This is a genomic window from Pseudomonas sp. Leaf127 (genome assembly GCF_001423155.1).
GTDB lineage: Bacteria > Pseudomonadota > Gammaproteobacteria > Pseudomonadales > Pseudomonadaceae > Aquipseudomonas > Aquipseudomonas ovata.
Genome location: NZ_LMOA01000023.1, coordinates 1 through 57,039 on the forward strand (window position 1 = coordinate 1; position 57,039 = coordinate 57,039).

Here is a 57,039-nt window from a genome sequence, read left to right on the forward strand (position 1 = left end):
ATTCAAGGAGTTTTCAGTTTCTTCCGCGGCGGGAATGGTGCGCATTATAGAGCGCTGAGACAGGGCGTCAACACTTAATTTCAATAATGTGAAATTAACGGTTAATCGCGTCCTGAAAGCGCTTCCCTCTATATAGAAGACGATGGACCGCCCTATAGACACCTCTATAGAACCTGCCCTTCACGCAACAAGGCGATCGCCTCATCGCTCAGGCCCAATACATCGCGCAACACCGCCTGGGTATGTTCGCCCAATAAAGGCGGCGCCCGACGATACTCGACCGGTGTCTGCGACAAGCGTATAGGGCTGGCCACCAACGGTACGGTCCCGCCCAATGCATGAGGCAGTTCGATCGCCAGCCCTCGCGCCACCACCTGAGGATCGGCAAACACCTGGGCCAGGTCGTTGATCGGCCCACAGGGCACGCCGGCCGCCTCCAGCTCGGCCACCCACTGCACCGTGGTCTTGAACACCGTGACCTGGCGAATCAACGGAATCAGTTCGGCGCGATGAGCCACGCGCAATGTGTTGCTCTTGAAACGCGGATCGTCAGCCCACTCGGGCCGACCCGCCACTTCGGCGAATTTCCTGAACTGACTGTCGTTGCCCACCGTCAGGATGAAGTCGCCATCGGCGGTCGGGAAGTCCTGATAAGGCACGATGTTCGGATGCGCATTGCCCAGCCGACGAGGCGCCACCCCGGTGCTCAGGTAGTTCATCGCCTGATTGGCCAGGCACGCCACCTGCACGTCCAGCAAGGCCATATCGATGTGCTGCCCCTCACCGCTCTGATCGCGATGCGCCAGGGCCGCCAGAATGGCCGTGCTCGAATAGAGCCCGGTCAGGATATCCGTCAACGCCACGCCCACCTTGACCGGCCCCGCCCCCTCTTCTGCCTCGGCGCGCCCGGTCAGGCTCATCAGCCCGCCCAGGCCTTGAATCATGAAGTCGTAGCCGGCACGCCTGGCATAAGGCCCGCTTTGTCCGAACCCGGTGATAGAGCAATAGATCAGTCGAGGATTGATCGCCTTGAGCGTCGGATAGTCCAGGCCATAGGCCGCCAGCCCGCCCACCTTGAAATTCTCGATCAACACATCAGAGCGGGCCGCCAGCTCACGCACCAGCGCCTGCCCCTCGGGCCGGGTAAAATCGATGGTCACCGACTGCTTGTTGCGATTGGCCGACAGGTAATAGGCCGCTTCACTGGTGTCGTGCCCGTTTTCATCCCTGAGGAAAGGCGGCCCCCACGCCCGGGTGTCGTCGCCGCTGACCGGGCGCTCGACCTTGATCACATCGGCGCCCAGGTCGGCCAGGATCTGCCCCGCCCAGGGACCGGCCAGTACCCGCGACAGGTCCAGCACTCGAATATGCGACAGCGCACCCATGGCCAGCCCCTTGTGCGTCTATTAATAGAAAGCCTGAATACCGGTCTGCGCACGCCCCAGAATCAGCGCGTGCACGTCATGCGTACCCTCATAGGTGTTGACCACCTCCAGGTTGACCAGATGCCGCGCCACGCCAAACTCATCGCTGATGCCATTGCCGCCCAGCATGTCACGCGCCAGCCGTGCGACCTCCAAGGCCTTGCCGCAGGAGTTACGCTTCATGATCGAGGTGATTTCCACCGCCGCAGTACCTTCATCCTTCATCCGCCCCAGGCGCAGGCAGCCTTGCAGGGCCAGGGTGATTTCGGTCTGCATGTCGGCCAGCTTTTTCTGGATCAACTGGTTGGCCGCCAGCGGACGTCCGAATTGCTTGCGATCCAGTGTGTACTGTCGCGAGGTGTGCCAGCAGAACTCCGCCGCCCCCAGTGCTCCCCAGGCGATGCCATAACGAGCAGAGTTGAGGCAGGTGAACGGCCCCTTGAGCCCGCGCACATCAGGAAAGATGTTCTCTTCAGGCACAAAGACATTGTCCATCACGATCTCGCCGGTGATCGAGGCGCGCAAGCCCACCTTGCCATGAATGGCCGGCGCACTGAGCCCGGCCCAGCCCTTCTCCAGGATAAAGCCACGAATATCACCGGCGTCGTCCTTGGCCCAGACCACGAACACATCGGCGATCGGGCTGTTGGTGATCCACATCTTGGCGCCGCTCAGGCGATAGCCACCCTCGACCTTGCGTGCCCGGGTCACCATCGCACCCGGGTCGGAGCCATGGTCGGGCTCGGTCAGGCCGAAACAGCCGATCCATTCGCCATTGGCGAGCTTCGGCAGGTACTTCTGCTTCTGCGCTTCGGAGCCGAACTCGTTGATCGGCACCATGACCAGCGACGACTGCACGCTCATCATCGAGCGGTAGCCGGAGTCGATACGCTCGACTTCACGGGCAATCAGTCCATAACACACATAATTGAGGCCACTGCCGCCGTAAGCTTCGGGAATGGTGGCGCCCAGCAGGCCGATCTCACCCATCTCACGGAAAATACGCGGGTCGGTCTGCTCATGACGAAAGGCCTCAAGCACGCGTGGCGCCAGCTTGTCCTGGGCAAACTGCTCGGCGCTGTCGCGTACCATGCGCTCTTCTTCGGTCAGTTGCTGATCCAGCAACAGCGGGTCGATCCAGTTAAAGCTTGCCTTGCCACTCATGGTTGATGCCTCGCCCGAAATTCAATGTCGTGGCACAAGCGTAGTCGCGCATCGAGCAGCGGACAAACGACGATTATGCAAGCTGTTGTGCTAATTTCTCACTCCGAGAACCCTTCAGCCTCTTGATTATTGACTGACCAAGTGAGGACTTTGTATATGCGGCGCAAAATTCCCAGTACGGCAGCGCTGGTCAGCTTCGAATCGGCCGCCCGCCATGAAAGCTTCACCAAGGCCGCCCAGGAGCTGTCGCTGACCCAGAGCGCCATATGCCGGCAGATCGGCAGCCTGGAGCAGTTTCTCGGCATCGAGCTGTTCAAGCGCTCCAGGCGCGGGGTCAAGCTCACCGACGCCGGCCTCTCCTACAGTCGCCGGGTCGCGGCGCAACTCGATGCGGTCGAGCGCGACACGCTGTCGGTCATGGGTCAGCAAGGCGCCAGCGTCATCGAACTGGCCGTGGTGCCCACCTTCGGCACGCAATGGCTGCTGCCCAGGCTCAAGGACTTCCAGCGATGCCACCCGGAAGTCACCGTCAACCTGACCAACTGCACGCGTCCCTTCCTGTTTGCCGACACCGACTTCGATGCCGCGATCTATTTTGGCGACGCCGACTGGCCCGGCACGCAGGCCTACCGCCTGATGGGTGAAAACCCCATGCCCGTCTGCAGCCCTGCACTGCTGAACGGCCAGGCCAGCCTGAGCGCCGCGCAGATTGCCGAACGGCCCTTGTTGCAACAGACCACCCGTCCCTATGCCTGGCGACAGTGGTTCAACGATCGTCAGTTGCAGGTGCCGCGGGACATGACGGGGCCGCGCTACGAGCTATTCTCGATGCTGGCCCAGGCCGCCATGCACGAGATGGGCATTGCCCTTATTCCGCCTTTCCTTATTCAGCGCGAACTGCGAGAACAGCGCCTGGTCATCGCCAACCCCCATGAATTGACCAGCATAAAGGCCTATCACCTGATGATTCCGGAGCGTAAAACCCAGACTGTATCGCTGCAGGCCTTTCGCAACTGGCTGATCGACCAGGCAAAGCGTTACAGATTGCCGCAAGAGCAGGACGAAAATCGGTAGTAACACACAATAAAGCACTACAGATATAACAAATTGTCGCTATTTCAAATCTGTCATCAGACCACTCTTCAAACCGGCCACAGGCCTTTATTTACAAGGCTTTCAACCCGTTTTTCCATTGCACTTTGGTCGTGAACGAAAAATTATTGTTTTCCACAATAACTTCATGGAATTTGCTGCAAGCCTTATAAACAAAGGCGCCCAGCAAAGTGTTGCGACAATAGGTCACAGGATGACTTGTAGTTAATTTCCAGTCTCGTTACAGAATGTGTTGAAGGCCCGCTATTCTCAGCGGCACAATGCGCCGCGCCCGGCCTGCCGGGGCCAGAGCTCATTGTTACCCGCCGTCAACGCACCCGCCGCAGTTCGTTGGCCCACTCATGAAGACAAGAAAGATCGCGCAGGAGACTTGCCGTGCATATTGGTGTTCCTCTTGAAACCCATGCGGGCGAAACCCGGGTCGCCGCCACCCCGGAAACCATCAAGAAACTGATTACCCAGGGCCATACGCTGACGGTCCAACAGGGCGCCGGAATGTGTGCCGGTGTCACCGACAGCGCCTATGAAGCCGCCGGTGCCGTGATCGGCGGTGCCAGCGACGTGTTCAGTGCCCAACTGATTCTCAAGGTGACCCCACCCGACGATCAGGAACTGGCGCTGATTCAGCCTGGCACCGTGTTGATCGGCATGCTCAACCCGTTCAGCAACGAGACCATTGCGCGCATGAACGCACGGGGCATCACGGCCTTTGCCCTGGAAGCCGCCCCGCGCACTTCCCGCGCCCAGAGCCTGGATGTGCTGTCGTCGCAGGCCAACATTGCCGGCTACAAGTCGGTGCTGCTGGCCGCGCACCATTACCCGCGCTTCATGCCGATGCTGATGACCGCCGCCGGCACCGTAAAGGCCGCCCGGGTGCTGATCCTTGGTGCCGGCGTGGCCGGCCTGCAGGCGATTGCCACCGCCAAGCGCCTGGGCGCCGTCGTGGAAGCCTCCGACGTGCGGCCGGCGGTGCGCGAGCAGATCGAGTCACTGGGCGCCAAATTCATCGATGTACCCTACGAGACCGATGAAGAACGCGCGTGCGCCGAAGGCGTCGGCGGCTATGCCCGGCCCATGCCGGCCAGCTGGATGCAGCGCCAGGCCGTTGCCGTGCACGAACGCGCCCGGCAATCGGACATCGTCATCACCACCGCACTGATTCCCGGCCGCAAGGCACCGGTGCTGCTGAGTGCCGACACCGTAGCGCAGATGAAACCCGGCTCGGTGGTCATCGACCTGGCCGCCGCCCAGGGCGGCAACTGCCCGCTGACTGTGGCCGACCAGGTCGTGGTCGAGCACGGCGTGACCCTCGTCGGCCACACCAACCTGCCGGCACTGGTGGCCGCCGATGCCTCGGCGCTGTATGCCCGCAACCTGCTGGACTTCATGAAGCTGCTGTTCGACAAGGACGCCCAGCTCTCGATCAACCTCGAAGACGACATCGTCGCCGCGTGCCTGATGTGCCGCGACGGCCAGGTCATCCGCAAAAACGGCTGAGAACAATCACCATGCAAGAGCTGATCTCCCCCGGTATCTACAACCTGATCATTTTCGTCCTGGCCATCTACGTGGGTTACCACGTGGTCTGGAACGTCACCCCGGCCCTGCACACGCCGTTGATGGCGGTCACCAACGCCATCAGCGCCATCGTGATCGTCGGCGCCATGCTCGCCGCCGCCCTGACCGTCACGCCGCTGGGCAAGGTCATGGGCACCCTGGCCGTGGCCCTGGCGGCGGTCAATGTGTTCGGTGGCTTCCTGGTCACCCGACGCATGCTGGAAATGTTCAAGAAGAAAGCCAAGGCCAAGGATGAGGTGCAGAAATGAGCATGAACCTTGTCACCCTGCTGTACCTGGTTTCGGCGGTGTGCTTCATCCAGGCGCTCAAGGGCCTGTCGCACCCGACCACCTCGCGTCGCGGCAACCTGTTCGGCATGCTGGGCATGGGCCTGGCGGTCCTGACCACCATCGGCCTGGTCTACAAGCTGGCCAGCACCGTGGGCACCAGCGCCGGCATCGGCTACATCCTTGTGGGTCTGCTGGTCGGCGGCACCGCCGGCTCGATCATGGCCAAGCGTGTCGAGATGACCAAGATGCCGGAACTGGTGGCCTTCATGCACAGCATGATCGGCCTGGCCGCGGTGTTCATTGCCATCGCCGCGGTGGTCGAGCCCCAGTCACTGGGCATCGTGGCCCAGCTGGGCGACGCCATCCCGGTCGGCAACCGCCTGGAACTGTTCCTGGGCGCAGCCATCGGCGCCGTGACGTTCTCAGGTTCGGTCATCGCCTTTGGCAAGCTCTCGGGCAAGTACAAATTCCGTCTGTTCCAGGGTGCACCGGTGCAGTTCGCCGGGCAGCACAAACTGAACCTGGTCCTGGGCCTGGCCACGCTGTTCTTCGGCCTGACCTACATGTTCAGTGGCAACCTCACGGCGTTTGCGATCATGCTGGTACTGGCCTTTGTGATTGGCGTGCTGCTGATTATCCCCATCGGCGGGGCCGACATGCCGGTGGTGGTGTCGATGCTCAACAGCTACTCGGGCTGGGCCGCAGCCGGCATCGGTTTCTCGCTGAACAACTCGATGCTGATCATCGCCGGCTCGCTGGTCGGCTCCAGCGGCGCCATCCTGTCGTACATCATGTGCAAGGCCATGAACCGCTCGTTCTTCAACGTGATCGGCGGCGGCTTCGGTGCGACGGCCGATGCCGGCGCCAGTGCTGGCAGCCAGGAACAGCGTCCGGTCAAGTCAGGCTCGGCCGATGACGCCACTTTCCTGCTGACCAATGCCGACACGGTCATCATCGTCCCCGGCTACGGCCTGGCCGTGGCCCGCGCCCAGCATGCACTCAAGGAACTGACCGAGAAGCTGGTGCACCATGGCGTCACGGTGAAATACGCCATTCACCCGGTGGCCGGGCGCATGCCGGGGCACATGAACGTGCTGCTGGCTGAGGCCGAAGTGCCTTACGACCAGGTGTTCGAGATGGAGGACATCAACTCCGAATTCGGCCAGGCCGACGTGGTGCTGGTGCTGGGCGCCAACGACGTGGTCAACCCGGCGGCCAAGAACGATCCCAAGTCGCCGATTGCCGGCATGCCGATTCTGGAGGCCTACAAGGCCAAGACCATCATCGTCAACAAGCGCTCGATGGCCAGCGGCTATGCCGGCCTGGACAACGAACTGTTCTATCTGGACAAGACCATGATGGTCTTCGGTGACGCCAAGAAGGTCATCGAAGACATGGTCAAGGCCGTCGAGTCGCACTGACAAAACGGCTCCAGAAAAGCCCCGGCCTGTTCGCAAGCCGGGGCTTTTTTACAACTGGCGTAACGGTGTTTTGCGCTGAAAGCCGCTAATTAGAGGCCTCGCGTACGACCTTGGTCGGGGGACGAAGCTGCCGGCAGCCACTAGACTTGGCGCTCGTTTCCACCCCCGAGACCATGACCATGTACCGTGATCGTATTCGCATGCCCGGCCTGATGAGCAAGGTGATGAGCGCAGCCGACGCCGCCGGCCTGATTGAAGACGGCATGACCGTCGGCATGAGCGGCTTTACCCGCGCCGGTGAAGCCAAGGCGGTGCCGCACGCCCTGGCCGAACGTGCCCGCCAGTCACCCCTGAAAATCAGCCTGATGACCGGCGCCAGCCTGGGCAACGATCTGGACAAGCAACTGACCGAAGCCGGCGTGCTGTCGCGGCGCATGCCGTTCCAGGTCGACAGCACGCTGCGCCGGGCCATCAATGCCGGCGAAGTCATGTTCATCGACCAGCACCTCTCCGATACGGTCGAGCAACTGCGCAACCGGCAGATCAAGGCGGTGGACCTGGCAGTCATCGAATGCGTGGCGATCACCGAGGACGGCCACCTGGTGCTGAGCACCTCGGTCGGCAACTCGGCCAGCTTCGCCATTCTCGCCGAAAAGGTAATTGTCGAGATCAACCTGTCGCAACCCCTGGCGCTCGAAGGCCTGCACGACATCTATATCCCCAGCTACCGGCCGACGCGCCTGCCGATCCCGGTGCTGGAAGCCGATTCACGCATCGGCAGCCCTGCGGTGAAGATCGACCCGGCCAAGATCATCGGCATCGTCATCAGCGACCAGCCCGACTCGCCGTCGACCGTGCTGCCGCCGGATGTCGAGACCCAGGCCATCGCCAATCACCTGGTCGAGTTCTTCAAGAGCGAAGTGCGGGCCCAGCGCCTGACCGAACGCCTGATGCCATTGCAGGCCGGCATTGGCACCATCGCCAATGCGGTGATGCACGGCCTGCTGGACTCGCCCTTCAAACACCTGACCATGTACTCCGAAGTGCTGCAGGACTCGACCTTCGACCTGTTCGACGCCGGCAAGCTCGATTTCGCCTCGGGCAGTTCCATGACCCTGTCGGCGCCCAGGCACGCTCAGGTGTTCGCCGACTTCGAGCGCTACAAGTCACGGCTGGTGCTGCGCCCGCAGGAAATCTCCAACCATCCTGAAGTGATCCGCCGCCTGGGCATCATCGGTATCAACACGGCCCTGGAGTTCGACCTGTACGGCAATGTCAACTCCACCCATGTGTGCGGCACGCGGATGATGAACGGCATCGGCGGCTCGGGCGACTTCTCGCGCAACGCCCACCTGGCGATCTTCGTCACCAAATCCATTGCCAAGGGCGGTGCCATTTCCAGCGTGGTGCCGATGGTCAGCCACGTCGATCACACCGAGCACGACGTTGATATTCTGGTCACCGAGCAGGGCCTGGCCGACCTGCGTGGCCTGGCACCGCGCGAGCGGGCACGGGTGATCATCGACAACTGCGTGCACCCGGACTATCGCCAGGCGCTCGACGACTACTTCAGTGCGGCTTGTGTGCTGGGCGGCCACACCCCTCACCTGCTGCGTGAAGCACTCAATTGGCACATGAATCTGGAAGAAACCGGGCGCATGCTCCCGGCGTGAAATACACAGTTCAACCTGTGCAACACACTTTTCCGGTACAGCGCCCTTACCGAAACAGGGCACTGACAAAAACTGTACTGCTGTACTGGTCAAAAATCGTCTTTTAACAACAGAAATACGACATGACCGATCAATAGCGCACCATTAACGTGCATAGCAGTACAGTTGCCCCATTTTCGAACAAAACAGTGCCCATAAACAGTTAACTGAACTCTCACAATACAGGTGAACTGTGTCTATGGAATGGCCCTGCACGAGAGGAAGATAGGCACCAGTCAAGCCAATCTCTAATCCCGCCATAAGCGGAAGGAAGTCACACCATGGAACGTACAATCAGTTCCGAGCTGTTCAGCGAAAGCACCGTTTCGAACCAGTCTGCCCTGCCTCTGCGCGCCTTCGCGACCCTGATGCTGTGGCAACGTCGCCTGTCGAGCCGCCGTCAACTGGCTCGTCTGGACACTCGCCTGCTGGCTGACGCCGGTATCAGCGAATCCCAGCGCTACGAAGAACTGAGCAAACCGTTCTGGCGTTGATACGGCGCGAACCGGCGCAGGCCTGAAGGCCATCCAGCCAGTTCACCCGAATCCCCCCAAAGCCCGTCGCAGGCAACTGCTGACGGGCTTTGTCGTTTCGGCCCGGTAGGAGCGCGCTTGCCCGCGACCGAGTGCGCAGCGCTCGCAGAAATTGTGTAGACGCTGAAAATTTACGACTGCTAACGCAGCCGGTCGCGGGCAAGCGCGCTCCTACCGCAGCTGTCCGAAAACAAGTACAGTTTACAAGATGCCTAATAAAGACCATAACAGTTAAAGCGACTGGCCAAGCGCTGCGATAGCACGCGGCAATTACCTGCGATAGGCTAGCGGGCACACCTTCACGACCTCTTCATCTATTAGACGGAACACCACCATGTCCTTTCTGCGTATTCTGGGTACCGCTGTGCTGTTGACCGCCGCTGCCGGTGCCCACGCCAGCAGCTTTATCGTGACCACCGACACCGTGGTCGGCGCCGTCGCCGCCTCCACCGACGCCACCTCCGATATCAGTTCGTCGTTTCGTGACGACAAAATCGTGCGTGCTGCCCGCGACGACGCCGCCAGCTTCGTCGGCAGCGCCGGCGAAATCCGTGGCGTGCGCCTTGAAGGCGCCCTGAGCCACATCCGCCAGTTGCAACCGTCCTTGCAAGCCACCGACACCCAACTGGCCCAGGCCATCCTGGCCCTGTAAGTCAGCCACCCCGCCGGCCAGCGGGGTAGCCCTGCCCAAGGCGTTGCGTTAGCCTTGGGCTTCGTTTCTGCAATGCTTTGAATACTCATGCGCTTACCGTATCTGTTGCTTCTGGCTCCGCTGGCCAGCCTGACGTTCACCGGCCAGGCCCAGGCGTTCGACACCAGCACCCAGGGCGTGGTCGTCAGTGGTTATGTCACCAGCCAGGTCACCTCGGCCCCTTTCGATGACAAGCTGATCCTCGCCGCCCGCGACGAAGCGGCCGCCTTTGTCGCCAGCGACGGGCAGTTACGCGGGGTACAGCTCGAAGCGGCCCTGCTGCACCTGCGCCAGCAGCACACAAAACTTCGTGCCAGCGACCTTGAACTGGCGCAGGCAATCCTCGTCCAATAATCACTTTTTCTGTTCGGTACTGGAGACGTTACATGCGCACCCCGTTGATCGCCGCGACCCTGGGCATGCTGCTGATGGCCGACCTGGCCCAGGCACAGACCGTAGTGGCCACCAGCAACATCATCGTTCGCGCTTTTGGCCGCTCCATCGACTTCACCTCCGACACTACCACCTCGATCCGCGACTCCAAGGTCGTGCAACAAGCCCGTGACGACGCCGCCAGTTACGTGGCCAGCGGCGGCGACATTCATGGCGCCCGCCTCGACGCGGCGTTCGACACCCTGCGCAGCCGCGTGCCTGAAGCGCGCACCGCCAGCGATCAGGCCCTGGCCGAAGCCATCCTCGCACTGTGAGGCGCCTTGGCGTCTGGCTGCTGGCCTGGGGGCTGAGCCTGGCGGCGACACCTGTGCTCGCCGACCTGCAGTTGCACCTGCAAAGCGAGTCCCTGAACCCGGCCCAGCGCCAGGCCAGCCAGGCGCTGCTCGATGAAGCCCTGCAGGCCTTGCCGCCGCGCTTTGTCAAAGACCTGGACCGGCGTATCGATGTGAGCTGGTCCAGCGACATGCCGGACAATGCCTACGGCCAGGCCGCAGGTCCTTACCAGCTGTACCTCAATACCCGCCTGCTGACACCGCTGACCGATGGCTCTGCTGCCACTGAACCCACTGGCCGGCCGCATGGCACCGTGCGCCGCGAATTGCTGGCAACGGTGCTGCACGAGCTGACCCACGTCTACGACCGCGCCCGCCTGTGGTCCGGCGCCGACCGCAGGCTGATCCTGCGCTGCGCCCGCCAGCACAGTTCGCTGGGCAAGGTCGGCCTGGCCGACGAATGCCGTGGCCAGACCGAACGGCGCTTCACCTTGAGCGACGACCCGCGCCTGCTTGATCTGGCCGGCTGGCAGCAGTATGTCGGCCGGCGTGGCGCACGCGAGCAGCACAACGGCCAGAGCGTGCGCAGCCCGGATGCCTATGAACTGAGCAGCCCGTTGGAATTTGTCGCGGTAAACATGGAGTACTTTCTGCTCGACCCGACCTACGCCTGTCGTCGTCCGGCCCTGTACCGCTGGTACAAAGAGCAGTTCGGCTGGGCGCCGCCGACGCAACAGGCCTGCCCGTCGTTCTATCCGTACCTGAACGCCGGCAACGATTTTGGCCGCGAGCCGTTGGGCAAGCTTGACCCCGAGCGCGTCTACGCCGTCGATTACCTGCTGGCCGAGGCCAACCAGAACATGATGAGTCGCTGGGGCCACAGCATGCTGCGCCTGGTGATCTGCAAGCCAGGCCGGCCACGGGGCCCGGACTGTCGCCTGGACCTGGACCAGCACCTGGTGCTCTCCTACCGGGCCTTCGTGGGCGACGTGCAGTTATCGAGCTGGGACGGCCTGACCGGCGCCTACCCGTCACGGCTGTTCGTCCTGCCGCTGGCCCAGGTGATCGACGAGTACACCAAGACCGAGCTGCGCAGCCTGGCCTCGGTGCCGTTGAAGCTGTCACGCCCGCAGATCGACACCCTGGTCGAGCACGCCGCTGAAATGCACTGGAGCTATGACGGCGACTACTATTTCATCTCCAACAACTGCGCCGTGGAAACCCTCAAGCTGTTGCGCAGCGGCACTGATGATTCGCAACTCACCGGCCTGGACAGCATCCTGCCCAACGGTTTGCTGGAGGTGCTCAAGGGCCGCGGCCTGGCCGACACCCGCGTACTGGACGACCCCAAGGAAGCGCTGCGCCTGGGTTACCGCTTCGACTCCTACCGCGATCGCTACCAGGCCATGTTCACGGTGCTCAAGAAGAACCTGCCGATCCGGCAAGACTCGGTCGAGGACTGGCTGCAACAACCGGCCATCGAGCGGCGCCAGTGGTTCGCCCGCGCCGACCTGCGCACCAGCGCCGCCATCCTGCTGCTGGAGCAGGCCAGCCTGCGCCGCCAGTTGCTGCTGGCCCAGGACGAGGTCAAGCAGCGCTACCTCACGGCCCGTGAGCAACAGGACGGGCGCGTGTCGAAGGCCACCGGCACCTTGCAGGACATCCTTGCCAACAGCGGCTTTCTCAGTCGCCCGGCCGAATTGCTCGGCAGCGACGGCTATGGCTTGCCGCAAACCGAGGAATGGCAACGCCTGGAGACCCAGAGCAGCGAACGGCAGAAAACCCTCAAGCGCCTGACCGGCGACCTGGACAGCGAAGTGCGCGCCCTGCTGGAACCGGCCCGTGCCGCCGAAATCACCGCCAGCGAAGAAAACCTCAAACAGATGAGCGAACACCTGCGCGCCTTGCATAAAGCCGCCGGCGGTCTGCAACTGCCGTAAAAATCAAACGGCTGAAGCGAGAAACGGTCGAAGTCGCGCTCGAGTCTGTTTTTAACGCAGCGATGACAACGCAGGTCGTTTTTAGAGCTGCCCTGAAGCCAAGTCGCCCTGGCTTTCATGCATGGCACCGGACTGGTGGGAGGCGGCTTGCCGGCGATGACTGACTTACAGCCGCTGCATATCTACCGCCCCATGCCAGCCTGATTGACGGGTCACCGTCCCGACCATCATTCACCGCGTCGCCCTCGACTGAATGACACTCATCAGGCGGCGGTCTTTTTCCGGGGCTTGAGGTAGCGCATCAGGCCCTGGAACCACATCACCATGGCCGTGTTGCCCTTGATCTGGATGTGCTTGTCCTGGATGCCCTGCATAAAGGCCAGTTGCTTGTTGCTGGCCTGCAAGGTGGCAAAGCCATAGGCGGCATCCTTGAACACAATGCTGAAGGCCGGCTCCGGGGCCAGGCCACCGGCACTGCGCACGCGCTGGTCGCGCACCACATAATGCCGTGCCACTTTGCCGTCGGCGGTCTGCAACTGGAATGTCAGGTCCTTGTCGCCCAACTGCTGTTGAAAGGCGGGACTGTTGCGACTGGCCCGGGCCATCAGCAGGCCCAGTGCCCAGAGAAGAAAACGAAATTTCACGCGTACAGCCTCCGCCATGTTCAAGTAAAGACAAGCGGCGGCAGTCTAGCGGTTCGAAGCGACCACTACCTGCGTTTTCAGCGCAGATAACCGCCATTTCATAGCATCAGGACGCCAGGCACTGCTTTCAGAAAAACAGCGCCCGACGCCGGGCACTCAGCGGATGCTGCTGATATTGCCCTTGCTGCCGGTCACTTTGACATCGACCTTCTTGAAGATGAAGTAGTCGGCCACTTTCACTTCATAACGCGGCGCCACGATCAGGTCGGCACCGGAGGTCTTGACCGCCTTGTAGGCGGCTGCCGCCTTGGTGGTGGAGACCGGATCCGGCAGGCCCAGGCCCAGGCCGCCACCGACCGAATCACCATAGGTCACGCCGTCGGCGTATTCATTGTCGCCGCCGAAGGCCAGAAAGTTGAAGAGGATATTGGTCGAGGACTCACCCGAGATCGGCCCGCCCACTTTGACATCGGCCTTAAGGTCGGCCATGACGAGGCCTGAAAGTGGCGCCGAAGGCTGGCTGACGTTGTAGCTGACACAACCACTGGTGGTCGCGATCAGAGTGGCGACGGCAGCAGACATCCATAACTTTTTCATCTTGTTTTCCCAAGTGCGTTTAAGAGGTGCAACGGACGCGCACTCTAAGGGGAGGAAGCGTGAAAAAAAGTCAGGCATTTCTGCGCAGAAAAGCGTCTCTTTACAAAAACTTGTAGGATTTTTCCTACCTTATCGTTTCGAGCGCGAACATAAAAAACGGGCACCCCATGCGACCGGGGTGCCCGTTCTTTCAAGCGGCTCGTCCTGTTCGGGGACGGGCAACAGGATCAGGGATTGACGGTGTCCTTGAGGGCCTTGCCAGGCTTGAACGACACGGTGTTGCTGGCCTTGATCTTCACAGGCTCACCCGTTTGCGGGTTCTTGCCGGTGCGGGCGCCACGGTGGCGTTGCAGGAAGGTGCCGAAGCCGACCAGGGTGACGCTGTCCTTGCGGTGCAGGGCGCCGGTGATTTCTTCAAGGATGGCGTTGAGAACGCGATTGGACTGGTCTTTGGTGAGGTCCGCTTTTTCAGCGATAGCGGCTGCTAGATCTGGTTTACGCATGTACTAAGCCTCTTGTACGGTTTTTTGTTTTTATGTCCCGTGCCACCCGCTTCGAGCAGCCATCAGGTAACCGCTGCGGCTCCTCGCAGCGGCAGTCGAATCGCAGAATGGCACGCCGCAAAGGCCCGCGCCAGTGGGGGTAGGCCGAATATTCAAATTAAACCGTACCCTGGCCGACAAAATGACCGGCAATGCCCCCAACGGTCGATCCTGCCTTTGCGCAAGCCCTCCACCGACAGGCATGAACCGGCAGGCTCAGCCGATCTCGATCATTTCGAAATCCATCTTGCCCACCCCGCAATCGGGGCACAGCCAGTCCGGAGGAACGTCTTCCCAACGCGTGCCCGGGGCAATATCGTCGTCAGGCCAACCGTCGGCCTCGTTATAGATCAGGCCGCAGACAATACATTGCCACTTTTTCATGATTCGACTCTCTCAGGTTCAGGCTCACTCACAGCGGCTTTTTACGGACCCCGGGGCCGCGATGCAAGCCCGCCACGCCGGTACATCGGTCATGCTAAGCTCGGCGCCTCAATGATTGCCGCCCATGACCTGCCGTGACCCAGCCTATCCCTGCCTGTTTGCCCGATCAGTGGCTCGAACGCGAGCACCTGACCTGCGCGCCCGCCCCCTTGACGCTCGACTGGTTGTTCAACCAGGACTCCCTGACCCGCCGCCTGACCCGCCTGTCCTGTGACCGTTTCAGTGTCACACCGGTACTGGAAGGCTGGCAGCCCCTGCGTGACGACGAGTGCGCCGCCCTGGGCCTGCCGAACGCCAGCCTGGGCTGGGTGCGTGAGGTCTACCTGCGCGGCAATGGCTGCCATTGGGTCTTTGCCCGCAGCGTCGCGGCGCGCGAGGCGCTCCTGGACAGCGGCCTGCACATGGACGCCCTGGGCACCCGCTCGCTGGGCGAGCTGCTGTTCAGCGACCCGGCCTTCGAGCGCGGCCCGCTACAGGTACGCGGCTATCCGCCCCCGTGGCTGCCGGACGCCGACCGTGCCGAGGGCCTCTGGGCGCGGCGCTCATGCTTTCGACGCGGCGGCCTGAGCATCCTGGTCGCCGAGATCTTCCTGCCCGCCCTCTGGCAGGCGCTGAACAACGAGGACCGTTCCTGATGTACCTGTCGCTGCTCAAGTCACTCAACCGCCTCAACCCCCGCGCCTGGGACTTCGTCCAGCTGACGCGCATCGACAAGCCCATCGGCATCTACCTGCTGCTGTGGCCGACGCTCTGGGCACTGTGGATTGCCGGCAACGGCAGCCCGTCGCTGGCCAATGTGCTGATCTTCGTCATCGGTGTGTTCCTGATGCGCGCAGCGGGTTGCGTGATCAACGACTTTGCCGACCGCAAGGTCGATGGCCACGTCAAGCGCACGCAACAGCGCCCGCTGGCCAGCGGCAAGGTGACCTCGCGTGAAGCGCTGGTGCTGTTCGCCGTGCTGGTGACCTTGAGCTTTCTACTGGTGCTGCTGACCAATGCGGCGACCCTATGGCTGTCGTTCGGTGGCCTGGCACTGGCCGCCTGCTACCCGTTCATGAAGCGCTACACCTATTACCCACAAGTGGTGCTGGGCGCGGCATTCTCGTGGGGCATGCCGATGGCCTTCACTGCCGAGACGGGCAACCTGCCGACGATCGCCTGGCTGTTGTACATCGCCAACCTGCTGTGGACCGTGGCCTACGACACCTATTACGCCATGGTCGACCGCGACGATGACCTCAGGATCGGCGTCAAGTCCACCGCCGTGCTGTTCGGCGATGCCGACCGTACCATCATCGTGACCCTGCAAGGCCTGGCCCTTGGCTGCCTGCTGCTGGCCGGCGCCCGCTTCGGCCTGGGCCTGCCGTTTCATCTGGGCCTGCTGGGCGCGGCAGGCTGTTTTGCCTGGCAATGGCACAGCACCCGCGAGCGGGACCGGGAGGCGTGTTTCAAGGCGTTTTTGCATAATCACTGGGCCGGGCTTTTGATCTTTGTCGGCATCGTCGCCGACTACGCCGTACGCTGAGCGCCAGAGGATGATGGACAGATGTCACACGACTGCAATAATTCCGTTATCTAATGCGCCCCAAGACAGTTAAATGACAAGAGGTTCGAGCATGGTTGGCAGGAGCATTCTGATCGTTGACGACGAAGCGCCCATTCGTGAAATGATCGCCGTTGCGTTGGAAATGGCCGGCTATGACTGCATCGAAGCCGAAAACTCACAACAGGCCCACGCGATCATCATCGACCGCAAGCCGGACCTGATCCTGCTCGACTGGATGCTGCCCGGCACCTCGGGCATCGAGCTGGCGCGGCGCCTCAAGCGCGATGAGCTGACCGGCGATATCCCGATCATCATGCTCACCGCCAAGGGCGAAGAGGACAACAAGATCCAGGGCCTTGAAGTCGGCGCCGACGACTACATCACCAAGCCGTTCTCGCCGCGCGAGCTGGTGGCGCGTCTCAAGGCCGTGCTGCGCCGCACCGGCCCGACCGACGGCGAGGCGCCCATCGAAGTCGGTGGCCTGCTGCTCGACCCGATCAGCCACCGCGTCACCATCGACGGCAAACCAGCCGAGATGGGGCCGACCGAATACCGCCTGCTGCAATTCTTCATGACTCACCAGGAACGCGCCTACACCCGTGGCCAGTTGCTCGACCAGGTCTGGGGCGGCAACGTCTATGTCGAAGAGCGCACCGTCGACGTGCACATCCGCCGCCTGCGCAAGGCCTTGGGCGATGCGTACGAAAACCTGGTGCAGACCGTACGCGGCACCGGCTACCGGTTCTCGACCAAGAGCTGACCTGCGCCTCGAACCTGCCGCGCCGTACAGACAAGGACGCATCTCCAATTGAACCCGAACTGGCACGGCACCCTGATCCGCCACATGCTGCTGTTGGTGACCGTCTGCCTGCTGGTCGGCCTGATCAGCGGTGAATACGGCTGGAGCCTGTCGATCGGGCTGGGCCTGTACCTGGCCTGGACCCTCAAGCAACTGTTGCGCCTGCACGCCTGGCTGAGCAGCCACAAGGCCGATGAGCCACCGCCGGACGGCTACGGCCTGTGGGGCGACGTGTTCGACAGCATCTATCACCTGCAGCGCCGCGACCAGCGCGTGCGCGGGCGCCTGCAAGCGGTCATCGATCGCGTGCAGGAGTCCACCGCCGCCCTGCGCGACGCGGTCATCATGCTCGACGCCGAAGGCAACCTGGAGTGGTGGAACCGCGCCGCCGAGACCCTGCTGGGCCTCAAGACCCCGCAGGACAGCGGCCAGCCGGTCACCAACCTGGTACGCCATCCGCGCTTCAAGGAATACTTCGCCCAGGGCAACTATGCCGAGCCGCTGGAGATTCCCTCCCCCGGCAACGACCGCCTGCGCATCCAGTTGCTGATCACTCGCTACGGCAACAACGAACACCTGATGCTGGTGCGTGACGTCACGCGCATCCACCAGCTGGAGCAGATGCGCAAGGACTTCGTGGCCAACGTCTCCCACGAACTGCGCACGCCGCTGACGGTGATCTTCGGCTACCTGGAAACCCTGCTCGACAACAGCGAAGAAGTGAACCCGCGCTGGGTCCGGGCGCTGCAGCAGATGCACCAGCAAGGCAGCCGCATGCAGACCCTGCTCAACGACCTGCTGCTGCTGGCCAAGCTGGAAGCCACCGACTACCCCTCCGACAGCCAGCCGGTGCCTGTCAGCGCCCTGCTCAAGACCATCGCCCACGATGCCCAGGCGCTGTCGGGCAGCAACAATCACCAGATCACCCTGGACATCGAGAGCGACTGCGGCCTCAAGGGCAGCGAAAGCGAGTTGCGCAGTGCGTTCTCCAACCTGGTCTTCAACGCCGTGAAATACACCCCGGCCGCCGGCACCGTACGCATCCGCTGGTGGCGCGACACCCGTGGCGCGCACCTGAGCGTGCAGGATTCCGGGATCGGCATCGACGCCAAGCACCTGCCGCGCCTCACCGAGCGCTTCTACCGGGTCGACACCAGCCGCGCCTCCAACACCGGCGGCACCGGCCTGGGACTGGCGATCGTCAAGCATGTCCTGCTGCGCCACCGCGGCACCCTGGAGATCAACAGCGTCACCGGCAAGGGCAGTGTGTTCGTCTGCCACTTCGCTCCCGCCCAACTGGCCGACCTGGACGATGAATTCGACGATTTTTGATATACGTTGTCACACTTGAACGCAGCCGCTACATTGCCCTGCTCATGGCCTTACGTGTTGAAAGGTCAAACGCCCCCTTCTCGATCAAAACGGACACTGTAAAACTCCATCATGGACCCTTCCCCCGCTCTCGATCTGGCTTCTCTGTTCGCCGATTTCGGCATGATTCTCTTTGCCCTGGTACTGGTGCTGCTCAACGGCTTCTTCGTGGCGGCCGAATTCGCCATGGTCAAGCTGCGCTCGACCCGGGTCGAGTCCATCGCCGACCAGCACGGCTGGCGCGGCAGCATCCTGCGCAAGGTCCACGGTCAGCTTGACGCCTACCTGTCGGCCTGCCAGCTCGGCATTACCCTGGCCTCGCTGGGCCTGGGCTGGGTCGGTGAACCGGCCTTCGCGCACCTGCTTGAGCCCCTGCTGGCTGCTGCTGGCGTCGACACTCCGGAAATTATCAAGGCCGTGTCGTTCTTCACCGCCTTCTTCATCATTTCCTACCTGCACATCGTGATCGGCGAGCTGGCGCCCAAGTCCTGGGCCATCCGCAAGCCCGAGCTGCTGTCGCTGTGGACCGCGGTGCCCTTGTACCTGTTCTACTGGCTGATGTACCCGGCCATCTACCTGCTCAACGCCAGTGCCAACGCCATCCTGCGCATCGCAGGGCAAGGCGAGCCCGGCCCGCACCACGAGCACAGCTACAGCCGTGACGAACTCAAGCTGATCCTGCACTCCAGCCGTGGCCAGGACCCCAGCGACCAAGGCATGCGCGTATTGGCCTCGGCGGTGGAAATGGGCGAGCTGGAAGTGGTCGACTGGGCCAACTCCCGCGAAGACATGGTGACCCTGGACTTCCATGCCCCGCTCAAGGAAATCCTGGCGCTGTTTCGCCGTCACAAGTTCAGTCGCTACCCGGTCTACGACGCCGAGCGCAACGAATTTGTCGGCCTGCTGCACATCAAGGACCTGCTGCTGGAGCTGGCCGACCTTGAGCACATCCCCGAATCGTTCAACCTGGCCGACCTGATCCGCCCACTGGAACGCGTCTCGCGGCACATGCCGCTGTCGCACCTGCTTGAGCAGTTCCGCCAGGGCAGCGCCCACTTTGCCCTGGTCGAAGAAGCCGACGGCAAGGTGATCGGCTACCTGACCATGGAAGACGTGCTTGAAGTGCTGGTCGGCGACATCCAGGACGAACACCGCAAGGTCGAACGCGGCATCCTCGCCTACCAGCCCGGCAAGCTGCTGGTGCGTGGCGACACCCCGCTGTTCAAGATCGAGCGCATGCTGGGCATCGACCTGGACCATATCGAGGCCGAGACCCTGGCCGGGCTGATCTACGACTCGCTCAAGCGCGTGCCCGAGGAAGAAGAACAGATGGAAATCGAAGGGCTGCGCATCATCATCAAGAAGATGAAAGGCCCGAAGATCGTCCTGGCCAAGGTGCTCAAGCTGGATTGACGCAGACTGACACAGCGCCAAGGCCGCCCGCGGTCGCGCAGTAAACATGGGCCGGTGTAGGAGCGCGCTTGCCCGCGACCGAGTGCGTAGCGCTCGCAAAATCTGCGAAACGCCACAATTTTACGACTGCTAACGCAGCCGGTCACGGTAGTCCGGCATTCCGGCATTCCGGCATTCCGGCATTCCGGCATTCCGGCAAGCGCGCTCCTGCCGGAATGAATTTCAAATTCAATAACTTATTTTTCAATGATGAGAGCAGCTTCAGCCGGAAAGTCCATTTCCCGGCTGAAGCCGGTCCTACATCCCGCCCACGGCAAAATCGGGCAGGCTCTGCAGCGGCTGGGCGAACTCGTAGGGGATCGACACCAGCGCCTGGCCGGTGTTGCGCTGCACCACGAAGTGCAGGTGGGGACCGGTGCTGTTGCCGGTATTGCCCGAGCGCGCCAGCGAGCTGCCGACACTGACCCGCTGGCCTTCGCTGACCACCACCGAGCCGCGCATCAGGTGCAGGTAGACGCCCATGGTGCCGTCTTCATGCAGCACCCTGACGAAGTTGCCCGACGGGTTCGAGCCACGGCCGCTCTGGTCGTTTTCGACCTTGATCACCGTCCCGGCCCGGGCGGCGATGATCGGCGTGCCCTCGGGCATGGCGATGTCCATCGCATAACGGCCCTTGGGGTCGGTATGGCTGTACTTGCCGCCCGGTCCCTGGGTCAGGCGAAACGGCCCGCCCACCCATGGCAACGGGTAGCGGTAGGCATTGACCGCCAGGTTCGGCGCGCCGAGGGTCGAGTCCAGCTTCGCGCTGTAGCGCATCGGCTGGCCGGGCTGCCTGGGGCTGAGCACCAGCAGCCGCTCGGTACTGCGCGCCGGTATCGTACGACGCAGGGTCTTGGTACTGCCTTCGACCCCCAGCACGTTCTTCAGCCCCGACAGGCGCAATTCGATCTCGACCGGTGCATACAGGTCATTGCGCACATGCAGGCTGTCGTTGCCCTCGGCCTTGCGCACCTCCAGATGCACCTGGCGCTCGATACGCTCGACCATCCGGTCCCTGAACACCACCACCGCCGCTCCCGGCGTGGCCCGGTCGCTGAACGACACCACGCCGTCGGCGTTGGTGGTCTTGTAGATCGTGATCGCCGCAGCGGTCTGGGTGGCCAGCATCAGGGCGCACAGGATCAATGAACGTTCAAGCATTGGCGTCATCAGGGCGGGTGGGTGATGGGCTGCAAGCCTAGCAGTGTTGCCGGCAAAGAAGCACTTATCGGTCTCAATCATCGCCTGCCCAGGCGTCAATAACCCAGCGTCATGACCTCAGGACCGCGTGTAATCCCTCAGGTACGTCACGGAAAACTGTGCCTGCGCAAAGTCGAGCTTCAGGCGCGGCAGCACAAACCCGCCACACGAGCGACAGGTGTCCATCAAGGTAAAGACCCTGATATGGCTCAGCCGGGTCGAGGCCAGGTCCTCCTTGAACACGGTCGCAATCAAGCGCTCTGAATCAAGCTCGCGGCCAAAGTCGCGGATCATCACACGACTGGCGTCCCTGACCACCGGCAGGCTGGTAAACGCGGGGTCCGGCGCGCGACCGGCCATGCGCGCCCGGGCATCGCGATAGATCACCCCGTCGATGACGCGCTCGGTACTTTCAGCCACATCAAGCTGCAACTGGATAGCCTTGGCCTTTCTGCCGCCGGAAAGAGCGTAATACACGATCCGCTCGCCCGACTCGGTGTAGGCCTGCACAAAGGACAGGTTGGCCCCCTTGATGTGCTTGATAATGGTTTTCCCGGCATCAGCGCTTATGATGCTTTCCAGTGTCAGTACGTCCCATTTGTCTGTGGTCCCCTGGATGGGCAACAGATTATTGAGCACCTCGACAATATGCTGCTGCTCGGGAATGCTGCGTTCGGCCACTTTTCTGAAGTCCGGAATGCTTTGCCGGGCCAGCGCGACGAATTTTTTCTGGGCCTCTTCGCCGGCCAGAATATTGCCGGCAAACGCCAGCAGCTCGTTTTTCTGACCGCGGGCACTGCACCAGGCCACATAGTCGTCATAGGTCACGTTCTCGGTGCCCCAGGCAAAACCCAACTGCGCCTGTTCGGCCTCATCGCGCAGATCAAACAGCAGCCGGGCGATATTGTCCCGGTCCGTGAACACGCCCGGACGCTCGCGAACCAGCCGGTACTGCTCGGCCAGGCGCATGAACGCGTTGATCTCGTCCACGCGCTCGACGCGCGAAAACCTAAGGGCCAGGCTGCCATCGGCTGGAACCGGGGCCTTGTAGAAGGCACCGGTATCAGCCTCAATAAAGACCCAGTCGACCTCGCTCATGGTCATGCGAATACCGCGCAGGGTGCGGGCATCCTCGATGCGCGCAGCGATCGGTCCCAGCTCGATGACCGGGGCATGCTCATAAATCCAGCGAGCATCCTCCAGCCCGTAGTTGTCCGGCAGACCAAAGTGGCTGTCCCTGGCCAACAGCCCGTCTATCTGCGCCCGGTAAACCGGGGCGTCAGGCAGCGAGAACAGCACGCGCTCCGACTCAGACAGCGCGATGACGGCCTTGCCAGGGACCGACGCCGAGCCACTGGCCCTGGGAGAGTCGGCCCATTTGCAGAACTTGCCCTCATGGACAAAGACGTCGGCGGTCTGCGAGGCCGCATCCCCACCGGCAGACACCCTGGCCAGGGTGAACTCACGAGCGCCCATCGCCTGGCTGGGGTATTTGCCGCTGCGCCTGGGTGAGGTCGATCCGTCGGCGATCGGCTCGGGTGCCGGCGTCGAAAGTTTCACGCCGTTGTTGCAAGGCACGGGAACCAGGTCGCGGCGCAGGCGGCACAGGTTCTCGGCCTCACGCAACAGCCCGGTTTCAGACGACAGCCTGCTGCTGGCCAGCGTGCGCAAGGCCACGTCGGGTGCGGTGGTGTCGAGCTGGTAAGCCTGCTGGTCGATCAGCAGATCGAAGACCCCGTCCTGCCTTTCGATGGCGTGTACGCGGCAACGCTCGGCAATGTTGATCTTTCGCACACCGTCCAGGCTCGGGGCCACCGGCAAAATGGCCGGGTAATGGCCGGGTTCGATCCGGTCGGCTGCGGACAGCATTGAAAGCTCCAGCGGCCCGGTGGCAGAAATGACCGTCAGCGAGGGGCCGAACACGGCATCGGCCTGCGGGTCGAGCAGCCTGAAATCGGCGGCGGCAGGCGTACCGAGGTTGCGCACCGCCACACCGGGCCTGCCATCGACCGTGGCCTGTGCCTCCAGCGGCCAGGCAGACCGCGCATGCTCGGCCAGGCGGTATACGCCCCTGTCCAGACAGAGGCCTCGGCTGAGCAAGGCGTCATGGGACAGCAGTCTTTTCAGCGCCGGGACCTCACGCAACAAGGTTTCCCACCCCAGCCGGCCGGCCAGCAAGGTGATTTTCCCCAGGTCATGCAAGGCAAACACCGTACTTTGTTGCGCCAGGCCCTCGATCAACCGGCCGAGCGCCGCGCCGGTCAGCCGCAGCACCGAGACCACCCCCAGCTTGCCGGCCTTGACGATGATCCGGGCGGTGGCGCCGACAAAGGTGCCCACCGGAATCAACGCAAAGGCCACATCCATGACGCAGCCGATGATCACCCCGGCGGAATGCTCGCCTTGCGTCAGGTCCTCGACACAGCCATAGAACGGAATGATCAAGCGCGCAGCGAGATCAGCGTAGGCACGCTCTTTGGCCCAGCGCTCCTCCCAACCGGTGGCATGGCTATGCTCGGCCTTGCTCTGCTCCAGAAACGGGGCAAACAGATGACGGGCCGCCTGCTGCGCCAACGTGTCGAGCCGGTCCTGTTCGCTGCCGTCGACCCGGTAGACAAGGTCGGCATCGGGCACCAGCACCCCGTGTTGCGGCTGGTGGTACTGCGTTGCCGAGCGCGAGGCGCGACCGTGCAGGTAGGCATCGCTGTCCAGCGGCAACAGGGGTGTGACCCGGGCCGTGGCAATGCGCTGGGCATGGCGCTCCTGTTTGTCCACGGTTTCGGCGATATTGCCGCTCAGGTCTGTTTCTGGGGGAACGGTGTAGTCAAAACGCTGCGTGACCGTGCGTACCACACCGCCTGCCGGAATCAGCTCCAGGAACCCTTCGGCAGTCCCGTGCTCATGAAAGTCGCTGCGGTGATCGCCACGCTGGTAGCGGATAAACACCCCGTGACGGCCTTGGCCGGCCTTGAAGCTGACGCGGCTGACCTCACAGGTCGAACCCAGCAGCACGTCGCGGTCGTGCGGGTTCATTTCCGATAACAGCCGGCTGATTACCTGGCCTTGGGCCTGCACCAACGTCTGGCGAAACGCCTCGAAGGCACTGGCATACGCCTCGGGAATCGTCGGCTCACCGGCCCTGTACGCCTCGCCCATCATCACCAGCTCCACGACCGTGGCCTGCGGGCGGCCCAGCGCCAGCAAACGGTCGAGCCAATACGTGCTGGCAAGCGTGAAACCGTGCGCCTGCAGGACCGGCCAGTGGGTGACCTCGATGGCCTGATCCCACAGCAGACGGGGCACACCGGCCTCGGTCAGCTCCTGTTGTGCCAGCTGCCTGCGGTCCGGCGCCTTGAGGCCCAGCAGGGTATTGAGCGCCTCGGCTTGCCGGGCCTGCTGGTCCTTGAGGTGATTCAAGGCCTGGCCAACCTGCACCGCCGTGGCTTGCTCAATGTCGTCATGGCCGCCCCACTCGATCACACCGTGCGCCGTGGCGTAGCGCAGCGCCGGGCTTTGCAGGGTACTGGCCCACATGGCCTGCACGGCCGGATCGCTCGACTGGGCCAGGTCCGCGCTGAGGGTGATCACCTCGTCGAACCGTGCATGGCACGCCCGGCCCGGCACCAGGGCTTCGAGCAAGGCCACACCGTGGATCAAGGCCACGCTTTGCAGGGCGCGGCCGTACTGAAGATGATCGGGCACGCCATCGACCAGCAGTTCGGGCAAGGTTTCGCGCAGCAACAGGTAATGCAGCATGTCCACGGTGCTGGACGTAGCCTCGGGCTGGCGGGCCTGGATGTCGCGTCGAACCCTGGCCGCCAGTTGCACGTGGCTGTACTCGCATACCCACGTCCTGCGCAGCGTATCGGCCAGCGGTTCGGCAAAGGCGGCGGTGGCGCCCAGGTAATGATCAATGATTGTCCGGCCGGCCAGCGCCTGGGTGACCGGCACGGCTGCCGGGCCCTGCACCCCGCCGGCGTACCACTGCAAGTGCCTGAGCAAGGGCGCAAACAGGGTCTGGAACTGACCAGTCTGGATCAACGCATGCCAGGTCTGTGCCGCAGGCCGGCGCAGCCCCTGCGCGGCATCACAGGCAACGCACAGCAACTCGATGCCCATCTGCCGGAACAGCTCATCGGCGCCGGGCGGGGTGCGCCAGGCTTGCAGGCCGGGCACCTGCATATTCAGAGCCCGCGCGGTGGGCAGTGCCTCGTCGAGCACGGGCCGCCTGTGCAGCACCGGCCTGAGCAACACGGCAGCCAGCGCCATGGCCGGCTCAAGCATCAGGTCTGCGTGCCTGCTGCGCAGTTCACCGGCCAGCGACAACAACTGCATGCCCGGCGCCTGGCGCGCACGGGCGATGGCCCGCGCCAGCCAGTCCTCATCGGTCGGATTCAGTACGTAAGCGGCGATCTTGCGCAGGCACTCAACCCGGCTGTTGATCGAGGTCGGCGTCAGGACATCCAGCTGCAAGCGGCTGTCGGGATGATCGCGCTCGGCAATCGCCTGCAGGTCGAACACGATCGACAACCAGGTCGGCAGTGTCCCCAACTGATATTCAAGCGCGTCCGATACCGCCTGGTCATGATAATCACCCGCCGGGACCATGGCCGCCACGACCTCGCTGAAGACACTCATGGCCGGGCGCCCGGCCTCATGGCGCTGGGCAAGCAAACCGCTGTAGAGCGCTCGCCCGGAACTGCGCGAGATCCATTCGCCCATGGGCATCAGGCGTGCACCGCGCTTGAACTGCACCATCCAGTGACGCAAATCTTCAGGCACCGGCCCGAGCAGCTTGTCGAGCAGCGGATAATCCTCCAGGTCCACGACCGTGTCCGCCTCCCGGTAAGGCCGCAGTCCATAGACAAACGCTTGCAACTGCGCGCGCGCCGCCTCGGTGGTCACGGACGCTTCGTCGAGCCAGGCCATACGGGCAAAAAACTGGTGCACCAACCAGGGCGTGACCTCGCACAGCGGCATGCCCACGGCATTGGCGCACAGCGTCCAGGCCTTTTCGCCTTGGTAAAGCTGCGCCAGCCGGTGTTCCTGGGCCGCATCGGGCAGCGCAGGGTTGCCATTGGCAAAGCCTGTGTCCTCACCCAGCACATGGGTCAGTACCAACCGGGCAATCCGAAAGTATTCGTCGGCCGGAACGTTGGCGGTGCCGGCATAGCGTTCGGCGGAAACAGGGTATCGAACAGTCCCCAGCGCCAGTTCGATGTTGAGGAACAAGCGTGCGGTCTTGAGGGTTTGCAGCGTAGAGGGTTGCAGCACAGTGGCAGACATTGGCAGTTCTTCCAGTCATTAATGAAGTGACTGGAGGAACGCAATAGACATTACCCGGCCAGTGCAATCAGGCCGACCGGATGCATGCCGTAGGAAAGATCATCAGGCCCCGGGGATGAACTTCTTGTGGCTGGTGCCGCGAGCGATCAGGCGTGACAGGTAGTCGAGCTTCTGGGTGTCCTGGTCGACGAAGCGGAAGGTCACTTGCAGCCACTCGCTGTCAGGCTTGGGCTCATGGGCCATGATCGCGTGCACATAGCCATTCAGGCGTGCCACCTCATTGCTTTCACCCTGCTCCAGGTCCAGTACGGCGCTTTCGAGGATCTGCGGCAGGCTGTCGCTGCGGCGAATCACCAGCTGGCTTTCCTTGAGGGTCAGGCTCTTGATGATGCAGGTCTGGTTGCCACTGGGCAGGCGCAACTGCGCCTGGCTACGGCCGTTCAGGCTCTGGCTGCCCACCGGCGGTGCCGAAGGTGCCGCCGCAGACACGGGACGCACCACCTCGGCCCTGCCGCCGGTCAGGGCGTTGAGCGAGTCATTCAACGGTGAGCTGGCACGCGCAGGGCCGGTGGACATCACCGACTCGATCTTGCCGGCCTTGACCAGCGCCTTTTTCACCTTGCCGAGCAATTGCTCGTTGGTGAAGGGTTTGCCCATGAAGTCCGAAACACCGGCCTGGATCGCCTGCACGACGTTTTCCTTGTCGCCCCGGCTGGTGACCATGATGAACGGTACGGTCTTGAGGTGGTTTTCCTGCTGGCGGCACCAGGTCAGCAGCTCAAGGCCTGACATTTCCGGCATTTCCCAGTCACACAGGATCAGGTCGAACGACTCGCGACTCAACATCAATTGCGCCTTGCGGCCGTTGACTGCTTCATCGGTATGAATACCGGGAAAATAATTGCGCAGTCCTTTTCTCACCAGATCACGAATGAAGGTCGCGTCATCCACAACCAATACACTGACTTTACTCATCGACGCTCCTGCGGACGTATTCACCTAGCGGGTGAAGTGCGGTATGCCCCGCACGCCCCTTGTTTCGGCAAGCATAGCGTTAGGCTCTGCACGTAAAATGGCTGCGCTCGCTCGCCGGTTTTTCGTACAGACCCTAGCTTATGGCCAACTGCCACATTGAATGACTGAACCCGGCTGCCGGGTTTTCACAACACTCGTCGACCAGGGGACGGGACGAGGGCACAAAGCCAGCACCGATCATGACGGTAAACGGCGATGCCCACAATGCAAAACGCCCGACACAGGCCGGGCGTTTGAGGCAGGCAATACTATTTATCGTCAGTTGCGTCCGGAACATGAGGGTTTTCATCGGCATGCCCCTGCACTTCTTCACGCATGCGCTTGAGGCCCATGTGCCGTACATCGGTGCCGCGTACCAGGTAGATCACCAGTTCCGAGATGTTGCGCGCATGGTCGCCGATCCGCTCCAGCGAGCGCAGGACCCAGATGACGTTGAGCACGCGCGAGATCGAACGCGGATCTTCCATCATGTAGGTCGCCAGCTCACGCAATGCGGTCTTGTACTCACGATCAATGATCTTGTCGTACTGGGCCACCGACAGGGCCAGCTCCGGATCGAAGCGTGCAAACGAGTCCAGGGCGTCGCGCACCATGTTGCGCACCTGGTCGCCGATATGGCGCACTTCCACGTAACCGCGTGGTGCTTCGCCTTCTTCGCACAACTGGATGGCGCGGCGGGCGATCTTGGTGGCTTCGTCGCCGATGCGCTCCAGGTCGATCACCGACTTGGAAATGCTGATGATCAGGCGCAGGTCGGAGGCGGCCGGCTGACGACGGGCAAGAATGCGCAGGCATTCTTCGTCGATATTGCGCTCCATCTGGTTGATACGGTCATCAACCTCGCGTACGCGCTGGGCCAGGCCCGAATCGGCTTCGATCAGCGCCGTCACGGCGTCGTTGACCTGCTTCTCGACCAGGCCGCCCATTTCGAGCAGGTGGCTGCGCACGTCTTCGAGTTCGGCATTGAACTGTTGGGAGATGTGATGGGTGAGGCTGTCTTTGTGGATCATGCTCGGTGTCCTTGAAACGTCCGGTTGATGCGAAATCGCAGCGGTAGCTCAGGCCTGACAACCCCTGGCCCTAGCCATAGCGACCAGTGATGTAATCTTCTGTCTGTTTTTTTGCCGGATTGGTGAACAACGTGTCCGTATCACCGAATTCGACGAGTTTGCCCATGTACATGAAAGCGGTGTAGTCAGAGACCCGCGCCGCCTGTTGCATGTTGTGAGTGACGATCACAATGGTGTATTTGGATTTCAGTTCGTAGATCAGCTCTTCGACTTTCAGGGTCGAAATCGGGTCCAGCGCCGAGCAGGGTTCATCGAGCAGCAGCACTTCGGGCTCGACCGCAATGGTGCGGGCGATGACCAGGCGTTGCTGCTGGCCGCCGGACAGGCCCAGCGCCGACTCGTGCAGGCGGTCCTTGACCTCATCCCACAGCGCGGCCCCCTTCAAGGCCCACTCGACGGCCTCATCGAGCATGCGCTTCTTGTTGATGCCCTGGATACGCAGCCCGTAGACCACGTTTTCATAGATGGTCTTGGGAAACGGGTTGGGCTTCTGGAACACCATGCCCACGCGCCGGCGCAGCTCGGCCACGTCCTCGCCCTTGCTGTAGATGTTGTGCCCGTACAGGTTGATCTCGCCCTGCACGCGGCAGTCGTCGACCAGGTCGTTCATGCGGTTGAAGGTACGCAACAGGGTCGACTTGCCACACCCGGACGGCCCGATGAACGAGGTAACTTTCTGCCGCGGAATATCCAGGCCGATATCGAACAACGCCTGCTTGTCGCCATAGAACAGGTTCAGGCCCGCCACCTCGAATGCCACCGGCTCGTTGGTCAGCGCCATTCCTTCCTGGCTGCGCCCCGAAGCGTTGATCGCGGCGCCACGGTTTCGGCTATGGTGTTGCATGCATGGCTCCTACAGGAACGATTCGTTGGGTCAGGCCGCACGCCGTATGGCGCGGCGACACGGGCCGATCAGTTATCCAGCGCCTTGTATTTCTCGCGCAGGTGGTTGCGTATGGCGACCGCCGACAGGTTGAGCAAGGCAATCACCAGCACCAGCAACAGCGCGGTGGCGTACACCAGCGGCCTTGCCGCCTCGACATTGGGGCTCTGGAAACCCACGTCATAAATATGAAAGCCCAGGTGCATGATCTTCTGGTCCAGATGCAGGTACGGGTAGTTGCCGTCCACCGGCAGGGCCGGTGCCATCTTGACCACGCCCACCAGCATCAGCGGCGCCACTTCGCCGGCCGCGCGGGCCACGGCCAGGATCAACCCGGTCATGATGGCCGGGCTGGCCATGGGCAGGACGATCCGCCACAGGGTTTCGGCCTTGGTGGCGCCCAGCGCCAGCGAGCCTTCGCGCAGGCTCAGCGGAATCCGCGCCAGGCCCTCTTCGGTCGAGACGATCACCACCGGCACGGCCAGCAGCGCCAGGGTCAGCGATGCCCAGAGCAGGCCCGGGGTGCCGAAGGTCGGCGCCGGCAATGCTTCGGGGAAAAACAGGCGGTCCAGCGAGCCGCCCAGCACATAGACGAAAAAGCCCAGGCCGAACACGCCATAGACAATGGCCGGCACCCCGGCGAGGTTATTCACCGCGATCCGGATCAGGCGCGTCACCAGGCCCTGACGGGCATATTCACGCAGGTAGACCGCTGCCAGCACGCCGAACGGGGTGACGATCACGGCCATGATCATGGTCATCATCACGGTGCCGAAAATGGCCGGAAAGATTCCGCCCTCGGTGTTGGCTTCACGCGGCTCGTCGCTGAGGAACTCCCAGAGCTTCTGGCCATAGAAACCGGCCTTGGCCGCCACGCTCATGGCATTGGGCTGATAGGCATGTACTACCTTGCCCAGGTCGATCTCGACCTGGCGGCCTTCGGCATCGCGAGCCGTCAGGCTGTCGCGTGAAATGGCCTGGCGCAGCTCGGCCAGACGCATCTCGGCCTCGCTGTAGCGTGCTTGCAGCTCGGCCCGCTCGGCAGCCATGTCAGCCTGGGCGATGGGATCGAGGCCGCCGTTCGCTTCCAGATGGCGGGTTTGCAGGCGCAGGCGCTCGAAGCCGTGGTTGATGGCCACGATGTCTTTCTTTTCCAGGCGGTGCAGCTCGCGGCTCAAGCCCTGCACACGCTGCAGGCGGGCACGCAGTTCCGGCCAGGCTGCCTCACCGTTGGCCAGCACCCGGCCACTTTCCTTGACGTTGACCAGATAGCCGTAGAAGTTGCCCCACTCGCGGCGCTCCAGGGTCATCAGCTCGGCCGGCCTGTCGCGCAGGCTCAGCCACTCACTGACCACCCAGGTGAAATCGTTGCGGGTCAGATCACGGTTGCCGATCTTGAACAGCTCGCGGGTCATGAACTCCGTCCCCTCGGCCGCCACCGGCAACCCGGCGCCCAGCACGCGGGCACGCGGCACCTGCTCGACCTCGACGCGCTCACCGATCAACACCTGCGGCGCCTGGCCGGGCACTTTGTAGTGCGCGCGCACCAGGTCCGCCGGCCAGAAATGCCCCAGCCCTCGTACGGCCAGCAACGTCAGCAGGCCAATGGTCAGGATCACGGCGATGGACACGGCACCGGCGCTCATCCATACGCCGGGCGCACCGCTGCTGATCCAGCGCTTGAGCGGGCTTTTGCGCGGGCCTTGGCGACCGCTGTCGAGAGAATGCTGTTTCACGTAAGTCCAGGTGTCCTCAAAGCGACGAGTATTTCTTGCGCAGGCGCTGGCGAATCAGCTCCGCAAGGGTGTTCATCACAAAGGTGAATATCAACAGCACCAGGGCGGCCAGGAACAGCACCCGATAATGGCTGCCGCCCACTTCCGACTCCGGCATTTCCACCGCGACGTTGGCCGCCAGGGTGCGCATGCCCTCGAACAGGTTCATGTTCATGATCGGCGTATTGCCGGTGGCCATCAGCACGATCATGGTTTCGCCCACGGCGCGCCCCATGCCGATCATCAGGGCCGAAAACAGGCCCGGGCTGGCGGTCAGCAGTACCACACGCGTCAAGGTCTGCCAGGGCGTGGCGCCCAGCGCCAGCGAGCCCAGGCTCAGGCTGCGCGGCACACTGAAGATCGCGTCCTCGGCAATCGAGTAAATATTGGGGATGACCGCAAAGCCCATGGCCAGGCCGACCACCAGGGCATTGCGCTGATCATAGGAGATGCCCAGCTCATCATTGAGCCAGGCGCTCATGTCGCCGCCGAACAGCCAGCCTTCCAGGTGCGGACTGACTGCCAGCGAGCCCCAGCCCACCAGCAGCACCACCGGAATCAGCAAGGCGCTTTCCCAGCCATCGGGCACCCGCAGGCGCACGGCGTCAGGCAACCGGCTCCACAGGTAGCCCGCCAGCAGGATGCCGACCGGCGTCAGCAGCAACAGGCTGAAGATGCCGGGCAGGTGCGCTTCCAGGTACGGCGCCAGAAACAGCCCGGCGAAAAAGCCCAGGATCACCGTCGGCATCGCTTCCATCAGCTCGATCACCGGCTTGACCTTGCGGCGCATGCCCGGCGCCATGAAATAGGCGGTGTAGATGGCCGCGGCAATGGCCAGCGGCGCGGCCAGCAACATCGCGTAGAAGGCGGCCTTGAGCGTGCCGTAGGTCAGCGGCGCCAGGCTCAGTTTGGGCTCGTAGTCACTGTTGGCGGCGGTCGATTGCCAGACATGCCGGGGCTCGTCATAGCCTTCGTACCAGACCTTGTCCCACAGCGCGCTCCAGGAAATTTCCGGGTGCGGGTTGTCCAGGCTCAGCGCCTGCAGCGTGCCGGGGGTTTCGATCAGCAGGCGGTTGGCGCGGGGCGACAAGGTCAGCAGGCCGGCACTGTCGGCCACTTTCTCGACCAGCAAGGTTCGATGCGCGGTGCTGTGGAACACCCCCAGCCGACCGGCGCTGTCCAGGGCGATAAAGCCCTTGCGCCGCTGCTCGGCCCGGATCTGCACGATCGGGGCATTGTCGAGGTGAAAGTCGCGAATGCGCATGAAACGCGGCTCTTCGTCAGTGTCACGGGCCATGAACCACTGGCTGATCCCGCCACGCGAATCGCCGAACAGCAACGACACCCCGCCGGTCAGCTGGGTGCTGGCGGTGATTTCGGCGTTGGCGTTTTCCAGCAGCTTGTAGCGGCCGTTGAGGGTGCGGTCCAGCAGGCTGAAGACATCGGCCTGCGCCCGACCGTTGATCACGTACAGCCATTGCTGGCGCGGGTCGATGTACAGCGCCTTGACCTCGGCCGACAGCTGCGGCAATTCGATGCGGCGCTGCTCGCGGGTGACCTCGCCGGTCAGCGGGTTCTCGCCGATTTCCAGCGCCTGGACATGCAACTGTGTACCGCTGGCGCCGGCCAGGCGCAGGTGAGTGCCGTTGACGCTGACCGTGACATGGTCGATGGCCTGGCCCTGCTCACCCAGCACGAACGGCGCCTGGCCATACGGCCAGGCAATGGCCGGGGTAATCAGCTTCTGGTTACCGGGGTACGTGACCTGGTATGCATGGCGGAACACCATGACCTGGCCGTTGGACAGGCCCATGGCAATCAGCGGCGTGCCGGGCTGGTCCTTGCCGATGGCGGTGACGCTCACCCCGGGCGGCAGCGGCAGATCGACCCGCTTGAGTTCAGTGCCGTTGGTGGCATCGAAGAAAATCGCCTGGCCCCGGGCAGAAACGCGCATGCCGACCTGGTTCTGCTCCTCGATGCTGATCATCAGCGGTTGTCCGGCCTCAGGCAGCCAGGCCGTTTGCAGGGTCGTGGCATCGTGCAGGCTGGCGCCCTTGAACAACGGCGCAACCACCCAGGCCAGGTAGAAGAAGATCAGGGTAATGGCGGCCAGCACGGCAAGGCCACCGACCGCGACGTACCAGCCGGTCAGACGATTGCCGAGCGCCCGCAGGCGGCGCTTGCGCTGCATCGCGGGAGTATTGAAGTCAATGCCTTCGGGGGCTGAACTACGATTCATCGGATCCTGTTCGACTGGTTCTTTGCGCCTGAACGCCACATGACAGAAAAATTGCAGAATTTTGACAACGACAAGGTGCAACCGCCTCTGAACCGCATCTCAACGAGCGCCGGTGACAGGCGCTTGCAGCCCCAGGTCCGCCAGTGCTTTTGCGACAACCGGCTCCGGCAGGGGAATGTAACCATCCTTGATCACCACTTCCTGGCCCTGGCGCGACAGTATCAGCTTCAGAAATTGCGCCTCCAGCGGTGCCAGCGCTGTATTGGGTGCCTTGTTGACATACACATACAAAAAACGTGACAGCGGGTAGCTGCCATTGAGGGTATTGGCCTCGTTGTCTTCGACGAAGTCACTGCCTGCCTCGCGGGCCAGGGCCAGCGTCTTGACGCTGGAGGTCTTGTAGCCGATCCCCGAATAACCGATGCCATTGAGCGAGCTGCTGATGGCACTGACCACCGAAGCCGAGCCCGGCTGCTCATTGACGTTGGCCTTGAAGTCACCTTTGCACAGTGCTTCTTCCTTGAAATAACCATAAGTGCCGGACACCGAATTGCGCCCGAACAGCTGGATCTGCTTGCCGGCCAGGCTGCCTGTGACACCCACGTCGCCCCAGGTCAGGGCCTGGTGCCTGGCGCCGCACAGGCGGGTGGCCGAGAAAATCGCATCGAGCTGCTGCAAGGTCAGGCCCTGGATCGGGTTGTCCTTGTGCACGAACACCGCCAGGGCATCGACCGCCACGGGCACCGCCGTCGGCTTGTAGCCGTGTTTCTGCTCGAAAGCCGCGACCTCACCATCTTTCATCCGGCGGCTCATCGGCCCCAGGCTCGCCGTGCCCTCGGTCAGTGCCGGAGGCGCGGTGGAAGAACCGGCGGCCTGGATCTGGATGTTCACGCCCGGGTATTCACGCTTGTAGGCCTCGGCCCACAAGGTCATCAGGTTGGCCAGGGTGTCGGAGCCGATGCTCGACAACGTGCCGGAGACACCGCCGACACGGGCATACGGCGCAATCGCAGGATCGACAGCCGCCACGGTCTGCGTGGCGCCCGCCAGGGTGGCCACGAACGACAAGGCCACTGTCCAATGCTTGAGTGTCATGCCCCGCGCTCCCGGCAAATGCCTACCCATGACGCCCTGCCTGCAGGACGGATGACTACTGTATGAACTGATTATGACAATAAGATGAAAAAGGGCTGTCACCTGACAAGGAGACAGCCCTTTCGCAAGCGTGCGTCGTATACCTGCAATCAGCGTTTCTTCGCCAACAGGAACACGCCAAGGCCGATGCCCAGCACACTCAGCGCCGCGACATACCACGAAGGTCCCATCGGGCTCTGCTTGACCAGCAGGGTCACGACCATCGGGGTCAGGCCGCCAAAGATCGCATAGGCCAGGTTGTAGGAGAACGACAGCCCCGAGAACCGCACCACGGCCGGGAAGGCCTTGACCATTACATAAGGCACCGCACCGATGGTGCCGACAAAGGCGCCGGTCACCGCATAGAGCGGGAACAGCCACTCGGGGTGGGCGCCGAGCATGTGGTAGAAGGTCCAGGAGCTGGCCAGCAGGCCGGTGCAGCCGACGATGAACACCCAGCCGGCGCCGAAGCGATCAGCCAGGAGGCCGGCCACCACGCAACCGATGCTCAGGAACACAATGGCCAGGCTGTTGGCCTTGAGCGCCGTCGCCGCCGGAAAACCGAAGCCGGTCTGCAGGAAGGTCGGGGTCATCAGGATCACCACCACGATGCCGGCCGACAGCAGCCAGGTCAGCAGCATCGACAACACCACCGAACCGCGATGGTCACGCAACACCGTCTTGAGTGGCACTTCGGCGGCCAGCGCCTTGCGCTGCTGCAATTCGGCGAATACCGGCGTTTCGTGCAGCATCCGGCGCAGATAGACGCCCATCAGGCCGAACACCCCGCCCAACAGGAACGGAATCCGCCAGGCGTAGTCCGACACCTCGGTGGCGGAGTAAATGCTGTTGATCAGCGTGGCCACCAGCGAGCCGAGCAGGATACCCGCCGTCAGGCCGGCGGTCAGGGTGCCACAGGCATAGCCTATGTAACGGGCCGGCACATGCTCGGAGACGAACACCCAGGCGCCCGGCACCTCGCCACCGATGGCTGCGCCCTGGATCACGCGCATCAGCAGCAGCAATACCGGCGCCCACAGGCCGATCTGCGCATAGGTCGGCAGCAAGCCCATGATCAGCGTCGGCACCGCCATCATGATGATGCTCAGGGTGAACATCTTCTTGCGCCCCAGCAGGTCACCGAAGTGGGCCATCACGATGCCGCCCAGGGGCCGGGCCAGGTAACCGGCGGCAAAGATGCCGAAGGTCTGCATCAGGCGCAGCCATTCAGGCATGTCGGCGGGGAAGAACAATTTGCCGACCACAGCGGCAAAGAACACGAAGATGATGAAGTCGTAGAATTCCAGGGCGCCACCCAGGGCCGACAGCGACAGGGTTTTGTAGTCGCTGCGGGTCAAAGGGCGCGAAGGCGGCGCGGAACTCGAAGTTACAGAGGACATGACAAGGCTTCTCTCGGGTACTTTCTATGAGGGGCGTGCGACGGCAACGCTGACTGCGATGCGGTGGCGCGCAGAAGCGAATGTCCGGGGCAATCGTGCGGGTGGGCATCAAAATTGCCTGTACGAGTAGTCTTGTTACCGGTACGGGTCAGGCAAGATAGCAAAATGTTGCAAAAAACTCATGGTAACGGGCGATGACTGTTACAAATGAGACCTGGACGGTCGTCGCACAGGGCCACGACCGATATACTCGCCACACCCTCGGGGTGTTGTGCCAAAGCGGTTCTATGGTCTGGCGGGGCTCTTTCCGGCAGGTTTGCACAGAGCAGTTTTGGCAGAAAATCCCTTCCGCCATTTATGAGAGTCATGGGTCAGAGGCACCCCAGGCATGATCGAGCTTGAACAAGAAGATCCAACCCCGCAGGGCGATCTGGCCTTGCAAATTACTGCATTGCCACGTGAAACCAACGGTTTCGGCGATATCTACGGTGGCTGGCTGGTGTCGCAGATGGACCTGGCGGGCACGGCCATGGCCAGCAAGATTGCCGGCGGCCGGGTGGCCACGGTCGCCATCGACCGCATGGCCTTCCTGGTGCCGGTGGCGGTGGGCGAACAGCTGACCTTCTATACCCGCACCCTGGAAGTGGGCCGCAGCTCGATCAAGATGCAGGTCGAGGTGTGGAGCGACGACCCGCTGACCAGCGAGTGGCGCAAGGTGACCGAGGCAGCCTTTGTGTTCGTGGCCATAGACCGCACCGGTCGGACCCGCTCGGTGCCCAGGCGCTGAGAGGACCACAAAGCCGGCCGTTGGCGCTAAACTCGATCGTTTTGGCACAGCCTGTAGTGGGTGCCTCTGAAAACACAGGCCGTTTTTAGAGGTGTCCTGTTGCCCCTGACCTTTGAGTGAGCCCTCCTTATGCCGACGCCCCAGGTTGAATCCGTTACCTTCGATGAGTTGAACTGCTGGCGCATCCGCCATGGCACTGCCGAACTGCTGGTCGCCCAGCAAGGCGCGCACATCCTCAGTTATCAGGTCGACGGCCAGGCGCCGCTGGTCTGGTTCAACGACAGCGCCATTTTCAAGCAAGGCACGCCCATCCGCGGCGGCGTGCCGGTGTGCTGGCCGTGGTTCGGCAACCTGGCCCGCAACCCTGACAGCGTCCAGGCCATGCGCCAGAGCAGCGAGCCGGCCAACGCCCACGGCGAAGCGCGCATCCTGGACTGGCAACTGCTGGGGATCGGCGAGGATGGCGACGCCCTGCTGATCGACTTCATCCTGCCCCAGGCCGAAGGCCAGTTGCCGGGCTGGCCGCACAACGTCGGCCTGAAACTCAGTATCCGCCTGGACCATGCCTTGAACATCAGCCTGGTCAGCTACAACGGCGGTCCCGATGAAGTCACCCTCAGCCAGGCGCTGCACACCTACTTCAAGGTCAGCGACGTGCGCCAGGTCAGCCTGCAAGGCGTCGACGGCCTGCGCTATATCGAGACCCTGGAAAACTGGGAAGAACGCCAGCAGGCGGGTGACCTGACCTTCGCCGCCGAGACCGACCGCATCTACCTCGACACCCCGAACGTGCTGGCCATCAATGACCCGGGCCTGAACCGTCGCATCCTGATCCAGACCCATGGTTCGAGCTCGGCGGTGGTCTGGAACCCGTGGGAAACCCGCGCCAGGGCCTTGCCCGACATGGCCGATGATGGCTGGCAGGGAATGCTGTGCGTCGAAACGGCCAATGTCATGAGCGACGTGGTGACCCTGGCACCGCAGGCCATGCACGTGTTGAGCGTCAGCCTGTGGAGTGAACCGCTTTAATCCGCAAGGCCGGCACACGTGCTGCGTCTGTCCCATCGCCATCGCCGGCAAGCCGCCTCCCACAGTCCGGTGCCAGGCACCAGACCTTGGGCGACATCAATCCTGTGGGAGGGGGCTCTGCCCCGGGCGGCGATCCGACGATGGGGCCAGCAAGGCAATACACCTGCTGCGCCTGTCACATAGCCATCGCCGGCAAGCCGCCTCCCACAGTCCGGTGCCAGGCACCAGACCTTGGGCGACATCAATCCTGTGGGAGGGGACTCTGCCCCGGGCGGCGATCCGACGATGGGGCCAGTGCTGCCAGACCCACCTGTCGGCGCTGTACCGCAGCCCGGAATCACAGGTCCGATTCGACCACAACCCGGACCTTCGAGGCCTCCATCGCGTAGGCGGCATCGGCCAGATCGTTACTGATCTTCTCGACCTTGAGGGTGCCTACGACCCACAACGGCGTGTAGATGTCGTCCAGCTTCAGCCCCTTGGGGTAGCGCACCAGCACCAGTTGGTTGGGCGGCGGTGGCGGCACATGAATACACGCACCCGGGTAAGGCACCAGGAAAAACAGCGTGCTGTGGCCCTTGGCGTCGGTTTCCAGCGGCACCGGGTAGCCACCCAGGCGAATCGTCTTGCCGTTCATGGCCGCGACCGTCTTGGCCGAATACATCACCGCCGGCAGGCCCTTGCTCTGCTTGAGCCCGCCCTTGCTGTCAAAGGTGCCCAGCGTTTCCGGTGAGTTGTGCTCGATCTCTGGCATCGCTTCCAGGGCGCGCTGATCCGACGCCGGCATCAATTCCAGCCAGTCGGTTTCAGGAAGTTCGGCGAAAACCGGCGCAGACAACAACACCAGGGTCAGCAACAGGAGGCGGCGCATCGAAAAGCTCGGCAAGGCAAGGGAGAGCCGCGCATTCTAGTCCCCTGCACCTGCAAAGCAGAGGACCGGAATGCCAGGTTTCATGATTTCTTTTTAATCATGCCGTAGATCACCAGCAGGATGATCGCACCGACCAGTGCACCGAAGAAGCCGGCACCCTCGCCTGCCCGGTAGATGCCCAGTGCCTGACCGCCGTAGGTGGCCGCCAGCGAGCCGGCAATGCCCAGCACGATGGTCATGATCCAGCCCATGCTGTCATCGCCCGGCTTCAGAAAGCGCGCCAGCAGGCCCACGATCAAGCCGATAAAGATAGTCCCGATAATCCCCATAGCGTTTTCCCTCGTCTCAGTTGGCCATGCCAACACCAGATAACGGCATTGGCTTACCGCTATCTGAGGATGAGGGACGCGGATGGTTCCGGCCGATCCCGGACGCAATTACCGAGGGTCAACCTTTGACCAGCGCCTGCACCTGCCTGACCTGGCGATCAAGGGTGGCACGGTCAGCGCTGCGCACGGTAGCGTGACCGACCTTGCGGCCGGCCTTGAAGGCCTTGCCGTAGTGGTGCAGGTGGCAATCCTCTACCGCCAGCACTGCCTCGGCCGCCGGCACTTCACCGATGAAATTGATCATCGCGCTCTCGCCCACCTTCGCGGTGGAGCCCAGCGGCAGGCCGGCCACAGCACGCAGATGGTTCTCGAACTGGCTGCACTCGGCGCCTTCGGTGGTCCAGTGCCCGGAGTTATGGACCCGTGGCGCGATTTCGTTGGCCTTCAGGCCACCGTCGACCTCGAAGAACTCGAACGCCAGCACCCCGACATAGTCGAGCTGCTGGAGCACACGGCCCGCGTAGTCCTGGGCCAGCGCCTGCAACGGATGGTCGGTGCTGGCGATCGACAGGCGCAGGATGCCGCTGTCGTGGGTGTTGTGCACCAGCGGATAGAAGCAGGTCTGGCCATCACGGCCGCGCACGGCAATCAGCGACACTTCACCGCTGAACGGCACGAAGCCTTCCAGCAGGCAGGGCACGCTGCCCAGTTCAGCGAAGGTGCCGGTGACATCGGCCTGGCTGCGCAGGACCTTCTGGCCCTTGCCGTCATAGCCCAGGGTACGGGTCTTGAGCACCGCCGGCAGGCCGATGCGGGCCACGGCGGCGTCCAGGTCGGCCTGCGACTGGATGTCGGCGAACTCGGGGGTCGGAATCCCCAGGTCCTTGAACATGCTCTTTTCGAACCAGCGGTCACGCGCGATGCGCAGCGACTCGGCGCTCGGGTAGACCGGCACGAACTGCGACAGGAACGCCACGGTTTCGGCCGGCACGCTTTCGAACTCGAACGTCACCAGGTCGACTTCGTCGGCCAGCTGGCGCAGGTGATCCAGATCGCCGTAATCGGCCCGCAGGTGCTCGCCCAGAGCGGCCGCACAGGCATCCGGCGCAGGGTCCAGAAAGGCGAAGTTCATCCCCAGCGGAGTGCCCGCCAGGGCCAACATGCGACCCAACTGGCCGCCACCGATAACACCGATCTTCATGGAAAACACCTCAAGCGATGCGCGGGTCCGGATTGTCCAGGACGGTTTCTGTCTGCTCGGTACGGAACTGCTTGAGCGCGGCATGGAACTGCGGGTGCCTGCCGCCCAGGATGCTGGCCGACAGCAGCGCGGCGTTGATGGCGCCGGCCCGGCCGATGGCCAGGGTCGCGACCGGAATGCCGGCGGGCATCTGCACGATCGACAGCAGCGAGTCGACACCCGACAGCATCGACGACTGCACTGGCACACCCAGGACCGGCAGGTGCGTCTTGGCGGCGCACATGCCCGGCAGGTGAGCGGCGCCACCGGCCCCGGCGATGATCACTTCGATGCCACGGCCCTCGGCCTCTTCGGCGTACTGGAACAGCAAGTCAGGCGTGCGGTGCGCAGACACCACTTTGACTTCGTAGGGAATGCCGAGCTTTTCCAGCATATCGGCGGTGTGGCTAAGGGTGGACCAATCGGACTTGGAGCCCATGATCACGCCAACCAGTGCACTCATCGTCGTGCCTCTTCCATCGGGCGCCCGCAGGCGCGTCTAAAAACAACAAGCCACGCAGGAATCCCGGCGTGGCTTGTTGTACGAAAAATGACCGGTCAGGCCGGCCAAAGGCCGCGCAGTATACCTCAAAGTGCAGAAACAAAAGCACCTTGTACGACCATCTGTCCACAGCGCCACTCAAGGGCCGGAACAATCCTGCAAGGCGGATGGGCGGCGCTCATCAAACACAAAATAAATTATGGATGTCATTGGCTATTAAATTCCCCCGTAGACGCCACAAATTTACGACTGCTACCCAGTCCGGGATCTATGAAACGCCACAAATTTACGACTGCTAACGCAGCCGGTCGCGGGCAAGCGCGCTCCTACAAAACGCTCTGCCATCGCCTACCAAAACTGACTGCGCGGCGCTCTGGCGGCACGGGGCCGCCCCCGGTGCGCAGCGCTCGCAAAATTGATGGAGCGCCACAAATTTACGGCTGTGAACACATTCGAAATTTACGAAACGCCACAAATTTACGACTGCTGCGCAGCCGGTCGCGGGCAAGCGCGCTCCTACAAAACGTTCTGCCATCGCCTACCGAAACTGACTGCGCGGCGCTCTGGCGGCACGGGGCCGCTCCCGATTAGGTGACACCCACGCGGACAAACGCCCGCAGTCACTGAAATGGAGTTCACAGACAATGCTGTACAGATACCACGCTCTTCTGTTGTGCCTGGCCTTATGCCTGGACGCCGCCGCTCAGGCCGTCCCTCGACCCACGTCGCTTGATCAGGTCGACGGCCCCGCCCCGCTGCGCCCGATCGTGCTGACCCTGTTTCTTCACGACCAGCTCACCCGTCAGGAAGTGAGCGACCTCAATGACGGCTACCTTGGCTGGTTCATCAAGGAGGTCACCGATATCACCGGACGACGGGTCAATGTGCTGTCCATTACCGGTCAGCCCGGTTACACCGACTTCGGTTATCGGCTCGGTGACGGCATACAGACGTTGCAAGCCTGGAAGGAACGTGTGCTCGATTATGTCGATCGCCATAACCTGCCCAGGCCCGGCCGGTATCACAAGTATGTATTGGTGACCCGCCACAGGCTGACGTCCGACATTCTGGGGATCTCGTTTTCCACCCAGGGTGTGGCCATTGCGTCATTGCGATCCTGGAGCACCATTGCCCATGAAGTGGGCCATACACTGGGGGCCCTTCATGAAAATGCGCAGACCCGCTACACACCGGGCCTCCCCTGCCAGACCCTTATGGCCCCAACCGAATCACTGATCCTGCCCAGTTGCTATGTCTTCAGCGACAGCAATCGCAAGGCTATAAAGGCTTACCTCGACAAGCCGTAGGCCGGCGGAAAAACCGGTCAGCCGCGCACCTCGCCAGGCGGGGCCGTGCCGCTTTCCAGCTTGCGCCACAGCAGGCGCACATTGGCCTTGCGCACCAGGGCGCAGCGGTACAGGCGGATTTCCAGCGGTACATGCCACTGCGCCCCGCCACACACCACCAGTTCGCCGCGCTCAAGCTCGGCGCGCATGCTCAGGCGCGGCACCCAGGCAATACCCAAGCCTTCCATGGCCATGCACTTGAGGCTTTCGGCCATGGCAGTCTCGTACACGGTGGTAAAGCGCAGGTTGCTCTGGCGCAGCAGCAGGTTCACCGAACGGCCCAGGAACGCGCCGGCGCTGTAGGCCAGCAGCGGCACGCTGTGGCCGTTGTCCAGGTCGTACAAGGGCTGGCCGTGTTCGTCGGCGGCGCAGACCGGCAGCATCTCGCTGTGCGCCAGATGCAGCGACGGAAAGATCTCGGCGTCCATCTGCAGCGCCGCATCGGGGTCATAGAAGGCCAGCATCAGGTCGCAGCCGCCTTCACGCAGCGCATGCACCGCCTCGCCCACATTGGTGGCCACCAGCCGGGTGGCGATGTTCAGCCCGTCGTTGCGCAATTGCGCGATCCAGCGCGGAAAGAACCCCAGCGCCAGGGAGTGGGCAGCGGCCACCTGGATCACCTCGCCCTGCCCGCCTTCCAGATGATGCAGATGGCGGACCACCTCCCCCAGTTGCTCGACCACGGTCCGTGCCGTGACCAGGAACAACTGTCCGGCGGCGGTCAGTTCGATCGGCGTCCGTGAACGGTTGACCAGCACCAGGCCCAGGGCCGCTTCAAGGCTGCGAATGCGCCGGCTGAAGGCCGGCTGGGTAACGAAACGACGTTCGGCCGCCTGGGAAAAACTGCGGGTCGCGGCCAGTGCGCTGAAGTCCTCCAGCCATTTGCTTTCCAGGTTCATTGCGTCCTCCCGGACATCGTTTGAGACACAATCATCGTCGAGTCACACGACATTATGCCGTTGTTGCATGGGGCAGTGTGTAACAGCATTAGTCAAGATTTGCCCAGAGGCCCACTATCGCGCTGTTCCGGCATCATTCATGCCTTTCCTGAGATGAGTTCTATCATGTCCTCGCCTGCATCATCGCGTATCGAAAAAGACCTGCTGGGTGTCCTCGAAGTACCGGCCAACGCCTACTACGGCATCCAGACCCTGCGAGCGGTGAACAACTTTCACCTCTCCGGCGTTCCTCTTTCGCATTATCCGAAACTGGTCGTGGCCCTGGCCATGGTCAAGCAGGCGGCCGCCGATGCCAACCATGAGCTCGGCCATCTCGACCAGGCCAAGCACGCGGCCATCAGCGAAGCCTGTGCCCGCCTGGTACGCGGCGATTTCCACGACCAGTTCGTGGTCGACATGATCCAGGGCGGCGCCGGCACCTCGACCAACATGAACGCCAACGAGGTCATCGCCAACATTGCCCTGGAAGCAATGGGCCATGAAAAAGGCGAGTACAAGTACCTGCACCCCAACAACGACGTGAACATGGCGCAGTCGACCAACGACGCCTACCCGACGGCCATCCGCCTGGGCCTGCTGCTCGGTCACGACGCCCTGCTGGCCAGCCTGGACAGCCTGATCAATGCCTTCAGCGCCAAGAGCGAAGAATTCAGCCACGTCCTGAAAATGGGCCGCACCCAGTTGCAGGACGCGGTGCCCATGACCCTGGGCCAGGAGTTCCACGCCTTCGCCACCACCCTGACCGAAGACCTCAACCGCCTGCGCAGCCTGGCGCCGGAGCTGCTGACCGAAGTCAACCTGGGCGGCACCGCGATCGGCACCGGCATCAACGCCGACCCGCGCTACCAGAACCTGGCCGTGCAGCGCCTGGCGACCATCAGCGGCCAGCCGCTGGTGCCGGCCGCCGACCTGATCGAAGCCACCTCCGACATGGGCGCCTTCGTGCTGTTCTCCGGCATGCTCAAGCGTACCGCGGTGAAGCTGTCGAAGATCTGTAACGACCTGCGCCTGCTGTCGAGCGGCCCGCGTACCGGCATCAACGAAATCAACCTGCCACCGCGCCAGCCCGGCAGCTCGATCATGCCCGGCAAGGTCAACCCGGTGATCCCGGAGGCGGTCAACCAGGTGGCGTTCGCCATCATCGGCAACGACCTGGCGCTGACCATCGCGGCCGAAGGCGGCCAACTGCAACTGAACGTGATGGAGCCGTTGATCGCCTACAAGATCTTCGACTCGATCCGCCTGTTGCAACGCGCCATGGACATGCTGCGCGAACACTGCATCGTCGGCATCACCGCCAACGAGCAACGCTGCCGCGAGCTGGTCGAGCACTCGATCGGCCTGGTCACCGCGCTGAACCCTTACATCGGCTACGAGAACTCCACCCGTATCGCCCGCATCGCCCTGGAAACAGGCCGTGGCGTGCTGGAACTGGTGCGTGAAGAAGGCCTGCTCGACGACGACGTACTCGCCGACATCCTGCGCCCGGAAAACATGATCGCGCCGCGCCTGGCGCCGCTGAAAGCCTGATATGCAGGCTCGATACACATTGATCACCAGGCTGAGGGCCTAGACCCCCCTCGACCTTTTGAGGGTCTGGAGCCGTGGCTTCAGGCCCTTTTTTTGAATATCGGATTCCGGATCTCAAGGAGGAAATCCAGGTTCGTTACACCGCTTTCGTACTGCCTTGACGAAAGCATTCGTCCGAATGCCGCAGATGAATATTCAGATACACAAGAAAGCGGCTACAGACGTTGACTATTTGCACCGGTATAGTGCGCCCCCTCAAAAAGTAGCGAGGAAATAATAAGATGCTGGAATTCATGAACCACGTGCTGGAAGTCACCAACGACTTCCTGTCCGGAAAAGTACTGATCGTACTCATTGTCGGCCTAGGCGGTTACTTCACCATCCGCTCACGCTTCGTGCAGTTCCGTCATTTCCTCCACATGTTCGCCGTGTTTCGCGACAGCCTGCGCAGCAGCTCGGGTCAGTTGAGCTCGTTCCAGGCGCTGATGCTCAGCCTGGCCGGTCGTGTCGGTGCGGGTAACATCGCCGGTGTCGGCCTGGCCGTGACCCTCGGGGGTCCTGGCGCGGTGTTCTGGATGTGGGTCACCGCTCTGGTGGGCATGTCCAGCAGCTTCATCGAGTGCTCCCTGGCGCAGCTGTACAAGCGCAAGGACTCCGAAGGCCAGTACCGTGGCGGCCCGTCGTATTACATCCAGTACGGCCTGGGCAAGCGCTGGCTGGGCAAGGTCATGGCCGTGCTGCTGTTGATCACCTTCGGCTTCGCCTTCAACGGCCTGCAATCGCACGCCGTCACCGACTCGCTCAATGGTGCCTTCGGCATCGACCACAAGATCACCGGCATCTGCCTGGCGATCCTGCTGGGCCTGGGTTTCATCGGCGGCATCAAGCGCATCGCGGCCATCTCCGACCTGCTGGTCCCGGTCAAGACCCTGATCTACATCGCCGTGACCGTCTACGTCATCGCCCTGCAGATCGAACACGTACCGGGCATGCTGATGACCATCGTCAAGAGCGCCTTCGGCCTTGACCCGGTATTCGGCGGCCTGATCGGCAGCGCCATCGTCATGGGCGTCAAGCGCGGCGTGTTCGCCAACGAAGCCGGTCTTGGCAGTGCGCCGAACGTGGCCGCCGTCGCCCAGGTCGAGCACCCGGTTGCACAAGGTGTGGTCCAGGCATTCAGCGTGTTCCTCGACACTTTCGTGATCTGCACCTGCACCGCCTTGCTGATCCTGCTGTCGGGCATCTACGACGTCGGCTACAGCGGCAACGGTATTGTCCTGGCGCAAAACTCGCTGGCCGCCGTGGTGGGTGACTGGGGCCGGATCTTCATCAGCGTGGCCCTGGCGCTGTTCGTGTTCACCTCGATCCTCTACAACTACTACCTGGGTGAAAACAGCCTGCGCTTCCTGTTCGGCGAGAAGGTCAAGGCCATCGTCGCCTACCGCGTGCTCGTCCTGGTGCTGATCCTGTGGGGTTCGATGGTCAACCTCAACACCGTGTTCGCCTTCGCCGACATCACCATGACCCTGCTGGCCTTCGTCAACCTGATCGCCCTGGCCATGCTGTTCAAGGTCGCCATGCGCGTGCTGCGTGACTACGATGACCAGCGCAAGGCCGGCATCAAGACCCCGGTGTTCGACTCCAGCAAATTCCCCGACCTGGACCTGGACCGCAATGCCTGGCCAGCCAACCCAGGGCTGAAACCCCAGGTCAAGACTGGCGAAGCCGTCGACCCTGTCCCCAGCGCCCGTTAACCCATAAGGAAAAGAACCATGACGCATGACATTCATCAACCCGCTCAGCGCGTGATGGTTCTTTACACCGGGGGCACGATCGGCATGCAGGCCAGCGCCAACGGCCTGGCACCGGCGTCGGGTTTCGAGGCACGCATGGCCGCGCAACTGGCCGATCGGCCTGAGACCGTCGTGCCGTCGTGGCGCTTTCGCGAGATGGCGCCACTGATCGACAGCGCCAACATGAGCCCGGCCTACTGGCTGCGCCTGCGTGCTGCGGTGATCGAGGCGGTGGATGAAGGCTGCGACGCGGTACTGGTGCTGCACGGCACCGATACCCTGGCCTACAGCGCGGCGGCGTTGAGCTTCCAGTTGCTGGGCCTGGAAGCACCGGTGGTGTTCACCGGCTCCATGCTGCCGGCCGGCGTGGCCGACAGCGATGCCTGGGAAAACGTCAACGGCGCCTTGCAGGCCTTGGGCGGCGGTCTGTCGACAGGCGTACACCTGTATTTTCATGGCGAAACCCTCGACCCGACCCGTTGCGCCAAGATCCGCAGTTTCGGTCGCCATCCGTTTGCCGCCCTGCAACGCCTGCATGGCGGCCAGCCGGTGACAAACCTGCCTGACGCGCTGCACTACCGGCAGGTGAAGACCGAGGCCTCGATTGCGGTGCTGCCGCTGTTTCCAGGCCTGGGCATCGCCCAGCTGGATGGCCTGATCGACAGCGGTATCCGGGGCCTGGTGCTGGAATGCTTCGGCAGCGGCACCGGCCCCAGCGACAACCCGGACTTCCTCGCCAGCCTCAAGCGGGCGCAGGACAGCGGGATTGTCGTGGTGGCGATCACCCAATGCCATCAAGGTGGTGTCGAGCTGGACATCTACGAAGCCGGCAGCCGCCTGCGTGGCGCCGGCGTCCTGTCCGGTGGCGGCATGACCCGTGAAGCCGTCCTGGGCAAGTTGCAGGCCCTGCTGGGCAGCGGCTTGCCGGTGGACGACGTCCGCCGCCTGGTCGAACTCGACCTGTGCGGCGAACTTCGCTGACCGGACGCGCCTGAAACCTCGTCATCGCCAGCAGAGCTGCCTCCCACAGGTCTTGTGTCAGGCCCGAAATCCAAGGCGAAATCCAACTGGTGGGAGGCGGCTTGCCGGCGATGAGGCCAGCAAGGCCTATACACCTGCTGCGCCTGTCACGCAGCCATCGCCAGCAGAGCTGCCTCCCACAGTCTGATGCCAGGCCCGAAATCCAGGGCCACATCAAACCGGTGGAAGGCTCTACCTGCCTTGGCGCCTTAGAATCCGTGCAAGTGACTCTTCAACTGATCGTGCAGCAGGAACGCCAGCAGCACGCCCAGCAGCATGGCGCCTATATCCAGCGCCCGCGACTTGCCCCATAGCGGGGTGCGTTCGCGCAGGTTGAAATACCAGGGGCCGGTGCACGACACCAGGCCCATGCCCAGCAGCAGTACGGCACCGACAAAGCCCAGCGGGCTTGCGTCCAGCGCGCGCTCGCCATTGAGCGGCGGCACGATCATCCAGTACAGCCAGCCCAGTGCCGCTGCCACCAGCGCCAGGCCGATCGGCCACAGCGGGAAGCCCGGCACCAGCGCATCGACCAGGCGCGGCCAGCCGGCCATCCTGGCCAGCATCAGCGGTGTATGGCCGTTGCGGTTCGGCTTCTTGTAGTCCGCGCCCTGCTTGGTCAGCGCACGGACAAATTCGAAATTGCCGGCCAGCACTTCACGGTGCAGCAGCGTCCAGCCCTCTTCGTCCTCATCGGTGACAAGCCCTGGGTTGTCACGCAGGTCCTGCCTGATCGCGTCCAGCGTAGCAACGCACATCGGGTGCTCGCTGTGTTCCAGCTTCGTCAGGGCCTCGCGGTCTTGCGGCGTATCCAGAGTGCGGCTGAAAAACACCGGCGGGTCCTGCCTCACCAGCTCAATGCGCCCGACCTCGCCAAAATCCAGCCCCCAGGCCTGGTCATGCTCGGCGCGCTCGGCCGGCCCCATCTCGCTGCGCAAGCCATCGATGGTGAAGCCGCCGTAGACCCGTCCGCAGCTGACGTACAGCCAGTCGCTCAGGTCGGCAAACGGCACCGAGACACGGTCGCCGGCCTGCAGCGAGGCGACCCAGCGCGGTTCATTGATGAGCACGCCCGTCAGTTGCTCGCCGTTGAAGTCCAGATCGCTCATCCACATGTTTTCCGCCGACGGGATGGACGGATCGTTGGCATCGAGCGCAAAGGCCACCTTGACCGCCGCCAGGTCCACGCCGGTGACGATCCGGCGCCGCTCCCACGACAATTCGCGCCAGAGGAACTTGAACGTCGCCTGGGCGCTGGCCACCGCCGCCGCCGTGGCGTCACTGTTCTCTTGCGTGTAAATGGGCTGGTCAGTCATACGATGGGGCTCCTTGCCCTGTGGTCATGAATCGTCAACGGCTCAGGCCGGCAGCGGCGCCGAGGGCACGTACGGCGTCGGCTCGGCCTGCAACAGGGCATCGAGAGTATTGAGCAACAGGTCATGGCTCATGATCGCCGTGGCCACGGCCGACAGCACCGGCTTGCCGGCTTCATCCTTGATCACGACCTTCTCGGTCCAGGCATTGAGGTCGACACTGCGCAGCTGCGCAACCGGCACCTGGCGACCCTGGAACTCCAGATGGTTGCGGGTCAGGCGTAGCGGCTGGGTGGTGACGCTGAGGAAGTTGCCCACGATGCGCTTGAACCACAGCTGGCCGGTGCCAATGCAGTTGAAGGTCACTGCAGATCCTGCCTGCAAGGCATTGAGCAGCACTGGCAAGCGTTCACGCACATACAGCTCGCGCACCTGCAACTGGAAGTCTTCAAAGCCCTTGAGCGAAGCCGTGACCCGGCGGAACGGTTCGCTGGCATTGCGGCGCCAGGCCACGTTGGTGACCAGGCCGCTGGTCGCGGTCTGGCCCGAGCCGAACAGGTAGAGGTCTTCGATCTCGACATACGGCACGTAGTCTTTCTGCGCGCCGATGACCTGTGCAATGCCGTGCTCATACACTTCATAGGTCGGCCGGCGCAGCTTGCGCTGCGACAGATAGATGCCGAACATGCACGCCGCCACGAACGCCAGGAAGGCGGCGGTGCAGTAGATCATCATGCTCTGGCTGGAAAACTGCATCGTCATGCCGCGACGGCCACTGGACTCGACGATGACCGGGCCGGTGTCGGCCACCGGCAGGATGGTTTGCAGATACAAGACGAAAGCGGCCAGGCCCAGCATGAAAAGGCTGAAGCCCAGGGTAAAGATCAGAAACGCTTTGCCGTGTCTGTAAGTGGCGATCAACTGGCCCGCAGGCTGCGAGGACGACTGCATGATGGTTTTGCTTCCTTGTAAAAACACGTGAAATGCGCGCCTGCCTGGCAATGTTCGGCATCCGGCGCAGCGCGGCGCGAACCCCATGACGTCGTTGATGGCCAATACATGGCCCGCAACGACGGGGCTCCTATTGAGCACAGAACCACCGCTTGGTTCAGCCTCGAAGGCTCTGGGCCACAGGATTGTGACCCGGGTCTCATCGACGGCCTCAGCTGACCCGGCTCTGGCTCTCGACACCGCGCTGCATGGTGCCCAGGTTGTGCTCGATGTTCTCGCACAGGGCCTTCATCTGGATTTCATGTTCGCTGGCCTTGAACGGGCTTTGCAGGTCGGTGCCGATCTTTTCGATGGCCAGCAGCATGAAACCGACCACGGTCGACGCCAGCGGCGTGAACCATTCCAGGGTTTCGACCAGGCCGATCGGTACGATCAGGCAGAACAGGGTGATGAACAACCGTGGAAAGGCCACATAGGGATACGGCAGCGGCGTATTGGCAATGCGCTCCATGCCGCCCTGGCAGTTGGAGATGTCGACCAGGGTCGACTCGATGCGCGCCAGGCGGATGCTGTCCAGGCGCCCGGCCTGGTATTCGCGAGCGATCAGCATTGCCGAGACGCTGAGCAAATCGTTAGGGAAGTTATTGGTTTCATGACGGCGCTCGAACTCTTCAAGCGAGATCAGCCGCTCGACCTCCTCGCCACAGATACCGCCCTTCAAATGCGCCGACAGGCACTTCACATACGCCACATGACGGCGCAGCAGCACGGCCTTGACCGGATTGGGATGCTCTGGATCTTCGTCCTCGATCAGGGTCAGGACCTGGCGGGCGAAGCTGCGCGAGCTGTTGACCAGCGCGCCCCACAGGGTCCGGGCTTCCCACCAGCGGTTATAGGCGCTGGAGTTGCGAAAGCTGGTCAGCACCACCAGCGCCGAACCCAGCAGGGTCAGCGGCATGGCCGGGAAGGAGTATTTGTAATCGAGGAACAGCATGAAATCGACCGTGACGATCACGTCCCAGATCAATAGCCAGAACAGCGACCAGCCCACATAGCCAAACGTCTGGCCGATAAATCTGAATTTCTTGATGATCAAGCTCTGCAAAAGCCACCCCGTCGATTCGCCAAGTGAACGGGGCATCAGTCAAAGCCCCTCACAATTGCAAGAGACTTTGAATGCAAAAAGGGCAGATGGTTCGTTTCAGCAGCCGCTAAGTGTCGGTTTCATGCGCTCACCCGGAAAAAACACCGGCCGCAGGGCAACGCCGATGCAGTTGCCCATGTAGGCCGCGACCACCCACAGCCAGCCATGCAGGCTGCCCGAGGCGATACCGCTGAAGTAAGCGCCGATGTTGCAGCCATAGGCCAGGCGCGAGCCATAACCGAGTAACAGGCCACCGATGATGGCGGCCACCAGCGAACGCCTCGGGATGTCCAGGTTCGGCGCAAAGCGCCCGGCCAGTCCTGCCGCCAGCAGCGCACCGATCATGATGCCGATGTCCATCACCGTGGTAATGTCTTGCCACACCGGCGCGGCCAGTGCCTTGGCATTGCCGGCACTCTGCCAGAACGGCCAGCTGGCCACGTCCACCCCGGCCCCGGTGGCAATCTTCGCGCCCCACAGGGCAAACGCCGAGGTGATGCCCCAGGGACGACCCGCCAGCGCCAGGGTCGCGTAGTTCAACAGCGCCAGGGCCACCGCGCCCCAGACCAGCAACCAGGGCCCGCGCAGAAAACGCTGCCAGCCGCGCAGTTCGCTTTGCACCGGGCCTTCGAGCTGGCTATGACGGCGCTTCTCCAGGTGCACCGACAGCCAGGCAATCAGCGCAAACACGGTCAGGTTGAGCAACAGGGCCGGCAACCAGCCCAGGCTCTTGACCATCGAGATGGCCGGCAGGGACGGCAGGGCGAACCACCAGTGCACATGATGGGTGGCGATCAGCGAACCCAGGATGAAGAACACCAGGGTCACCAGCATGCGCGCATTGCCGCCACCGGCTGTGAAGAGCGTGCCCGACGCACACCCGCCGCCCAGTTGCATGCCGATGCCAAAAATGAACGCGCCGACGATTACCGATACTCCGGCCGGCGCCACCAGGCCGTTGACCGGCTGGCCAAACAGGGTGCCGGCGGCCAGGGTCGGGAAGAACAGCACCACGGCCACCGCCAGCATGACCATCTGCGCCCGCAGCCCGGCGCCACGGCGTTCAAGGATGAACACCCGCCAGGCGGAGGTGAAACCGAACGCCGCATGGTAAAGCGTGACGCCCAGCGCCGCGCCGACCAGCAGCAACATGACCTGGCGCATGCCTACGCTGAGCAGCAGAAACTGCGTGCCCAGCAGCAACAGAAACAAGGCGGCCAACGGCGCGCCAAGCCGGCGCCCGGGCGTGGCCGAAAGCGAATTACTCATGGATTTTTCCAAGCCTGCCAAAAAAGAGCACCGAGTATAAATAGCCCGCCGGCGTTCGGCCCACAATTAACGCATTGGCCACACAGGCCGGGGGTAGGAGACGCCACAAATTTACGACTGCTACCCAGTCCGGGATCTATGAAACGCCACAAATTTACGACTGCTAACGCAGCCGGTCGCGGGCAAGCGCGCTCCTACTGCGATCCGGTGTGTTGTGTAGCTGGCGTTTGCCACGCTTTGCGCAGCCGCGCCAGGGCGTCGGCTATCGCCGGTTCCGGCACGGCGGCAAAGCCCAGTACCAGGCCGGCACGTTCATCGGCCGGCGTGGTCGAGTCCGGCAGCCAGTAATCGCTCAAGGGATTGATCTCCACCCCCACCGCCTCGGCCTGGGCGACCAGTTGCTGCTCGCGGGCCCGGCTGTCGACCTTGACCGCCACATGCAGGCCCGCCACCACCCGCGGCATGGGTTCGCAGCCGGGCACCTCCTGCGGCCAGCCCGCCAGCAAGGCATTGCGCCGGCTCAGGGCGGCGCGTCGCATGCGCCGAATATGCCGCTGGAAGTGCCCCAGGGCGATAAATTGCGCCATGACCGTCTGGGTTACCGCCTCGGAGTGGCGCATGTCCAGCGCCCGCCGCTGGCCGAAGGCCTCGACCAGCGGCGGCGGCAGCACCAGGTAGCCCAGGCGCAGGGCCGGAAAGGCAATCTTGCCGAAGGTGCCCACATACAAGACCCGCCCCTGGCCATCGAGGGCCGCCAGCGGGGCCAGGGGCGCGCCGCTGTAACGGTACTCGCCGTCATAGTCGTCCTCGACGATCCAGCCACCGGTGCGGTGCGCCCAGGCCAGCAATTCAAGGCGCCGTGCCAGACTCATCACCACCCCGGTCGGGTACTGGTGCGAGGGCGTGACATAGGCCAGCGAGCAGTCGCTAGCCTGCAGTTGCGCACAACACATGCCTTCACTGTCCACCGGCATGCCGTGCAATCGCGCCCCGGCAATCGCAAAGGCATTGGCTGCAGCGCGATACCCCGGGTTTTCCACTGCCACGGTCATGCCAGGGTCGAGTAGCAATTGTGCACAAAGGCTGATGGCCTGCTGGGCGCCACTGGTGATCACAATTTGTTCAACGGTACACGGCAGGCCGCGTGAGGAGCGCAGGTACAGGGCAATCAGCTCACGCAGGCGCCGGTCTCCGGCCGGCTCACCATACCCAAGCTGCTGCAAGTCGGGTTTACGCCAGAAAGCCCCGTACAACTTGCCCCAGATGGCAAAGGGAAACAGATCGAATGCCGGTACACCGACGCGAAACGCACGCGGTTCGCCGCTTTTCGGCGCGGGCAGACTGTGGGTCTGCAACAGCGCCAGCGCCGCGCTGTGGATAACTTTTTCGACTGGAAGTGGGGAAATTTCTGACGAGTTTGTGGATAAACCTGTCGATAACCCTGTGCGTAACCCTGTGGACAACTGAGTGGATAACTGTTTAGTGCCACGCTTGCCCAAGGTGGACGGGTCAGGCAGACGAGCGACGTAGGTGCCATCGCCCACGCGCCCTTCGGTAAAGCCTTCGGCGTACAACTGGTCATAAGCGCGCATCACGCTGTTGCGGGAAATGCCAAGCGCTGCTGCCAGGTCGCGACTGGCCGGCAGGCGGGTGCCGCTGATCAGGCGTCCTTCAAGGATGCGCTGACGCAGCAGTTGATAGAGCTGGCGACTCAATCCCTGACGGCGGTCGAGTTGCAGGCCGGTCGGGTCGAAGGGGAATACCGAAGGCTGGCTGGTCACTGCAATTGGCCCTGTCAAATGATGCATTAATGGCTCTTACCAAGAACCAATAGCCTGCCTAGGATTTACCTGCCCGCCAAGGAGAATCCACATGTACATCCCAGCCGCGTTCAAAGACGACGACCTGCACAGCCAATGGCAGCAGATCGACCAGTGTCGCCTGGCCTTACTGGTGACCGATGGCGAGTCCGGCCTGCAAGCCACCCACCTGCCCTTGCTGCTGCGCCGCGACCAAGGCCCGCATGGCACCCTTTATGGCCACCTGGCCAAGGCCAATCCCCAAGGCCGCGAACTGACCGGTGAGCGTGAAGTGATGCTGGTGTTTGCAGGCCATGATGCCTACGTCAGCCCGTCGCTCTACCCCAGCAAGGCCGAACACGGCAAAGCGGTGCCCACCTGGAATTACCTGGCTGTCCATGTGTGGGGCCGACCGCAACTGATGACAGAGCGGGCCGACTTGCGCCAACTGGTGGGCGCACTGAGCGAACGCCACGAGGCCGGCCGCGCCGCGCCGTGGTCCATCGACGATGCGCCGGCCGACTACATCGACAAGATGCTGGGCGCCATCACCGGTTTCGCCCTGCCCATTGAGCGCCTGCTGGGCAAGCGCAAGCTCAGCCAGAACCGCAGCGCCGCCGACATCCAGGGCGTGCGCGACGGCCTGGCGGCCAGTCAGGACCCGCACGACCAACACATTGCCCGCTTGATGAGTTAAGGACGCCCCAATGACCGATCTACAGATTCGCCCCGTCAGCCCCCAGGACCACGCGGCCTGGCTGGCGCTGTGGCAGGCCTACCTGCGCTTCTACCAGACCGAACTGAGCGACGAGGTCAGCGCCTCGACCTGGCAACGCCTGCTCGATGAACAGGAACCGACCCACGCCGCCCTGGCCTGGCAAGGTGCTCAGGCCGTGGGCCTGGTCAATTTCATCTTTCACCGCTCCAACTGGAGCATCGAAGACGCCTGTTATTTGCAGGACCTGTTCGTCGACCCGCACCAACGCGGCACCGGCGTCGGTCGACATTTGATCGAATACGTCTATGCCCGTGCCCAGGAACAAGGCAGCCGCAAGGTGCACTGGCTGACCCACGAAACCAATGCCACGGCGATCCGGTTGTACGAACGGATTGCAGAACGTGCCGGTTTCATTCAATTTCGCAAAACGCTCTGACTTCAGGATCGCCGTCATGTCCGATGCCCCGCTGAACTGGCAACCCGCCACCCTGCCGACCGTCCAGCCCCTGGAAGGCCGCTTCATTCGCCTGGAAAAACTCGACCCGGCACGCCACGGCGATGACCTGTGGAACGCGCTGGAAGGCCCGGGCTCTGACCGCGCGCTCTGGAACTATCTGCCTTATGGCCCCTTCCAGGCCCGCAGCGACTTCGACGCCTGGCTGCAACGCCATGCGCAGGACAGCGACCCGTGGTTCTACAGTGTGGTCGACCAGGCCACCGGCAAGGTCGAAGGCGTGATCAGCCTGATGTCGATCGTGGCCGCCCATGGCCGCATCGAGATCGGCCATGTCACCTTTGGCGCCGCCATGCAGCGCACGCCCAAGAGCACCGAGGCCATTTACCTGCTGGCGCGCGAAGCCTTCGCCCTGGGCAACCGCCGCCTGGAATGGAAATGCAACGCCAACAACGCCCGCTCCCTGAGGGCCGCCGAGCGCCTGGGGTTCAGCTTCGAAGGGATTTTCCGCCAGCACATGGTGGTCAAGGGCGTTAACCGCGACACAGCCTGGTTCTCGATCCTCGACCGTGAATGGCCGGCCGTGCAACAGGCCTTCGAGCATTGGCTGTCGCTGGACAACTTTGCCGACGGACGCCAGCTGAAAACGCTGGAAGCCCTGCGCGCCGACGCCTGACCGTCGACTCAAGCGTCAGCTGATCTGCCGCTGACGCCTGACCACCCCCATCTGCAAGCCAAAGGGCCGGAACACCGCATTCAGGGACTTGAGTGTCGGGTTACCCTCGCCCTGCTCGATCTGGATCAGGGTGCGCACCGAAATCCGGCACAACTGCGCATAGTCACTCTGGAGCATGCCCGCGCCTTCCACGCGCAGGCGCTTCACCGCCTGGCCCAGTTGCAGGCTGCCATCGGCAATGCCTTGCCGGACGCTTTCGATCAGCAATATACGGGCATCGATGGACAGGGTCATGACAGGTCCCAGTGGCGTAGACGTTGGTCCAGGCCGCCCAAGGCAATGGCCGGATGGTTGAAGACGGCAGGCGGCAAGCCATCGTCACGCAAAATATCCGGCAACGCCCGCAAGACCTCTGCATCCTGACGCAAGCGCTCGAAGGCTCGTTCCGGATCGAGAATGCCACTGAGCGCCTGGCAGGCCGCACGCCAGTCAACATCACCGGCACGTTCGATGGGCCTGGGCCACTTGGTCGTACGGGTCACGCCTTCGGCGTCCATGACCATGGGCGCCAGGTCATAGATCGGGGCCAGCCGCCAGGCATTGTCCTGCCGAATGATCGCAGTGTTGCGGCCATGATTGTCCGAATTGCCCAGAATCTTGTTGATCAGGTCACGGCGCAGGTAATCGGCCACCAGTTCAGGCACCTCGACCTGTTGCCCGGCCTGCGCCCACAGGGCGACCAGACGCTCGATGACCTGCACATGGTCCATCGGGCTGCCCGGCACGGTCACCCCGGCCAGCGAATACATCGACTCGACCGCCAGGCGCTCGACACCTTGCGCCGTGACACGCCGATCGAAACGCCTCATCCACAGGCTCGGCTTGCCGGCCTGCTCCAGCGCCATGTCGGCCGTGGCTACGGTCTCGATGCCCAGTGCCTGTAACGCGCGGTAGTACAGGAACTCAGCGTGCAAAATGACCTGATCATTGTTCAGGGCCTGATTGCGCGCGAACTTGATAAACCAGTGTGCTTGCGCCTGCTCATCGGCCAGCACGGCATCGGGATACAACCGTCCATTCACGTCTTGGGTCATCAGCAATTTTGGCGCCTCACCTCCGGCCCCGGTCGCCCCGCCAATTGCCGCCCCCTGCTCATAGGCATATTCAAGAAAGCGCTGATCGCGGCTGATCACATCCTGGCGGGCAAACCCCAATGGGTCATCCTCTTGCAACGCCTCGACCGACTCCTTGATACGCAGATGCCCGATGGGCGCTGGCGTGCTGCGACCCAGCAGGTACAGGTCGTCGCCCATGCCTTCAGG

51 protein-coding genes (1 of these 51 only partly in view) are annotated in these 57,039 nt (G+C 62.9%); 24 read left to right on the forward strand and 27 right to left on the reverse strand.

The features are described 5' to 3' along the window. Positions 1-164: 164 nt before the first annotated feature. Together ASF84_RS21120 and ASF84_RS21125 are read right to left on the reverse strand one after the other, a co-directional pair. Positions 165-1,385 carry a CaiB/BaiF CoA transferase family protein gene (locus tag ASF84_RS21120; RefSeq protein WP_056840831.1) on the reverse strand — a complete coding sequence of 407 codons (1,221 nt, stop codon included), beginning with the start codon at positions 1,383-1,385 and terminating at the stop codon, positions 165-167. A 21-nt stretch (positions 1,386-1,406) separates the two neighbouring features. Further along, on the reverse strand, positions 1,407-2,588 hold the full coding sequence (locus ASF84_RS21125) for an acyl-CoA dehydrogenase (RefSeq protein ID WP_056840832.1): 1,182 nt from the start codon (positions 2,586-2,588) through the stop codon (positions 1,407-1,409). Between the two features lie 156 nt (positions 2,589-2,744). Between ASF84_RS21125 and ASF84_RS21130 the strand changes: the two genes are divergently transcribed. The 10 genes from ASF84_RS21130 to ASF84_RS21175 all read left to right on the forward strand — a co-directional run bounded on the left by ASF84_RS21130 (position 2,745) and on the right by ASF84_RS21175 (position 12,570). Further along, positions 2,745-3,662, forward strand: coding sequence for a LysR family transcriptional regulator (locus ASF84_RS21130; protein WP_056840833.1), 918 nt, complete (start codon positions 2,745-2,747; stop codon positions 3,660-3,662). Positions 3,663-4,076: 414 nt separating this feature from the next. Then, the gene (locus ASF84_RS21135) at positions 4,077-5,198 is read left to right on the forward strand and encodes a Re/Si-specific NAD(P)(+) transhydrogenase subunit alpha (RefSeq protein WP_056840834.1); all 1,122 of its coding nucleotides are present in this window, start codon (positions 4,077-4,079) and stop codon (positions 5,196-5,198) included. Positions 5,199-5,209: 11 nt separating this feature from the next. After that, on the forward strand, positions 5,210-5,527 hold the full coding sequence (locus tag ASF84_RS21140) for an NAD(P) transhydrogenase subunit alpha (RefSeq protein ID WP_056840835.1): 318 nt from the start codon (positions 5,210-5,212) through the stop codon (positions 5,525-5,527). Beyond that, positions 5,524-6,969, forward strand: a complete 1,446-nt coding sequence (locus tag ASF84_RS21145; RefSeq protein ID WP_056840836.1) for an NAD(P)(+) transhydrogenase (Re/Si-specific) subunit beta — start codon at positions 5,524-5,526, stop codon at positions 6,967-6,969. Before ASF84_RS21140 ends, ASF84_RS21145 begins: the two co-directional genes overlap by 4 nt. 179 nt (positions 6,970-7,148) lie before the next feature. Continuing rightward, positions 7,149-8,642, forward strand: coding sequence for an acetyl-CoA hydrolase/transferase family protein (locus tag ASF84_RS21150; RefSeq protein ID WP_056840837.1), 1,494 nt, complete (start codon positions 7,149-7,151; stop codon positions 8,640-8,642). A 320-nt stretch (positions 8,643-8,962) separates the two neighbouring features. After that, on the forward strand, positions 8,963-9,175 hold the full coding sequence (locus tag ASF84_RS21155; RefSeq protein WP_056840838.1) for a DUF1127 domain-containing protein: 213 nt from the start codon (positions 8,963-8,965) through the stop codon (positions 9,173-9,175). Between the two features lie 373 nt (positions 9,176-9,548). Beyond that, the gene (locus tag ASF84_RS21160) at positions 9,549-9,866 is read left to right on the forward strand and encodes a DUF2388 domain-containing protein (RefSeq protein WP_056840839.1); all 318 of its coding nucleotides are present in this window, start codon (positions 9,549-9,551) and stop codon (positions 9,864-9,866) included. Between the two features lie 87 nt (positions 9,867-9,953). Continuing rightward, positions 9,954-10,259, forward strand: a complete 306-nt coding sequence (locus ASF84_RS21165) for a DUF2388 domain-containing protein (RefSeq protein ID WP_056840840.1) — start codon at positions 9,954-9,956, stop codon at positions 10,257-10,259. Between the two features lie 32 nt (positions 10,260-10,291). Continuing rightward, positions 10,292-10,612: a DUF2388 domain-containing protein gene (locus ASF84_RS21170; protein ID WP_056840841.1), complete on the forward strand. Its 321-nt coding sequence runs from the start codon at positions 10,292-10,294 to the stop codon at positions 10,610-10,612. After that, positions 10,609-12,570, forward strand: coding sequence for a DUF7844 domain-containing protein (locus ASF84_RS21175; protein ID WP_056840842.1), 1,962 nt, complete (start codon positions 10,609-10,611; stop codon positions 12,568-12,570). Before ASF84_RS21170 ends, ASF84_RS21175 begins: the two co-directional genes overlap by 4 nt. Before the next feature lie 263 nt (positions 12,571-12,833). Here ASF84_RS21175 and ASF84_RS21180 read toward each other — a convergent pair whose 3' ends face one another. From ASF84_RS21180 to ASF84_RS21195, 4 genes are all read right to left on the reverse strand, one after another. Next, complete coding sequence (locus tag ASF84_RS21180) at positions 12,834-13,214, reverse strand: hypothetical protein (protein WP_056841492.1); 381 nt, start codon at positions 13,212-13,214, stop codon at positions 12,834-12,836. A 156-nt stretch (positions 13,215-13,370) separates the two neighbouring features. After that, positions 13,371-13,811: a hypothetical protein gene (locus ASF84_RS21185; protein WP_056840843.1), complete on the reverse strand. Its 441-nt coding sequence runs from the start codon at positions 13,809-13,811 to the stop codon at positions 13,371-13,373. A 227-nt stretch (positions 13,812-14,038) separates the two neighbouring features. Beyond that, positions 14,039-14,314, reverse strand: coding sequence for an HU family DNA-binding protein (locus ASF84_RS21190; protein ID WP_056840844.1), 276 nt, complete (start codon positions 14,312-14,314; stop codon positions 14,039-14,041). A gap of 255 nt (positions 14,315-14,569) precedes the next feature. Next, the gene (locus ASF84_RS21195; RefSeq protein ID WP_056840845.1) at positions 14,570-14,737 is read right to left on the reverse strand and encodes a rubredoxin; all 168 of its coding nucleotides are present in this window, start codon (positions 14,735-14,737) and stop codon (positions 14,570-14,572) included. Between the two features lie 134 nt (positions 14,738-14,871). Here ASF84_RS21195 and ASF84_RS21200 point away from each other — a divergent pair, with 134 nt between their 5' ends. The 5 genes from ASF84_RS21200 (at position 14,872) to ASF84_RS21220 (ending at position 19,926) form a co-directional block, all read left to right on the forward strand. Beyond that, complete coding sequence (locus tag ASF84_RS21200; protein WP_056840846.1) at positions 14,872-15,432, forward strand: chorismate--pyruvate lyase family protein; 561 nt, start codon at positions 14,872-14,874, stop codon at positions 15,430-15,432. After that, complete coding sequence (ubiA, locus tag ASF84_RS21205) at positions 15,432-16,322, forward strand: 4-hydroxybenzoate octaprenyltransferase (RefSeq protein ID WP_056840847.1); 891 nt, start codon at positions 15,432-15,434, stop codon at positions 16,320-16,322. Before ASF84_RS21200 ends, ubiA begins: the two co-directional genes overlap by 1 nt. A 91-nt stretch (positions 16,323-16,413) precedes the next feature. After that, complete coding sequence (gene phoB / locus ASF84_RS21210; protein ID WP_056840848.1) at positions 16,414-17,103, forward strand: phosphate regulon transcriptional regulator PhoB; 690 nt, start codon at positions 16,414-16,416, stop codon at positions 17,101-17,103. A gap of 84 nt (positions 17,104-17,187) precedes the next feature. Then, the gene (gene phoR / locus ASF84_RS21215) at positions 17,188-18,474 is read left to right on the forward strand and encodes a phosphate regulon sensor histidine kinase PhoR (protein ID WP_236709472.1); all 1,287 of its coding nucleotides are present in this window, start codon (positions 17,188-17,190) and stop codon (positions 18,472-18,474) included. Positions 18,475-18,585: 111 nt separating this feature from the next. Next, positions 18,586-19,926 carry a hemolysin family protein gene (locus tag ASF84_RS21220; RefSeq protein WP_056840850.1) on the forward strand — a complete coding sequence of 447 codons (1,341 nt, stop codon included), beginning with the start codon at positions 18,586-18,588 and terminating at the stop codon, positions 19,924-19,926. A gap of 297 nt (positions 19,927-20,223) precedes the next feature. Here ASF84_RS21220 and ASF84_RS21225 read toward each other — a convergent pair whose 3' ends face one another. From ASF84_RS21225 to ASF84_RS21265, 9 genes are all read right to left on the reverse strand, one after another. Continuing rightward, the gene (locus ASF84_RS21225) at positions 20,224-21,126 is read right to left on the reverse strand and encodes a peptidoglycan DD-metalloendopeptidase family protein (RefSeq protein ID WP_056840851.1); all 903 of its coding nucleotides are present in this window, start codon (positions 21,124-21,126) and stop codon (positions 20,224-20,226) included. Between the two features lie 117 nt (positions 21,127-21,243). Then, positions 21,244-26,451 (reverse strand): deaminase domain-containing protein, encoded by a 5,208-nt coding sequence (locus ASF84_RS29255; protein WP_056840852.1) that lies wholly within the window; start codon positions 26,449-26,451, stop codon positions 21,244-21,246. A gap of 102 nt (positions 26,452-26,553) precedes the next feature. Further along, positions 26,554-27,426: a response regulator gene (locus ASF84_RS21235; protein ID WP_056840853.1), complete on the reverse strand. Its 873-nt coding sequence runs from the start codon at positions 27,424-27,426 to the stop codon at positions 26,554-26,556. A 308-nt stretch (positions 27,427-27,734) separates the two neighbouring features. Further along, positions 27,735-28,496: a phosphate signaling complex protein PhoU gene (gene phoU, locus ASF84_RS21240; protein ID WP_056840854.1), complete on the reverse strand. Its 762-nt coding sequence runs from the start codon at positions 28,494-28,496 to the stop codon at positions 27,735-27,737. A gap of 70 nt (positions 28,497-28,566) precedes the next feature. Continuing rightward, positions 28,567-29,400, reverse strand: coding sequence for a phosphate ABC transporter ATP-binding protein PstB (pstB, locus tag ASF84_RS21245; RefSeq protein WP_056840855.1), 834 nt, complete (start codon positions 29,398-29,400; stop codon positions 28,567-28,569). Positions 29,401-29,468: 68 nt separating this feature from the next. Further along, positions 29,469-31,085 carry a phosphate ABC transporter permease PstA gene (gene pstA, locus ASF84_RS21250; RefSeq protein ID WP_056841493.1) on the reverse strand — a complete coding sequence of 539 codons (1,617 nt, stop codon included), beginning with the start codon at positions 31,083-31,085 and terminating at the stop codon, positions 29,469-29,471. A gap of 106 nt (positions 31,086-31,191) precedes the next feature. Further along, complete coding sequence (locus tag ASF84_RS21255) at positions 31,192-33,453, reverse strand: ABC transporter permease subunit (RefSeq protein WP_056840856.1); 2,262 nt, start codon at positions 33,451-33,453, stop codon at positions 31,192-31,194. A gap of 99 nt (positions 33,454-33,552) precedes the next feature. Continuing rightward, complete coding sequence (locus ASF84_RS21260; RefSeq protein WP_056840857.1) at positions 33,553-34,548, reverse strand: phosphate ABC transporter substrate-binding protein PstS family protein; 996 nt, start codon at positions 34,546-34,548, stop codon at positions 33,553-33,555. Positions 34,549-34,697: 149 nt separating this feature from the next. Next, on the reverse strand, positions 34,698-35,987 hold the full coding sequence (locus ASF84_RS21265) for an MFS transporter (protein WP_056840858.1): 1,290 nt from the start codon (positions 35,985-35,987) through the stop codon (positions 34,698-34,700). Between the two features lie 388 nt (positions 35,988-36,375). On the opposite strand from ASF84_RS21265, the gene ASF84_RS21270 reads away from it, so the two are divergent. Together ASF84_RS21270 and ASF84_RS21275 are read left to right on the forward strand one after the other, a co-directional pair. Next, on the forward strand, positions 36,376-36,774 hold the full coding sequence (locus tag ASF84_RS21270) for an acyl-CoA thioesterase (RefSeq protein ID WP_056840859.1): 399 nt from the start codon (positions 36,376-36,378) through the stop codon (positions 36,772-36,774). 129 nt (positions 36,775-36,903) lie between these two features. Next, a complete protein-coding gene (locus ASF84_RS21275; RefSeq protein WP_056840860.1) occupies positions 36,904-37,803 on the forward strand; it encodes a D-hexose-6-phosphate mutarotase in 900 nt (299 codons plus the stop codon). A 337-nt stretch (positions 37,804-38,140) separates the two neighbouring features. Here ASF84_RS21275 and ASF84_RS21280 read toward each other — a convergent pair whose 3' ends face one another. From ASF84_RS21280 to purE, 4 genes are all read right to left on the reverse strand, one after another. After that, positions 38,141-38,674, reverse strand: coding sequence for a DUF3299 domain-containing protein (locus tag ASF84_RS21280; protein WP_056840861.1), 534 nt, complete (start codon positions 38,672-38,674; stop codon positions 38,141-38,143). Positions 38,675-38,754: 80 nt separating this feature from the next. Then, on the reverse strand, positions 38,755-39,003 hold the full coding sequence (locus ASF84_RS21285; protein WP_056840862.1) for a GlsB/YeaQ/YmgE family stress response membrane protein: 249 nt from the start codon (positions 39,001-39,003) through the stop codon (positions 38,755-38,757). A gap of 118 nt (positions 39,004-39,121) precedes the next feature. Continuing rightward, the gene (locus ASF84_RS21290; RefSeq protein WP_056840863.1) at positions 39,122-40,204 is read right to left on the reverse strand and encodes a 5-(carboxyamino)imidazole ribonucleotide synthase; all 1,083 of its coding nucleotides are present in this window, start codon (positions 40,202-40,204) and stop codon (positions 39,122-39,124) included. A gap of 10 nt (positions 40,205-40,214) precedes the next feature. After that, positions 40,215-40,706 carry a 5-(carboxyamino)imidazole ribonucleotide mutase gene (gene purE, locus ASF84_RS21295; RefSeq protein ID WP_056840864.1) on the reverse strand — a complete coding sequence of 164 codons (492 nt, stop codon included), beginning with the start codon at positions 40,704-40,706 and terminating at the stop codon, positions 40,215-40,217. 683 nt (positions 40,707-41,389) lie between these two features. Here purE and ASF84_RS21300 point away from each other — a divergent pair. Next, on the forward strand, positions 41,390-42,052 hold the full coding sequence (locus tag ASF84_RS21300; RefSeq protein WP_056840865.1) for a reprolysin-like metallopeptidase: 663 nt from the start codon (positions 41,390-41,392) through the stop codon (positions 42,050-42,052). A gap of 17 nt (positions 42,053-42,069) precedes the next feature. Here the strand turns inward: ASF84_RS21300 and ASF84_RS21305 are convergent, their stop codons facing one another. Continuing rightward, the gene (locus ASF84_RS21305; protein WP_056840866.1) at positions 42,070-42,990 is read right to left on the reverse strand and encodes a LysR substrate-binding domain-containing protein; all 921 of its coding nucleotides are present in this window, start codon (positions 42,988-42,990) and stop codon (positions 42,070-42,072) included. Between the two features lie 165 nt (positions 42,991-43,155). On the opposite strand from ASF84_RS21305, the gene aspA reads away from it, so the two are divergent. From aspA to ASF84_RS21320, 3 genes are all read left to right on the forward strand, one after another. Then, a complete protein-coding gene (aspA, locus tag ASF84_RS21310; protein WP_056840867.1) occupies positions 43,156-44,580 on the forward strand; it encodes an aspartate ammonia-lyase in 1,425 nt (474 codons plus the stop codon). Between the two features lie 302 nt (positions 44,581-44,882). Further along, on the forward strand, positions 44,883-46,334 hold the full coding sequence (locus ASF84_RS21315; protein WP_056841494.1) for an alanine/glycine:cation symporter family protein: 1,452 nt from the start codon (positions 44,883-44,885) through the stop codon (positions 46,332-46,334). An 18-nt stretch (positions 46,335-46,352) separates the two neighbouring features. Next, positions 46,353-47,354: an asparaginase gene (locus ASF84_RS21320; protein WP_056840868.1), complete on the forward strand. Its 1,002-nt coding sequence runs from the start codon at positions 46,353-46,355 to the stop codon at positions 47,352-47,354. A 248-nt stretch (positions 47,355-47,602) separates the two neighbouring features. On the opposite strand, the gene ASF84_RS21325 is transcribed toward ASF84_RS21320, so the two are convergent. The 5 genes from ASF84_RS21325 to pdxR form a co-directional block, all read right to left on the reverse strand. After that, positions 47,603-48,709: a DUF2314 domain-containing protein gene (locus tag ASF84_RS21325; protein ID WP_056840869.1), complete on the reverse strand. Its 1,107-nt coding sequence runs from the start codon at positions 48,707-48,709 to the stop codon at positions 47,603-47,605. Positions 48,710-48,751: 42 nt separating this feature from the next. Continuing rightward, a complete protein-coding gene (locus tag ASF84_RS21330; protein ID WP_056840870.1) occupies positions 48,752-49,657 on the reverse strand; it encodes a hypothetical protein in 906 nt (301 codons plus the stop codon). Between the two features lie 211 nt (positions 49,658-49,868). Beyond that, positions 49,869-50,762: a bestrophin family protein gene (locus ASF84_RS21335; protein ID WP_056840871.1), complete on the reverse strand. Its 894-nt coding sequence runs from the start codon at positions 50,760-50,762 to the stop codon at positions 49,869-49,871. Positions 50,763-50,858: 96 nt separating this feature from the next. After that, positions 50,859-52,070, reverse strand: a complete 1,212-nt coding sequence (locus ASF84_RS21340) for a YeeE/YedE family protein (protein WP_056840872.1) — start codon at positions 52,068-52,070, stop codon at positions 50,859-50,861. 194 nt (positions 52,071-52,264) lie between these two features. After that, the gene (gene pdxR / locus ASF84_RS21345) at positions 52,265-53,851 is read right to left on the reverse strand and encodes a MocR-like pyridoxine biosynthesis transcription factor PdxR (protein WP_236709461.1); all 1,587 of its coding nucleotides are present in this window, start codon (positions 53,849-53,851) and stop codon (positions 52,265-52,267) included. A gap of 91 nt (positions 53,852-53,942) precedes the next feature. Here pdxR and ASF84_RS21350 point away from each other — a divergent pair, with 91 nt between their 5' ends. From ASF84_RS21350 to ASF84_RS21360, 3 genes are read left to right on the forward strand one after another with little or no spacing between them, the layout of a single operon-like run. After that, positions 53,943-54,566, forward strand: coding sequence for an FMN-binding negative transcriptional regulator (locus ASF84_RS21350; protein WP_056840874.1), 624 nt, complete (start codon positions 53,943-53,945; stop codon positions 54,564-54,566). A 10-nt stretch (positions 54,567-54,576) separates the two neighbouring features. Further along, on the forward strand, positions 54,577-55,023 hold the full coding sequence (locus ASF84_RS21355) for a GNAT family N-acetyltransferase (protein WP_056840875.1): 447 nt from the start codon (positions 54,577-54,579) through the stop codon (positions 55,021-55,023). A gap of 16 nt (positions 55,024-55,039) precedes the next feature. Next, a complete protein-coding gene (locus ASF84_RS21360) occupies positions 55,040-55,717 on the forward strand; it encodes a GNAT family N-acetyltransferase (protein ID WP_056840876.1) in 678 nt (225 codons plus the stop codon). A 15-nt stretch (positions 55,718-55,732) separates the two neighbouring features. Here ASF84_RS21360 and ASF84_RS21365 read toward each other — a convergent pair whose 3' ends face one another. Both ASF84_RS21365 and ASF84_RS21370 read right to left on the reverse strand, forming a co-directional pair. Continuing rightward, positions 55,733-56,011 carry a helix-turn-helix transcriptional regulator gene (locus ASF84_RS21365; protein WP_056840877.1) on the reverse strand — a complete coding sequence of 93 codons (279 nt, stop codon included), beginning with the start codon at positions 56,009-56,011 and terminating at the stop codon, positions 55,733-55,735. After that, a protein-coding gene (locus ASF84_RS21370) for a type II toxin-antitoxin system HipA family toxin (RefSeq protein WP_056840878.1) crosses the window boundary here: on the reverse strand, positions 56,008-57,039 show its 3' portion. It continues 294 nt past the right edge of the window; only the last 1,032 of its 1,326 coding nucleotides appear in the window; its start codon lies beyond the right edge, outside the window — the gene reads right to left on this strand; it ends in the stop codon at positions 56,008-56,010. The genes ASF84_RS21365 and ASF84_RS21370 overlap by 4 nt, the downstream gene beginning before the upstream one ends.

What these genes read in the sequence shown, in the direction of transcription:
- ASF84_RS21120 (WP_056840831.1), bottom strand. Translation starts at nt 1,385, where the DNA reads ATGGGTGCGCTGTCGCATATTCGAGTGCTGGACCTGTCGCGGGTACTG.
- ASF84_RS21125 (WP_056840832.1), bottom strand. Translation starts at nt 2,588, where the DNA reads ATGAGTGGCAAGGCAAGCTTTAACTGGATCGACCCGCTGTTGCTGGAT.
- ASF84_RS21130 (WP_056840833.1), top strand. Translation starts at nt 2,745, where the DNA reads ATGCGGCGCAAAATTCCCAGTACGGCAGCGCTGGTCAGCTTCGAATCG.
- ASF84_RS21140 (WP_056840835.1), top strand. Translation starts at nt 5,210, where the DNA reads ATGCAAGAGCTGATCTCCCCCGGTATCTACAACCTGATCATTTTCGTC.
- ASF84_RS21145 (WP_056840836.1), top strand. Translation starts at nt 5,524, where the DNA reads ATGAGCATGAACCTTGTCACCCTGCTGTACCTGGTTTCGGCGGTGTGC.
- ASF84_RS21150 (WP_056840837.1), top strand. Translation starts at nt 7,149, where the DNA reads ATGTACCGTGATCGTATTCGCATGCCCGGCCTGATGAGCAAGGTGATG.
- ASF84_RS21155 (WP_056840838.1), top strand. Translation starts at nt 8,963, where the DNA reads ATGGAACGTACAATCAGTTCCGAGCTGTTCAGCGAAAGCACCGTTTCG.
- ASF84_RS21160 (WP_056840839.1), top strand. Translation starts at nt 9,549, where the DNA reads ATGTCCTTTCTGCGTATTCTGGGTACCGCTGTGCTGTTGACCGCCGCT.
- ASF84_RS21165 (WP_056840840.1), top strand. Translation starts at nt 9,954, where the DNA reads ATGCGCTTACCGTATCTGTTGCTTCTGGCTCCGCTGGCCAGCCTGACG.
- ASF84_RS21170 (WP_056840841.1), top strand. Translation starts at nt 10,292, where the DNA reads ATGCGCACCCCGTTGATCGCCGCGACCCTGGGCATGCTGCTGATGGCC.
- ASF84_RS21185 (WP_056840843.1), bottom strand. Translation starts at nt 13,811, where the DNA reads ATGAAAAAGTTATGGATGTCTGCTGCCGTCGCCACTCTGATCGCGACC.
- ASF84_RS21190 (WP_056840844.1), bottom strand. Translation starts at nt 14,314, where the DNA reads ATGCGTAAACCAGATCTAGCAGCCGCTATCGCTGAAAAAGCGGACCTC.
- ASF84_RS21195 (WP_056840845.1), bottom strand. Translation starts at nt 14,737, where the DNA reads ATGAAAAAGTGGCAATGTATTGTCTGCGGCCTGATCTATAACGAGGCC.
- ubiA (WP_056840847.1), top strand. Translation starts at nt 15,432, where the DNA reads ATGTACCTGTCGCTGCTCAAGTCACTCAACCGCCTCAACCCCCGCGCC.
- phoB (WP_056840848.1), top strand. Translation starts at nt 16,414, where the DNA reads ATGGTTGGCAGGAGCATTCTGATCGTTGACGACGAAGCGCCCATTCGT.
- phoR (WP_236709472.1), top strand. Translation starts at nt 17,188, where the DNA reads ATGCTGCTGTTGGTGACCGTCTGCCTGCTGGTCGGCCTGATCAGCGGT.
- ASF84_RS21220 (WP_056840850.1), top strand. Translation starts at nt 18,586, where the DNA reads ATGGACCCTTCCCCCGCTCTCGATCTGGCTTCTCTGTTCGCCGATTTC.
- ASF84_RS21225 (WP_056840851.1), bottom strand. Translation starts at nt 21,126, where the DNA reads ATGCTTGAACGTTCATTGATCCTGTGCGCCCTGATGCTGGCCACCCAG.
- ASF84_RS29255 (WP_056840852.1), bottom strand. Translation starts at nt 26,451, where the DNA reads ATGTCTGCCACTGTGCTGCAACCCTCTACGCTGCAAACCCTCAAGACC.
- ASF84_RS21235 (WP_056840853.1), bottom strand. Translation starts at nt 27,426, where the DNA reads ATGAGTAAAGTCAGTGTATTGGTTGTGGATGACGCGACCTTCATTCGT.
- phoU (WP_056840854.1), bottom strand. Translation starts at nt 28,496, where the DNA reads ATGATCCACAAAGACAGCCTCACCCATCACATCTCCCAACAGTTCAAT.
- pstB (WP_056840855.1), bottom strand. Translation starts at nt 29,400, where the DNA reads ATGCAACACCATAGCCGAAACCGTGGCGCCGCGATCAACGCTTCGGGG.
- pstA (WP_056841493.1), bottom strand. Translation starts at nt 31,085, where the DNA reads ATGAGCGCCGGTGCCGTGTCCATCGCCGTGATCCTGACCATTGGCCTG.
- ASF84_RS21255 (WP_056840856.1), bottom strand. Translation starts at nt 33,453, where the DNA reads ATGAATCGTAGTTCAGCCCCCGAAGGCATTGACTTCAATACTCCCGCG.
- ASF84_RS21260 (WP_056840857.1), bottom strand. Translation starts at nt 34,548, where the DNA reads ATGACACTCAAGCATTGGACAGTGGCCTTGTCGTTCGTGGCCACCCTG.
- ASF84_RS21265 (WP_056840858.1), bottom strand. Translation starts at nt 35,987, where the DNA reads ATGTCCTCTGTAACTTCGAGTTCCGCGCCGCCTTCGCGCCCTTTGACC.
- ASF84_RS21270 (WP_056840859.1), top strand. Translation starts at nt 36,376, where the DNA reads ATGATCGAGCTTGAACAAGAAGATCCAACCCCGCAGGGCGATCTGGCC.
- ASF84_RS21275 (WP_056840860.1), top strand. Translation starts at nt 36,904, where the DNA reads ATGCCGACGCCCCAGGTTGAATCCGTTACCTTCGATGAGTTGAACTGC.
- ASF84_RS21280 (WP_056840861.1), bottom strand. Translation starts at nt 38,674, where the DNA reads ATGCGCCGCCTCCTGTTGCTGACCCTGGTGTTGTTGTCTGCGCCGGTT.
- ASF84_RS21285 (WP_056840862.1), bottom strand. Translation starts at nt 39,003, where the DNA reads ATGGGGATTATCGGGACTATCTTTATCGGCTTGATCGTGGGCCTGCTG.
- ASF84_RS21290 (WP_056840863.1), bottom strand. Translation starts at nt 40,204, where the DNA reads ATGAAGATCGGTGTTATCGGTGGCGGCCAGTTGGGTCGCATGTTGGCC.
- purE (WP_056840864.1), bottom strand. Translation starts at nt 40,706, where the DNA reads ATGAGTGCACTGGTTGGCGTGATCATGGGCTCCAAGTCCGATTGGTCC.
- ASF84_RS21300 (WP_056840865.1), top strand. Translation starts at nt 41,390, where the DNA reads ATGCTGTACAGATACCACGCTCTTCTGTTGTGCCTGGCCTTATGCCTG.
- ASF84_RS21305 (WP_056840866.1), bottom strand. Translation starts at nt 42,990, where the DNA reads ATGAACCTGGAAAGCAAATGGCTGGAGGACTTCAGCGCACTGGCCGCG.
- aspA (WP_056840867.1), top strand. Translation starts at nt 43,156, where the DNA reads ATGTCCTCGCCTGCATCATCGCGTATCGAAAAAGACCTGCTGGGTGTC.
- ASF84_RS21320 (WP_056840868.1), top strand. Translation starts at nt 46,353, where the DNA reads ATGACGCATGACATTCATCAACCCGCTCAGCGCGTGATGGTTCTTTAC.
- ASF84_RS21325 (WP_056840869.1), bottom strand. Translation starts at nt 48,709, where the DNA reads ATGACTGACCAGCCCATTTACACGCAAGAGAACAGTGACGCCACGGCG.
- ASF84_RS21330 (WP_056840870.1), bottom strand. Translation starts at nt 49,657, where the DNA reads ATGCAGTCGTCCTCGCAGCCTGCGGGCCAGTTGATCGCCACTTACAGA.
- ASF84_RS21340 (WP_056840872.1), bottom strand. Translation starts at nt 52,070, where the DNA reads ATGAGTAATTCGCTTTCGGCCACGCCCGGGCGCCGGCTTGGCGCGCCG.
- ASF84_RS21350 (WP_056840874.1), top strand. Translation starts at nt 53,943, where the DNA reads ATGTACATCCCAGCCGCGTTCAAAGACGACGACCTGCACAGCCAATGG.
- ASF84_RS21355 (WP_056840875.1), top strand. Translation starts at nt 54,577, where the DNA reads ATGACCGATCTACAGATTCGCCCCGTCAGCCCCCAGGACCACGCGGCC.
- ASF84_RS21360 (WP_056840876.1), top strand. Translation starts at nt 55,040, where the DNA reads ATGTCCGATGCCCCGCTGAACTGGCAACCCGCCACCCTGCCGACCGTC.
- ASF84_RS21365 (WP_056840877.1), bottom strand. Translation starts at nt 56,011, where the DNA reads ATGACCCTGTCCATCGATGCCCGTATATTGCTGATCGAAAGCGTCCGG.